Below are 57,671 nucleotides of genomic sequence, written 5' to 3' on the forward strand. Positions count from 1 at the left end.
AAATCCAGTTGCCGTTGCTAATTGGCAAATTTCGCAGTTGTTATCTCTAGATAGGTGGATATTTGATAGTCTAAGTTGCTCTTCGCGAGGATACATGCGCAGCAATTCGATGCCCCATGTTTGTACATCTATATCTTCGTTAAAATTTAGTATGCGCAGTGGCAAGGCCATCTCTACAATATAACCTTGCTCGTTTATTTGCCCCGCACTTTGCCAAATACCGTCCCAAGAATCACTTTCTTTCTTGGTCACTTCACTTTCGATACCGTCAATTTGTGCCCCAAGGGGGTTAACCATAAAACGGTAGGCGGTGCGTTGGTCATTAAATGAATCTATTTTCAGGCCGACTAAATCGTCACCCCAACTGCGATCTCTGTCTCTTAAAAAGGCGCGAATTTGGCTTGGATCTGGATCTTGTGCGATAAATGCGATGTAAAAGATACCACCGTCTTCCATTAACAAGGCTTCTGTATCTACCGGGCTAGGGATATTGTCATAAGGCCTTGTGATATTGTTCATTTTAACGCGAGTTGCATTTTGCCACTGCGGCTCATCTAATTTGGCGTCGATGGTAATTTGGCCGCTAATGCGCGGAATTTCGATGGGCGAGGGTGACTGCGTCGAGGCAAAAGCAACACTGGTCAGAGACAAGGCCGCAAAGGCACTAATAATTGTCTGTTTAAATGACATGAAGGCTCCAGATGTTTTAATCGCGATAATAATTATTTTTATGTTGCACCTGAATATAGCGGCTTATAACAACACATTTTAACTACCCAAAATAATAATTCGTTCTGCAAGTGCAGTAAATTAAGGACCCTAGCGCATTATTTAAAAAACTGATTAATAAATATATAAGCCTATTTTTCTTTACAAAAAGACACGGCATAATAACGTAAGTAATTATTTTGATATAAAAATTGTAGACCAAGAGTAAATGTAATGGCGGCATACATACTAGATATTTTAGCCTTTTCATGTTTTATCAGTTGTTGGGTAGGGTACACCGTTTTTGCGCGCAGACAGGCAAAAGTTAGAGATTGTGTGGCACGTAGTTTACATCAACACAGAATTCATTGGATGTATGAGGTTATCACCCGCGATATTCGTGTTGGTGAAGCCGCATTACTAGCTAATTTGGAACGCAACATCGCCTTTTTTGCCTCTAGTACGCTGTTAGTCCTTGCCGGTGTACTTGCCTTATTTGGTCAAGTAGAAAAGCTGGAAGAAGTTATCGATAGCTTGCCCTTTATTGAGCGTCCTGATCACTTTTTTGTACAAATAAAACTGGCGATGCTGGCACTTATTTTCGTCACCGCATTTTTCCAGTTTACCTGGTCTATGCGCCAATACGGATTTGTAAACGTGATGATTGGCGCCGCGCCAATTGATCTTGAAGGTAAGAACGAGAATTTACAGCGATACGCAGAAGAGATGGCAAAAGTTCAAGACCAAGCGGCACATGCGTATAACTATGGTCTACGTTCTTATTATTTCTCACTTGCGGCACTGTGTTGGTTTGTGCATCCGATACTTTTTATGGCGGCAAGTCTACTTGTTGTGCGAACACTTTATATTCGCGAGTTCCATTCAAAAGCGGTTCGTGCGATTACTGCGGGTCAGCATTATTTGAAAATAGAACGCGACAATCGGTAAGGCATTGTTGTGTCTAGAGAGTTATTCAAACACTACGGTGTAAATGATTTTGATAACTTTGACTGTCTGAAGGTGTCAAAAGGATTGTATCTAATCCTAGCGTTTGTGCTGCGCGCCTATTTAGTGTTTGCCATTAGTATTTCCAATATGCGCGATAAAACGCAAATATTACAATGGTTTTATCCTGACCCAAGCTTGTTTTACTTGAATTTACTGTCAGGCCTTGCCGGGTTGTATCTTTTGTTTGTGTTGATGCTACGTAAGCCTGATGCGGCACCTTGGGTAAGGTGGAGTTGGCGACATTGCAGAGCTATTATTGTCGCTGTACTAGCGTTTGATTTACTGGTGAGTAGCTCTGCATATATGTTTTATGACTATATATCCCTCAAGGCGTTACTGATTGAGCTAGCCATTGCGGTCGTGCTTGTGGTGTTCTGCTTTCGTAGCAAGCGTTTCAAAATCAACCTTACCGAATTTCCGGAAAAACTACCGGAAAAATAACCGCTATTTAGCCCTTAAATCCGGAGTCTTCCAATAGCGCCTCTGACATAGCTGCATCTCTTGCAAGTTCGTCACAGCGCTCATTCTCTGGATGTCCAGAGTGGCCTTTTACCCATTGCCAATCTATATCATGTTGCTGTTGCGCTGCAACTAGCGCCTTCCAAAGGTCAACATTTTTTACCGGTTGCTTACTTGCCGTTTTCCACGAATTCTTCTGCCATTTTTCAATCCATTGGGTTATGCCTTGACGAACATATTGGCTGTCTGTGGTTAAGGTAACGCTGCAGGGCTCTTTGAGTAACTCAAGCGCTTTGATAGCCGCTAACAATTCCATGCGATTATTGGTGGTAAGCTGATACCCTTGCGCAATCTCTTTTCTATGGCCTTTATATAGCATGACTGCGCCATAGCCGCCTGGTCCAGGGTTACCTAGACAAGATCCATCTGTATATATCTCTACGTGTTTCGTCATTTTCAGGTGTATTGTTGTTTTTTCTCTATGTTAAACAAAGTTGTTATCAGTTAATAGTCTATCTGGGAATAACTTCGTCTGTATTGTTGCTTAATTATTGCGTAATATATTGCTAATAATCTAATGCGCCCCTGAAAGAAGAACCATGCAAGTACAAGAAGAACGCCTAGTTATCCTCGATACCGAAACAACAGGTATCAACCCAAGAGAAGGTCATAGAATCGTAGAGATTGGCTGCGTTGAGATGATTAATCGTCAATTAACTGGTCGTACTTACCATGCATATATCAATCCTCAATTCGAAATGGAACAAGAGGTTATTGATGTTCACGGTTTAACCAATGAATTTCTTGCGGACAAACCACTTTTTGCCCAAGTAGCGCAGGAGTTTATCGACTTTATTAAAGGCGCTGAACTTATTATCCATAACGCGAAGTTTGACGTTGGCTTTATGGACCACGAGTTTGCGTTGACACGAAAGCAATTACCGATGACACATGATATCTGTAAAGTCACCGATACCTTGAAAGTGTCTAAAGATGAGTTTGGTTCGCCTAAAACCTTAGACTTTCTTGCTAAACATTACCGAGTAGATGGATTAATTGATCGTACATATCACGGCGCTTTAATTGATGCTCAGTTGCTTGCATACGTTTACATCGAAATGACGCGTAAGCAATCGGCACTAAACCTTAGTGATAGCGATAGTGATGGTACTGGCAACGACGCAAATGCTATTAGGCGACTATCAAGTGAACGCCCAGCACTTAAAGTCGTACAGGCGACAGAGCAGGAACAACAGGCTCATATCGATAGGTTGAAAATTATTGCTGATAAAGGCGCTGAGCCGCTGTGGCAAACACAAGCGCTTGCAGTAAAAGAATAAAATTGTGGTTGTAAAAACGCCTAATTGTATAGCAATTGTGCGAACGATAATTTTTATCAAAAAATAGGTTGACGACAACCCTACATATCCGTATTATTCCGCCCGCATTCACAGAGTTGCTGTGAAATTGAAAATATGCGTCGGAGTGGTAGTTCAGTTGGTTAGAATACCGGCCTGTCACGCCGGGGGTCGCGGGTTCGAGTCCCGTCCACTCCGCCAACTATTTTCAATGCCTTGTTAAGGAGTGGTAGTTCAGTTGGTTAGAATACCGGCCTGTCACGCCGGGGGTCGCGGGTTCGAGTCCCGTCCACTCCGCCAACAAGATGCAAGGTTTAGTAAGCCTTTATAATATTACTAATGCAGATGCTGCGGAGTGGTAGTTCAGTTGGTTAGAATACCGGCCTGTCACGCCGGGGGTCGCGGGTTCGAGTCCCGTCCACTCCGCCACGTTTGTCTGCGCCCAATCTTTTTAGATTAAACACTGCGGAGTGGTAGTTCAGTTGGTTAGAATACCGGCCTGTCACGCCGGGGGTCGCGGGTTCGAGTCCCGTCCACTCCGCCACGTTTAATTCTTATTTCCTAATATATCTCATAGTTAAATACGTATATTAGCGACCCTAAATCGCTTGCGATTTTCTGTCGTGGGTTTGATAACATTGTCTGGAACAATGTTAAACGCTATCGGCGGCCCGCAAGGTGAAGTGCAGGAAGCACGGAGTAGTCCCGTCCCCTGAGCCACGTTTAATTCTCTTTTTTCAGATAGTTCCCTTAATTAGATTACATCCATTAGCGACCCTAAATCGCTTGCGATTTTCTGTATATCGTCATCCAGCACTTTGATTCGGGATCTCATAGTTTATGGGGCAAGGGGCATGGAGCATGTGCGCTTCGCTAGTAATAAACAGGTGCGCGTTGCTTAAGGGAACAAGGAACAAGGAACGTGGTATTCTTTTTATCTGCGATGTTAATCTTAAAGCACCAATCATTACTCCATCGTCATCCCGCACATGCCTACAAGGATGTAGGTACTTAGGTTTTGTCTGGAACTGAAAACCTGTGATGCGGGATCTCATAGTTTATGGGGCAAGGGGCATGGAGCATGTGCGCTTCGCTAACTGGGAACAGGTGCGCGTTGCTTAAGGGAACTGGGAACAAGGAACGTGGTGTTCTTTTTACCAACAGCAACAAACTCGCAGCACGAAGCACGAAGCTAGAAGCGTTTTTCATTCCTTAACTCGCAGCACGAAGCACGTAGCCCGTTACATGCAGCCAACGGCATTCAATTTTATTATTATTTTTCAAAAGCTTTGCTACTATTGAGTTAGCCTCTAGCGCGAAAAACCCTCGTTATTTCTGTTATTTGCTAGGCAATATGGAACACATACCGCTTATCGTTGGAGATAATAAATGAAGCATGCTTTCCTTTTAAGTTTATTCACCCTTGTATTTTTCTCATTTGAACTGCGCTCTGACGACACAAAAGCTGACATTGCTGAAGTCTTAAAACAGCAAGTAATGGAGCAGCAACAAGAAGCTAAATTGATAGGTTTAGGCGTCGTGTATATTAAAAATGGCAATATAGTTGGGCCGTTTGTTAGCGGCAAACGGCACAAGGATAAAGATGTCGCTGTATCCGCACAAGATAAATGGCATATTGGTTCAATTACTAAGTCATTTACCTCAATGGTTATTGCTCAATTAGTCGCGGAAAAAAAGCTAACTTGGGATACCGATGTGAAATCCGTATTCAAAGGAGCAGAGAACATTGACGAAGGGTGGAGCAAGGTAACCTTAGCTCATCTAGTAACTCATACGTCAGGCGCTGTGCCAAACTTTTCCATGTCTGTTTCCTTTGAGAAACCTGAAGAGGGGGCTGAGCGCATGAAGGCGAGAGAGCAAGCTGTACTGGGAGTGCTTGCTAATAAGCCAACTACCGAACCTGGCACCACCTTTGTTTACTCTAATGTTGGCTATACCATAGCAGGTGCAATGGCCGAAAAGGTCACCGGCGTTGCTTGGGAAGATCATGTTAGGCAAAAGATATTTAAACCACTAGGGATAACCAGCGGTGGCTTTGGTGCACCGCTAGATGACAACGGAATATTGAGCCAACCGCGTGGCCATAAAAACTTTTTCGGCATGGTGATTTCCGCTGATGATTTTAGTGACAATACCCCTATTATGGGGCCTGCTGGCACAATTCACATGTCCTTAACCGACTTGGCAAGGTATGGGTATGAGCATGTAAAAAATGTACAGGGACGCAGTAAAGTGTTTGATGCAGAGAGTGCTAAAGGCTTGTATAAACCGTTTATGCAAAACTATGGATATGGTTTTGTCGTACTTAAAGACGAAGCACATTACCAAGGGCCTCTTATTTGGCACAATGGCACTAACACCATGTGGTATGCATTGCTCGTCTTTATCCCAAGTGCCAATGCCGTGGTGGCTATTGCCTCAAATGATGGCAATATTCAGGCGGCAGAAAAAAGTGCTTGGACGATTGCACGCGCTGTTTTTAAAGCGAGTGGCGCAATTGCTAACGACGATTAAACCGGTTTGATAATCAGTTATTGGCTTAATGCAACTAATTCGCTTCGGCTATTTATATTGAGCTTGTTATAGATTCGATACAAATGGTTTGAAACTGTCGAAGGTGACAGACCAAGACTTTTCGCTATTTGCTTAAAGGTTTGCCCTTGGCAAATGCCTTGAACGATTTCACTTTCTCTTTGTGTGAGCTTATCAAGCGCATGGGTTAATCTCACCGTTAAAACAAATAGCTCTCCATGAGGTTTGAGCGTAAACACTAATTCGCCTACCGCAAACTGCTGCATCCCTTGCGCGATGAACTCTGCAACCGCAGCTTGTTGATTTTCAATATAACTTTCAATTAAGTCCAAGTAGTCGTTGTTTACTGCGTGATAAATTCCTTTGTTATCAACAATGGCGCTTACTCCTTGGCTATCGCCTGAAGTACTCTCTAAGGCAAGCATTTGTCGATGTGTATCGGCGCATAACAAGTGAAACAACAGGGATTGTTGTAGCATTTTTTCTTCGGCAGAAAATCCATTATCTCTGTCGTAGCGATACAAGGTGAGTAGGGTAAATATGCCGGAACGCTCATTGGTATGAATAGAGCTTAATATGCGTTCGATTCCATAAGGTTTAAAACACTTAGTGTAGAGTGGATGGGCATAAAATTTTTCATCAGAGATTACATCAGCCATATCTATCGGCCGACCCGGGGTTTGTTTCAATGCGTCAAAGATCGGATTGATGGCCAAGGTTTCTTTAAGCGAGGCAAAAATTTGAGGTGAAACATCAACCGTTGTTTGGGTATGAAACTCCTGCGTTTCGATATGGCCTGTCGCCCATATCGCACCGTCAAACGGTAATACTTGTTGTAATAAATCTAACGCCCAATCTCTAAAATTAGCCAGCGGCACCTGGTGGGCCTGACAATAAAGCGTGCTAATAAACTGATCACTGGAAAGAGTCGACATACTTGTTAGGCTTTTTTTACCATAGTTTTCTATTCTTGCTTGATGCACTATAAACTAAAAGCGGCTCAATAGGTTAATCATATGAAGAAAAAAGACGTCGTTATTGCTGGCGGTGGAATAGCAGGTTTAGTTACTGCGCTAGAGCTCGTTAAGCACGCAGATAATATTGTTATTGTAGACAGAGATACACCCGAGAGAATTGGTGGCTTAGCTCGCTGGGCTTTTGGTGGTATGGCGCTTTGTGAAACAGCCGAACAAAAACGTGCAAAAATTGCAGACTCTCCAAAAAATCTGTTGAACGATATTCATAGTTTTGCAGATTTTAACGCAGATGATCATTGGCCAAAGCAGTGGGCCAACGCTTATGCACAAGAAAACAAAAGCTTGGTGTATGACTGGTTAAAAGGATTAGGTATGTCTTTTCTACCTGCCGTTAACTGGGTAGAACGCGGCTTGCACACACCGGGAAACTCATTGCCACGATATCATGTGTTATGGGGTACAGGCTGGAACCTGGTGGAAACGGTATGGCAACAACTGAAACCTTATATTGATAACGGTAAAGTAGAGGTGTTGTATCAACACAAAGTAATTCGCCCGTTAATTGACGATAACACGGTTGTCGGCGTTGAAGTTGAAAATGAACAAAGTAACGACACTTTTACCATAGATACCTCGTACGTAGTTATTGCCTGTGGCGGCATTAATGGTGCCACAGAGCAGGTTAAGAAAAACTGGTACAAACCATGGGGTAAACCGCCTGAGACCATGTTAAATGGCGCTAATCCTATATCAGATGGCAAATTGCATGAAGCAGTAGAAGCTGTCGGCGGAGCGGTTACGCATCAAGATAAAATGTGGAACTACGCTGCTGGCGTACGTCATCCTCAAGCAGAATTCGATGGTCATGGTTTAAGCTTAATTCCATGTAAATCAGCGTTATGGTTAAATCATAGTGGCCAGCGTATTGGCCCTGACCCATTGGTTACCGGGTTTGACACCAATTTTCTTTGCAAACGCGTGAGTGAGCAAGAAAAACCTTGGACGTGGCAAATTTTAAATAAAAAAATCGCACTTAAAGAATTCGCGGTATCCGGCTCTTTGCACAATCCTTCCATTAGAGATAAGAAACTATTTAGCTTTTTAAAAGAAATTCTGTTTGGTAATCATCGCCTCATTAATCAAATGCTCGACGAGTGTGATGATTTTATCGCGGCAGACACGGTTGAGGCGTTAGCGGACAAAATGAATGGGCTAACAGATCAAGATTACATTTCTGCTGATAAATTACAGCATGTGCTAGACAGTTATGATCAGCAGTTCAATGAGGGGTTTTTTGAAGATGACGATCAAGTTCGTCGTATCCGACATGCAAGGCAGTGGAAAGCCGACAAGTTAAGAACCTGCAAACCCGGCGCGATCCAAGATCAAAAATCAGGGCCGTTTATTGCTATCAAGCTTCAACTCATCAGCCGTAAGAGCCTTGGCGGCATAAAAACAGACCTCGATTCTCAGGTACTTAATCAACAAGAACAGAAAATTACGGGTCTTTATGCGGTTGGAGAAGCGGCAGGGTTTGGTGGCGGTGGTATGAACGGCTTTAGATCGCTCGAAGGTACCTTTTTATCCGCTTGCATTATTACGGCTAAACATTGTGCGAAAGCAATTTTAAACGCAAAACAATAGGAACATAACAATGAAAAAAACAGCAGCGTGGCTTGTTAGATATGCGTTAGAACAGTTAAAAGTGACACATACCTTTGGTATTCCCGGCGTGCACAATACTGAAATTTATGATGAGTTAGAAAATTCCGACACTATTGATCCTGTACTTGTTACTCACGAGGGTTACGGCGCGTTTATGGCTGATGCTATAAGCCGCTCAAGTGATTCTATAGGTACCTTGGTGATTGTCCCTGCTGCAGGTGCTACGCATGCAGCGAGTGGTATAGGGGAAGCCCACTTAGACGGTATTCCTATGCTAGTGATCAGTGGTGGCGTTCGTACAGATTCACAATTTGAGTATCAGCTGCACGATATGGATCAACACAAGATGCTTGAGCCGATCACTAAGAAAACCTATAAAGTGACCACTTACGAAGACGTTGTTCCTACTATTTTTGACGCCTACACAGAAGCAACAACAGGTGAACCAGGACCGGTATTCGTTGAGATTCCAGTGAATTTACAGCTAGATAAAGGGGAAGTATCACATCTTCCTACATACCAACAACCAGCACCTGTACTTAGCTTTGATGCTCGTGAAGCTATTCAAAAAGCGGCTAAATTACTCGCATCAGCTAAAAATCCAGGCATCTTCGTCGGCTGGGGTGGTGTAGATGCTAGCCAGTCATTGACGCTTATTGCCGAGCAACTAAATGCGCCAGTATCAACGACATTACAAGGATTAAGTGCATTTCCGGCCAACCACCCACTGCATACTGGCATGGGTTTTGGTCCGGCAGCCGTGCCAGCGGCAACAAACGCGTTCAAGCAGTGCGATTGTTTACTTGCCATAGGTACTCGTTTTTCGGAAATACCAACAGGAAGCTTTGGCGTTACCGTACCTGAAAACCTAATACATATCGATATTAATCCTGCCGTGTTTAGTAAGAACTACCCAGCTAAAATAGCAATTGAAGCAGATGCCACTTTAGCATTAGCAGAGCTTGCCGAAGCCATTAAGCCCCTAGGCAGTGAAAACCAGCAGGCTGCAATACAGGGCAAAATTGCAGCGGATAAAGCGAATTACCAAAAAGAATGGCTTGCGCACGACAGCAAGGATAGGGTTAATCCAGCCGTATTCTTTAATGCGCTAAGGCAGCAGTTACCAGAAGATGGTTATGTTATTGCTGACGACGGTAATCATACATTCTTGTCTGCTGAACTGATGCCATGTTTAAAACCGAGACACTTTTTTTCGCCAACAGATTTTAACTGTATGGGCTATGCGATCCCTGCTGTGATTGGCTGTAAGCTTGCCAACCCATCATTGCCAGTAGTGGGTATAATTGGTGATGGCGCGTTTTTGATGAGCCAAACAGAGCTTTTTACTGCGTCAAATCGCGGGGTGGGAGCGGTGTTTACCATTTTTAATGACGGCGATTTAGCACAAATTTCACAAGCCCAAAAAACGCCATACAATCGCACTACATGCACTAATTTGCCGAATGTTAGATTTGAAGCTTTAGCGACGGCGAGCGGTTGTCAGTATGTGCGCATTGAGTCAAACGATGATGTACAGAGCAAAATAGCAGAGGCTTTGTCGTTAGCGGCTGAAAGCCAACCAGTAGTGTTGGACGTAAACATTGATTACAGCAAGAAAACACGTTTTACACAGGGCATCATTAAAACTAATTTGAAACGAATGAAGCTGCCAACAAAAATCAGAATGATTTCTCGAGCACTTTGGCGACGGATAAGTTAATTTTTAGCTGAAAAAAACGATGCATAAGCATCGTTTTTTTATGTTCGTACACCCATTAACAGGGCGAGAATTCGGTAGGTTGTTGTTCGAATTTCTTCAATATCTAGCAACTCAACAGGGATACCTAGATTGCGGTATTCTAACTGGGTATATATCGTCAACATAATATCGGCATCAATATCCGCATATTTTTTGTTAAAGTAACCGCACAGCTTCATAAACGGTGTGATTAACGCTTGTTTATGCTGCAGCGCTATTTCTCGAAGCTCAGGAATTAACTTGGCTTGCGTAAACATTAACTGCTCAACAGCTAAAGCTTCCTGTTCTTCCTCTAATTTGTGGTAAATATACTGCGCCGACATATCCGCTAAAGTATTGCATAGTTGCTCACGCACGGCTTTTTTTCTTAGCTGTGCTTTTTCAATCGCTTCTACCACTTCAAAGGCTTGATCCCATGCTGAATTAACGCGCGCTTGCGTTTCTTTAGCGCTCAATAAAAAAGCCTCATGGACCAATTCATTAATATCTTTAAAATAGTAGGTAGTTAGCGACAATTGAATATTGGCAACCGCTGCAACTGCTCGGTGGGTCGTACCTTTAATGCCTTGTTGGGCAAGCACGGTAATTGCCGCATCGAGAATTTGCTTCCTTGTTTTTTCACCTTTGGTGCGACGCCTAATGGAGCCTTTCTTTTCTATAACTTCACTCATCTACGTTAACGTCCATAAAATAACGTAACAATAAATTAACGTTTTTTTTACAAATAAGCAATGCAAACATGGCGTAAATTTATCGACCCATCCATTTGTCTATATTTGCGTCTTTTCTTAACCACAAATCATTCAACCAGGTTTGAAAAGAAGCTTGAAATGATTCGTCTTCAAAGTAATTACCAACGATTTCATCGGTCACATCAATTTGCTCGATATCTACAACAACTTCAGTCAATTTGCCACTAAGTAAACGTTTCATTGTGTGCCCCTCAGTGCCAGGGTAGCAAATAGTCACGTTCAATACTTTGTCAAACTGCTCACCCATGGTGGCTAAAGTAAAAGCAATGCCACCTGCTTTAGGTTTGAGTAGATTACGAAACGGGCTTTGTTGTTGCTTGTGTTTACTTTCCGTTATGCGCGTGCCTTCAACAAAATTAATAATGGTGGTTGGCGCGAGTTTATATCGTTCACAAGACTTTTTAGTTGTTTCTATATCTTTTCCTTTCAGGTGCGGGTTTTTCTCGATGAAAGATCGAGAGTAGCGCTTCATAAAAGGCATATCTAAAGCCCAACAACCAATACCAATAAAAGGTACTTTTTTGAGTTCTTCTTTTAAGAAAAATTTAGGTTCTGGTATGCGTTTGCGAGCGACATGAGCAACAACGAATATGTCCAACCAACTGATATGATTTGCGATCAACAAATACCATGACTCACGGTTAAGCCCTTCATCGCCTTTGATGGTCCATGTTGTTTTATTTAGCAACATGATAACGAGATAATTATTTAGTGCCCAAAGTCTAAAAATACCGTTCATCACCACAAGTATTTTGCGATGCACTGAGGCGAAAGGAAGTAGCAACTTAAAAATGCCACCAATAAACAAAGTTGAACCAGCGAATGCTAGGTTTAAGCTCAGCAATACAACGCCAATAGGAAATAATATGAAACTTGGTAAAAAAGAAAGCATGCGTAAAGCAGTCCTTAAAAATGCGCTTGTTTTCTGACGAACAATTATGTCCGATACTTTACATATTTTTTACCATAAGTGGTACATTTTTGTTTGTTACAGGTGTGCGCTGAAAACAAGGGAAAGTCAAACTCTCCCCATTAAAATCATGTAGTTAGCTAAGAAAGCAATTGTTTTATTAAGAACGGTTAATGATTAAAAGCGTTAGCAATATCTTCAAACTTACAAGTAATAACATGAACATTGTTGTAGCCGATGCGAGCAAGTTGCTCACCCGCTAATGTTGCTCTGCCTCCAGTTGCACAATGGACATAAATAGTTTGCTCGGCATTAGGGTGTAAGTTAAGCATTTGCATTTCTAATACGCCGCGTGGAATGTTTATAGCGCCTTTAACTGCGCCTTGTGCAAATTCTTGCGGTTCTCTGACATCGACAATTAGTGCGCCCGATAAATCCTTAGCCGCGGTGTCTGCAGCAGTAACACAGTTTACGTTTTCACGTGCCTTAGCTACGAGCTCTGGAACAGTAATTAACATTGATATACCTATTTTTATGATATTGATATGCTCAATTATAGCGTTTGTAGGGTATAAAAAAAGGCGCTTAATGCGCCTTTTTTGTTATTTGAATTCGACGTTTGCCGCCATATCTGCGTGGTCAAAGTCGTCCACGTCGATAGCTGCTTTTCGTCCAACTTCTGTGCGTCGCAATAACTCAGCTTCTTCTTCAGTAATTGCATTGGCTTCAAGGCCTATGTCTGCAACTTCATTAAGTCTAAAGAATGGCAGCTTCTTACCAACAGCACGGCATACTTTTTCATATACTGGCTCACTTGCTAGTACATCATCAAGCGTCTGCTCTAAGGTGCCTAACACATTGCCTTCGTCACGCGTCAAGTATTGGCCGTTGCCCAAACGATTACGAGATTCACCTGGTGTTTGCATGATGCGTGCAACTTTGTGATCAGTAACGTCACTTGGCTTGTTAAGACCTTTACCGAATGGGAACAAGATAAGACCCATTACTTTACCAACAAGCTTGCTTGGGAAGTTTTTAGTTAATTCATCAAGCGCTGTTTGTGCTTTGAATAAACTATCTTCTACTGCCCACTCAACAAGCGGTAAGTCTTCAGCTAGACGACCATCATCGTTATAACGTTTAAGTGTTGCTGATGCCATGTATAAGTAGCTCAATACGTCACCTAAACGAGCTGAAATGCGCTCTCTACGTTTTAAGTCACCGCCAAGCGTTGCCATCGCAATGTCAGAAAACATCGCTAGGTTTGTACTAAAGCGTGTCATAATTTGGTAGTAACGAGCGGTTTTGTCGCTCACAGGCGTTTTAACAAAACGAGCACCTGTTAATGAGAACCAAATTGAACGGAAGATATTGCTAATAGAGAAACCAATATGTCCAAACAATGCATGGTCAAAGTCATCTGTCGCTTGTTTAAGATCTGGGTTAGCTGCTGCTTCTAGTTCTGCAAGCACATAAGGATGACAACGAATCGAACCTTGACCGTAAATAATCATTGAGCGGGTAAGGATGTTTGCACCTTCTACCGTAATCGCAACAGGCGCACCTTGGTATCCACGTGCAAGGTAGTTATTCGGACCCATACAGATACCTTTACCACCATGAATATCCATAGCGTCTGTGATTGAGCTACGCATTTTTTCAGTTAGGTGATATTTAGCAATTGCAGATACTACCGACGGTTTTTCACCCAAATCAATAGCACCTGTTGATAAAGTAACAACGGAATCCATCAGGTATGCATTACCACCGATACGCGCCATTGCTTCTTCAACGCCTTCCATTTTACCTATAGGTAATTTGAACTGGCGGCGAATGCGGCTGTATGCACCTGTCGCCATAGCAATAGATTTTACGCCACCTGTACTGTTAGAAGGCAACGTAATTGCACGGCCAACAGACAAACATTCCACTAGCATACGCCAGCCTTGGCCCGCCATTTTCGGACCACCAATAATGAAATCCAACGGTACGAATACTTCGTTACCTTGCGTTGGACCATTTTGGAATGGCACATTTAATGGGAAGTGACGACGACCTGTTTTAACACCCTCAATATTGGTTGGGATAAGGGCACATGTAATACCTAAATCTTCAGTATCACCTAATAGGCCGTCTGGATCGCGCAATTTAAATGCAAGACCCAAAACTGTTGCTACAGGAGCAAGTGTAATATAACGCTTGTCCCATGTTAGCTTCATACCTAACACTTCTTTGCCTTCGAACTCGCCCTTAGTTACAACACCAAAATCAGGGATTGCACCGGCATCAGAACCCGCTTCAGGGCTAGTTAATGCAAAACAAGGGATTTCATCGCCTTTTGCAAGACGTGGTAGGTAATAATCTTGTTGTTCTTTAGTGCCGTAATGTTGTAGTAATTCACCCGGACCTAAAGAGTTTGGTACGCCTACGGTACTTGCTAAAATGGTGCTTACACCTGTTAGCTTTTGAAGTACACGCGATTGTGCGTATGCAGAAAATTCTAAGCCGCCATATTCTTTTTTGATAATCATGGCGAAGAATTTATTATCTTTTAAGTACTGCCAGATTTCTGGCGACATGTCTGCACGATCATGGGTCGCTTCCCAGTCGTCAAACATGCGACATACTTCTTCCACAGGACCGTCAATAAACGCTTGTTCTTCAGCACTTAAGCGCGGTTGTGGGAAATTATGTAGTTTATTCCAGTCAGGTGCACCGCGGAAAAGATCTGCTTCAAACCAAGTTGTACCTGCTTCTAATGCTTCCTTTTCAGTGGAAGACATTTCAGGCATGATACCTTTAAATAGTTTTAGCAATGGGGCACTGATAAATTGCTTTCTAAGGTTAACTAAGTTAAGTGGTGCCATGATCACAGCAAAGATGATCCAGCTCCATAAACCGATAATATTTGCGAAAGTTCCAATCGCCATTAACGCAGCGAACGCTAATGTAAAGGTAGCAAGTTTTGCGCGCGAGTACGCCATAAAACCACCTAGCACAATGGCAGCTAGAACCCAAATGAGTATATCCACAATCACTCCTCATAATTGCCTCGTTGGTACGAGGTCAGACCAGATACTCTATAAACATAATATTTCTACACATAAATAGCAATAACTTTTCGTTAAATTTCTGTTAGTAAGTGTAGTTGTTGTTTGCCAATGACAGTAAAAATTATCGCTAAAAACATCAGGCTCTAGGTATAATGATTTTTTTCAATAAAACGGTGACCTTTAATCGATGTGTGAATTGTTAGCGATGAGCGCCAATGTGCCAACGGATATATGCTTTAGCTTTAGTGGCTTGATGCAGCGAGGCGGTAATACCGGCCCGCACAAAGATGGTTGGGGCATTACCTTTTATGAAGGTAAAGGTTGCCGCAGTTTTAAAGACCCATTGCCTAGCGCGCAATCACCAATCGCCACTTTAGTCACCCAATACCCGATAAAAAGTGAAGCAGTGATATGCCATATCAGGCAAGCTAATTCAGGCGAAGTTAGTTTAGAGAATACCCATCCATTTATTCGACAAATGTGGGGAAAGAATTGGACGTATGCGCATAATGGTCAGTTAGCGGATGTCACCAAGCATTTGTCACTGGAAGCCCATATACCAATAGGACAAACTGATAGCGAGCATGCGTTTTGCTATTTACTTGATTCGCTATACTTTGAATTTGGCAAAACAGAGCCTAGTGCTGACGTATTGTTTGCCTTTATTGCAAAACAATGTGAGCGCATAAATCAACTGGGTGTGTTTAATATCACGCTGACCGATGGCGTGCATTTATTTGTTTATTGCGCCAATAATCTAAATTGGATTCAACGCCGCGCGCCTTTTGGCGAGGCGAGTCTTTTAGATGCTGAAATGTCCGTTGATTTTAAACAGGAAACGACAGATCACGATATTGTCTCTGTCATCGCGACAAGACCACTTACCGGCAATGAAACCTGGCATAAGATCAAACCAGGACAATGGATTGTTTTTAAACAAGGGGAAATTGTGTTGCAAGGGCAGGAACAAGCTCACTATCACAAACCACCGGTTGGTAGTTTTTAAAAAGAATCTTGAGCATCAGCTAGTAAAAAGGAGCCGTTAGGCTCCTTTTTTAATCTTCATTTGCATAACCACTTTGTGGTAACACTTGTCCGTCAAGCTGTGCTTGTTCGCCAATCATTTTGAGACGCTCTTCGCAAAACCATTTAACCACAAGCGGGTAGATGCGATGTTCTTGTTGGTGCACTCTTGCTGCAAGGTCTTGCGCTTCATCTCCGTCAAAAACAGGGACTTTAGCTTGCAATACAACAGGGCCACCATCAAGTTCTTCGGTAACAAAATGAACGCTAACACCGTGCTCTTTATCACCTGCATCAAGCGCTCGTTGATGTGTATTGAGCCCCTGATATTTTGGCAAAAGTGAAGGGTGGATGTTAAGTAACCTACCTTGGTAATGTTGCACAAAACCAGCGGTAAGAATACGCATAAATCCTGCCAACACAACGACATCTGGTTTATACGCATCTATTGTTTCTATCAAGGCAGCGTCATAGTCCTCTCGGCTATCAAAGCTTTTGTGAGAAAGCGTTTGATTTGCGATACCTGCATTTTCAGCACGCGTTAGACCGTACGCACCTTCGATATTCGAAATAACGCCAACAACTTTACCCGGATAGTTTGACTCGCTTGCATCAATAATGGCTTGTAAATTGGAGCCACTACCTGAAATCAAAACAACAATATTTTTACTCATGTGTTTACTTGATCACAACCTGTTCTTGGTCAGCAGCAGCGTTAGCAATTTCACCGATATGCCATGCTTTTTCGCCGTTGGCAGTAAGAATCTCTAGAGATTGCTCAACCGCATCAGCAGGAACAGCGATAATCATACCAACACCACAGTTAAACGTACGGTACATCTCATGGCGAGTAATGTTGCCTTTTTCTTGTAACCAATTGAATATTTCAGGCCATTGCCAGCTTGATTCATTAATTACTGCTTGCGCGCTTTGTGGTAATACACGTGGAATGTTTTCCCAGAAACCACCACCGGTAATGTGAGATAGGGCGTGTACATCAACATCGGCAAGTAGCGCTAGCACTGATTTTACGTAAATCTTAGTTGGCGTTAGTAAGTGTTCGCCGATAGATTTGTCACCTAGCATTTCATTGGTGTCGGTACCATTTACTTCTAATACTTTGCGAATCAGTGAATAGCCATTTGAATGAGGGCCAGAAGCGCCTAATGCGATAAGTTGGTCGCCTGCAGCTACCTTACTACCATCTAATAGGCGAGATTTTTCAGCAACACCTACGCAGAAGCCTGCGATATCGTAATCACCTGCGTGGTACATACCAGGCATTTCAGCAGTTTCGCCGCCGACTAGCGCACAGTTTGATTGCACACAACCTTCAGCAATACCACTAACAACACTTGATGCAACATCGACATCTAAATGTGCTGTCGCGTAGTAGTCTAAGAAAAATAGCGGCTCTGCACCTTGAACGATTAGATCGTTAACGCACATCGCAACCAAGTCGATACCGACAGTGTCATGTTTGTTAAGGTCAATGGCAAGACGTAGCTTAGTGCCTACGCCGTCAGTACCTGCAACAAGCACAGGCTCTTTGTAACCTGTTGGTAATTGGCATACAGAGCCAAAACCACCAAGGCCCCCCATAACTTCTGGACGGGTGGTACGTTTTACTGCACCTTTAATATTTTCAACAAGCGCGTTACCTGCGTCTATATCAACACCAGCATCTTTATAACTTAGAGACTGTTTTTGTTCGCTCACGAGGGGATTCCTTAACAATGATTAATAATGGGATAAAATAAAACGCGTATTCTACCAGTGCTTGCCTAGGGATAAAAATTATTTTTGATCTAAGTTCGAAATAAATGGCAAAATGTACGTCTTAGCGCAAATAAAAATTACTCAAGTGTGGTTATGATAAAAAAATTCGCTTTCATCGTGTTCGTTTTTGTAAGTTTTTCTGTTTTCTCTGCAGAAGTTCGCGATCTTTACGTAGCAAAAACAGCGGTAGAAAATCAGTCGACAAGTACACGCACAAAAGCTATTCAGCAGGGCATGAAGCAAGTGATAAAACGTGTCGCTGGTCGCCAAGTCGATTTTAGCGACAAAACCATAGACAAAGCACTGCAAAACTATCGCCAATATCTTTCCCAATATCGATACAGCAAAGAAGATGATGAGTTGTTTGTTGTTGCGCGTTTCGATGAAAATAAAATTAATCGCCTGATTACTGAACAAGCACTACCTCTGTGGGGCCCTCTGCGCCCAGAAATTACCTTGTTCTTTGTCGATAACTCACTGCCAGGCTACCGAGTGGAAAGCAGTGAAGAGGTTGCTGAAGAAGAGTCATCAGAACCTGATGAAAAACCACTCGCCCCTTTACCAGATTATATCTACCAGCTGGCGCAGCAACATGGTTTACCGTTTACGGCGCAAGCACAAGCTGAGCAGATCGATTTAAATAGCTCGTACGTGAGTGCATTTAATGATGATTTAGTTTTTGAAGCGGCAGACGAGCTAGGTGCAAACGCAGCATTGACCTTATTGGTATTCCAACTACCTGAAAACAAATACACGGTGCAATGGCGTTACGTTTCGGAGCAATTGACGTTTTCTAATACCACAGAGAATTTACAATACGAAGGTGAAGATAAGCACCAACTCGTGGCTAAAGCAATGGCTAACTTAGCACAAATTTTACTTAATCAATTTGCATTGGATACGTCAGTTGCTAGTGAGTTTGAGATGGAAGTGCAGGACATTGAATCGATGAAGTCATTTGTGGCATTGACTGAGTATTTGCAAGGTTTAGCGGCGGTTAAATCGATTCAACTGGTCTATGCCGACGAAGAGATAAAACGTTTTAAGGTTTCAGTAATCGGCACCCAAAAGGCCTTTATGTCGACCGTTAGCCTAGGCAGTAAATTATTACTAATCGACCAAGGTATTGTTGAACCTGCTACAGAAGAACTGCAGGAAGGCGATGTAATGCCTTACACTGAAGATGACGACATAGAAGAGTCTGACTTTATTACGCCACTTTCAAGTGAAGCCACTGACAGTGAAGAGTCATTAAAAACGCAAACATCTATAGCGTTAGATGAAGAGAGCGACCAAGTGCTAGAAGATAGCGCTGACACCGTCGTGAGTATCCCGTTATTTTCTTGGCAATATGAGCAATAAGCAGGCGCAATTAACGTTGTCGGTGCAATTACCCGACGACGAGACATTTGAAAGTTTTCTTGGTGATACTAATCATGCGAGCAAAAGTTTGTTGCAGCAATTTATCGCCAGTAAAGGTAACAACGAAGTAAATAGCTTTTACCTGTTTGGTCATCAAGGCGTGGGCAAGTCGCATTTATTGCATGCCTGTTGTGCTGAAGCCGAACAAAAAGGCTTAACCAGTTTATGTTTGTCACTATCTGAGCTAGTCAGTATGCCGACAGACGTATTAATTGGCTTAGAATCGTTAGATGTTGTTTGTTTGGATGATATTGAATGTTTGCAGGGAAATGGGCAATGGCAACAAGCCATATTCGATTTGTTTAATCGCGTTATCGAACAACACAAGCAGATTGTTATTTCATCGAACACCTCGGTACAGGCGCTCGATTTTGAATTAGCCGATTTATTATCAAGGTTGTCTTGGGGCTATACCGAACAGTTAAAGCCCTATAGCGACAATGAAAAACTATCGATGCTTATCTACCGCGCAAAACAACGTGGCATCATTCTTCAAGAGGACGTTGGGCGCTATTTATTAAATCATTACTCACGAGAGCTTGCTGATTTGATCCATTGTTTGGATATTCTCGACAAAGCGTCTATTCGAGAAAAACGAAAGATTACCATTCCTTTTATCAAAGAAATTCTGACATAAAAAACGCCGCTTAAAGCGGCGTTTTTGTTTCTTAAACCTTATTTTCTCACCGGAATAGGCTTGTGATAGTAAGGTAGATTTTGTGGGCCATGGCCAAACGGTTGCTTGTTGCCAGTTTTGGCAGCACCATTGTTAGGACCGATGTTGATATTGTCGAACCAATTTACGTCAGGTTCCATTGGAATTGGCGTTATTAATGATGCAGCTGCATCATCAACATCGATTTCAGGAATAACACGAGATAAAACAAATTGAGCGCGTGGTAACACGTCTGGCTCATTTACACGACCGCGTTGTCCCCAGTCCACCATGTAGTTAGTATCGCTAGTACCCGTTACGGCAACATCGCGTAAAATACCATAGCGATATTGCATCATCAGCTCTTCAAACAACATCGCAAAATCTTCACGAATGGTTGAATAAGAGTAGTAGCTATTTGCGTGGTCACTGGTAAAAAATACCGTCACGTCAGCGGGCATGTACGCTTTTTGCGTTTCGCTCGCAGTCTCACCTTGGAAGCTAACTTGCGCTAAATTCAACATTTCTTGGCTGGTTAACGGAATAGCCACGTCGAGGTCAGTTGAGCTCCACGTATTAGCAATTGCTGCTTGCAAAACAGACTGGTTGGTACTTGCCGACGCCCACGTAGTGCTTGGGAAGAAATCGTTGGCATGCGCCAATTCGTGATACATCAATGAAATTAAGCGATTAACGCCGTAACTTTCAGGGCGAGTTATACGAAGATTACTCGGCACATAGGTGTTTACGTAGTCATTATTTTTAACGTAACGCCATGGTACTTCAAACTGCAACTCATTACCAAAGCCAGCACGAAAATCAGGTGCTTCGTTTATGGTATCGCGCTCTTCTGGCGTTAACCAAAAGTTGTTGGCATCTAAATAAATAGCGCCCGTTACCGCCCAGTAAAACGATGGACGCACATCATACGAGATAACGACGGCAGTTGTTGCGCGCAGCAAGTTTCTAAAATCACCGTTAGTATCATAGTTGCGCATAAAATCTTCAAAACGCTTACCCATCCATTCATGTGAGACAACAACACGATTCATCACGTCGTCTACAGATGGAGTGGTAGTGTCCTGCGCAAGCAGCGGTAAGCTACTTAAAGAACATGAATCTTCTAACGTATTAGAGTAAACACATTGTTGCAACACACTTGCGTATGGTGAGTTAGCACGATACGGAAAGACCTTCGCCACACGCGTGTCGAAATAAGCATCATTTGCTATTTCATCAACGGCTTCAACAAGCACAGACACTTGGTCAACATCATCAGAGCCTGCTTGCGTCAGTTCAAATGTAATTAATGTGTCGTTGTTAACGTTGCTTGGCGTGTCAAAAAAGATAGCCAAATCGTTAGTTTCAACCGACACATTTGGACCGGCTACTTGACGCCAACTAAAGCTACCCGATGCGCCACTATTTGACCACGCACGCAGAGATACTTTATTACCCATTTGAACAACATGGCCTAGACGAGCAGTAAAATCTATCTCGTCAGCATCAATACTAATTGTTTGCTCGCCACTAACTGTATCACCAGCACCATTGGTATAGGTGACAGAAGCTCGTACTGTACCTTGCGATGACGGTGTCACGGCAATCATTTTTGCAGATGGCGCTGCCGGTGCGCTTACGCCTGCACCCGAAACGCTCCAGCTAATATCTGTTGCATTAGCGCTGCTAGCCAAATAAAACTCAATGGACTCACCAATCGAATACTGTTCATCTGCTGCAGCAATTGCAATGACTTGATCCGGATCGATAGGGTCGCTATCACTGCTACTGCCACCACAGGCAGATAACAATAACGCAGACAAGCCTACCGGGAGTAACGCTAAGTTTCTTTGTTTAATCATGTGTTGAATCCTTCTTTTTTCTTATACTTAGACCCAGTTCTTGGCCTTTATATTTCGCATAATATGTCGCCGATAAAAACAACGTTGTGACGAATACAAGCTCGATAGACGCCCATATGATATCGGAAGGAGATACCCAAAGTGTGGTTAAGCAATGGAGGAAAAACCATACCACGATGAAATTCGTCCATGCGTAAGTGTATGGATTTCCTTTTACTAACCCTCTTATGGGGAAGAGTAACGGCAACCAAAATAGAGATAATGAAAGTGCCGGTGATAAAGCCTCTGAGGGGTTGATAAATAACAACCACAAAGGCATATAGATTAACAGCGAAAAATACGCGACTAATGCTATTTTTTTCAGTGTATCTGTAGCAAAAAGTTGCTTAGCCATTATGCATTAACCAAGGTTAAGACATTTTCTGGCGGGCGACCGATTACCGCCTCGTTGCCATTAGATACAATAGGGCGTTCAATAAGCTTTGGTGTATTTACCATCGCCGCTAGCAAGGTAGCATCGTCAGCACCTTTCAACCCTTGCTCTTTAAACTCTGCTTCTTTGGTTCTCATCATGTCAATCAGGTTGCAGTTCAGTTGCTTGCGCAGTTCACTAATCTGCTCTGCCGATAAAGGTGTTTTTAAATACTCTACTATTGTTACGTCAGTATTTGACTCTTCGATCAGTGCTAGTGTTTGTCTGCTCTTGCTACAGCGTGGGTTGTGATAAATGGTAAGCATAAAAATCCCTTACAATCGTTTTACTTTGTCTAGCGCATCCTGAAATTGCAGGACACGTGCTTTAATCCGTTTTCTTAACAACGGTTGATTCTTAGTAAAGTTGTAGCCTGTTTGCAATTCATCTATCGCTTTTTGATAGACGCCTAGCATCGCGTATACCTCGGCTTTGGCTGAGTGCATTAATGCAGGCTTATCCAACTCTTTATAAATACTGGTTAACAAGTCATAGGCGAGAAAGTTATCTCGTTTAACTAATAAAAAATCCTGAAGTACTTGAGCGGCTTCTTCATTGCGACCCGCTTCGTGCAATACATTGGCGTAGTTAAGCGTGACCACTTGGTTATTGGGCATTAATCTTGCCAATTGCGAAAGCATATCGGTGGCTTTATCAAATTCTTTTGTTTTTATGTAAACATCTGATAACGCGTCGACATAAAACAAATTATTGCGATCGTTACTGCGCAAAGACTCTAGAATGACTTTTGCGTCTTCCGCCTGATTGTTTTCATAAAGCGAAAGCGCTAAACCATATTCTGCCGCTTCTTTTAAGGCATACGTGTTTCTATTGAGTTGGTGATTAAAGTTGGCAATATTCGATTTTGCATTGCCTTGGTAACGGGCTTTTATTCGCGATTTTGACAATTCAAACGCCAAACTTGGCGGTAATTGCACGCTAGGCATATTTTGCGCTCTAAGGCGCGCGTCAGTAATTCGAGACTCTGGTAAAGGGTGAGTCAGTAGCATGGCAGGAGGCTTGCTGCTATATCGATACGCTTCTGACAATTTAGCAAAAAATTGTGGTGCCCCTTGAGGATCAAATCCACTAGCGGACAACAAGGCAATCCCAACACGGTCGGCTTCTTTCTCATTACCACGGGTATAGTTAATACTTGCTTGTTGGCTTGCAGCCATAGTAGTACTCAAGGCCGCCATACCGGCAGTTGGGTTTACTAACGCCAGTAAAATACTTGAAACTAACGCTGTTACCGCAACAGGTTGATTGTTACTTTGCGATTCAAGACGGCGCGCTAAATGGCGCTGTGTTACGTGCGAAATCTCGTGGCCAATAACTGACGCTAGCTCACTTTCTGTATCAGCAGCGACTAAAAGCCCTGTATGAATGGCAATATGGCCACCAAAAAAGGCAAAAGCGTTTAGTTCTTGATTACGAATAAAGAAAAATTCAAAACCATAATTGACATCGTTAGCGTGCTTCACCATACGATTGCCAATATCATTGATATATTCAGTTAACACTGGATCGTGCAAAATAGGTTGTGTGGCCCGCAATTGGCGCATCATCGCATCACCAATTTGGCGCTCTTTCTCTACGCTAAGTACACTTGAGCCTGCAGACCCGATTTCTGGCAGCTTATTCTTATCGTTTTGCAAGGCAAAGCTGTGCGGTGCAAGTGCGGTACTGGCAATACAAGTGGCTAGCAATAAAGGTTTAAACTTCAACAACGCTATAATATCCAGTTTTGAATGAAAAAATGGCTGGCGACAATATAACACGGTTATTTGTGACTTGTCTTAACCTTTTTTAAGACCATAATTAGCCGAAAAGTTCAATTTTATTTACGCTTTTGCTGATGTTACGGCTTTTATCGTAGTTAGAATTGTTAGCAAGTGTAAAAAAATGATTTTTACTAAGATTTTCAGCAGATAAGCGGTTATACTGTGAGCATCTTAGTATGGGTTTATGCTATGGAATATCGTTACGACGGTACACAAGAAAAGTGTCCGTTGCCTTTGGTTAAAACGCGGGTGATTTTGAACAAGATGGCACAAGGAGACCGTTGTTGGGTTTTATTGTCCGATGGAGGTTCTAAATCAGATATACCTCGCTACCTTAAACGTAAGCAAATCCCCCATACCATCACGACTTTAGAAAACAACAATATAGAAATTGTTATTACGCGCTAGGTTTCTGCATGGTTAATATTTTTTCCCAATGGTACAAACGTAAATTCTCAGACCCTGCGGCAGTGGTACTTGTGCTGTTGCTTGCGGTAGGTTCTGTCTTACTTTATTTTTTCAGCCACTTGCTTATGCCAGTTATAGTGGCGCTTGCTATTGCATTTTTACTCGACTTACCGGTCAATCGACTGATCGGTACCGGCATGTCTAGGCCGCTGGCAACAACGGTAATAGTCACGCTATTTATCACCGTATCGATTATCACGTTGTTTGGAATCTTGCCTATTGTTTGGCAACAAAGTACTAACTTGCTGCAAGAAACGCCTGCTATGTTTGCGCAAGGCGAGTCATATTTGTTAACACTACCCGAAAAATATCCTGAGCTCGTGCAAGCCGATCAGGTAGAAAGTGTTATTCAGAATATCAAACAAGCGCTATTAGATTGGGGACAGGTCGCTTTAAAGGCGTCTATCAGTTCAATATCTAATGTTGTAGCCCTTATGGTTTACTGTATCTTGGTCCCTTTAATGGTTTTCTTTTTCTTGAAGGATAAAGCACCACTGATTGCTGCTATTACTCAATACCTGCCAAAAGATCGCGAGAAAATTTCGCAAGTTGGCAAAGAAATGCATCAGCAAATCATGAATTATATTCGTGGTAAAGTGATTGAAATTATCATTATCGGTGGCGTGTCTACCATTACTTTTGCGTTCTTGGGCTTAAACTATTCGGTATTATTGGGCGTGCTGGTAGGCTTTTCGGTGCTAGTGCCTTATGTAGGAGCAACCTTAGTAACCATCCCTGTTATGCTAGTGGCGTTGTTTCAATTTGGCTTTACCGCTGAGTTTGGCTACGTCATGTTGGCCTACGGTATTATCCAAGCATTAGATGGTAACTTGTTAGTACCGCTACTATTTTCAGAGGCGGTTAACTTACATCCGGTAACCATCATCATAGCCGTAATCTTTTTTGGTGGTTTGTGGGGCTTTTGGGGTGTGTTTTTCGCCATTCCGTTAGCAACGCTTGTTAAAGCTGTCATAAACGCCTTGCCTTCGGAGCAAATCGACCAAGAGCAACCGTCTACTTAAACGCAGCTCATCAAATACTTCTCTAAATAGGTGTCAGTGCAGAGTCTGACACCTCACTATCTATCCGTTTATATCAACGACTACTGCTTTGTTAAGCGCCAGAAGGTAAAGCCTGCCACAAAAAATAAGATCATCGGATAAAAGGCATAGCTAACCACATCTATTGGCGATATTTGCAAGGTTGCACCGAGCAACAATGCTTGCGCGCCGTAGGGCAATAAACCTTGATTGATACAGGCAAAAATATCTAACAAACTTGCTGAATGGGCTGGTTTAATGTCACCTTCATTTGCTAAATTTTTTGCCGTATCACCGGTAATGATGATAGAAACTGTGTTGTTCGCCGTAAAAAAGTTAGTCACAAATGCTAGCGCCGCAATACCAATACCGTTTCCGCGTTTCTTATTATTTTTACTTAATTTTTGCGACAATGACTTAATACCGTTGGTCAAAGCCAACAAACCGCCTTGCTTGCGCACAACTTCACTCAAACCGCCAATAAACAGCGAAAGAATGAAAATATCCTGCATACTAGCAAAACCTGTATTGATATCGTTTATCCAGGCAGATAACTGATAATCATAATGCAACATACCTATGAGAGCGGCCACTACAATACCGACGACAAGTACAACGAAAACGTTTACGCCTGACAAAGCAAGAATCAGGATGACTAAATAAGGAATTAAGCCAATCGCATCGGTTGATAAGTTGCCTTCATAAGGCACTGGCTCTGCAAGTAGCGTTAGAATAACAATACACAACAGGGCAGCGGGTAGGGCAAATTTAAAGTTTACGCGAAACTTATCCTTCATTTGAGCACCTTGGCTGCGCGTTGAAGTAATGGTGGTATCAGAGATAATTGATAAGTTATCACCAAAAATCGCTCCCGAAATTAGGGTACCCGCGACAAGTGCACTGTCTAGCGAAGCCGTTTCCGTAAACCCTAAAGCGATTGGCGCTATTGCTGCTATCGTCCCCATTGAAGTGCCCATCGCTGTAGACATAAAAGCAGCAACAATAAATAACCCTGGCAATATCAAGTATTCAGGAAAAAGCGATAATCCCAATGCAACGCTCGCGTCAACACTACCCGTTGCTTTTGCGACTGTGGCAAAGGCACCAGCGAGTAAATAGATGACGCACATGGTAATAATATTTTGGTGTCCGGCACCAGCGATAAACTGCCCAATCTTTGTACTGACGTTGCCTTGGCCGAGTGCGATAGCCAAAATAATCGCAGGAATAATAGCGATGCTGGCGGGTAATTGATAAAAAGCGAAGTCGACACCTTGCAGGGTCAGCACAATACCTGTGCCCAAAAAGACTAAAAGAAAAAGGGCAAAAGGCAGCAAAGCTTTGTAATTTGCTTGCACGGATTCATTGCTTGGTGTTGTTGTTATATTTTGAGACATAGCTGCCAACAGATTAAAAATGTTAACGCCATTATCTAGCCGTTAGTCTAAGGTGTCAATATAGATGTTTAGACGTCTAAAACGTAAGGTGGCGCACTTATGCATTATGAAAGGGGTGACGTAATTTTTTATTATAACTTTCTCGCATAAATCAGGCGTTAACCGCTATCGCCATGCGTGAACTTATGTTAAACTTGCGCGAATTTTTTTTAGGTTGTAAAGACATGTCAGAAAACACATTTGAATCTATCGAACAACGCGTAAGTTACGGTGTAGGCCGTCAACTAGGCGACCAATTACGTAATAACCCTTTTAAAGAGTTTGATGTAACGGCTGTACAGGCTGGTTTAGCAGATGCTATTGCAGGTATCGAAAGCCAAGTATCTCATGAAGCATTAAACGAAGCGTTTGCTGTTGTATCTCAAAAGTTACAAGAGCAAGAGCAAGCAATTGCTAAAGAAAAAGCAGCAGAAGGCGAAGCGTTTTTAGCGGAAAATGCAAAGCGTGACGAAGTAACGGTGACTGAATCAGGTCTACAATACGAAGTGCTTACAACGGGTGAAGGCGAAAAGCCATCTGCATCTAGCACAGTACGCACGCATTACCACGGTACATTTACTAATGGTGACGTATTCGACAGCTCATACGATCGTGGCCAGCCTGCTGAATTCCCAGTAAACGGTGTTATTGCAGGTTGGACAGAAGCGCTTCAAATGATGACGGAAGGTTCAAAGTGGCGTTTATACATCCCTTACAATCTAGCATACGGAGAGCAAGGCTCACAGGGCGCGATTCCTCCATATGCAACGTTAGTATTCGACGTTGAATTACTCGCCGTTGTTAGCTAATTATTTTTAAGCCGGGTTATCCCGGCTTTTTATTGCCATGAATAAAATAGAGCAACGATTGGCCGCATTTTTTAAACGCTATATTGCGGCATTTAAAGCTAACGACACTGACGCCGTGTGCGCTTGTTATGCAACGCCGTGTGTAATGTCTACACCTGAGCAAGCGTTGGTGCTTAGCGAGCATAATTTGCGCGAAACTGTCGCTGGCATATTACAACAGCTGCAACAGGCAGGTGTTAGCCAGTATCACATCAGCAAAGCAAGCTACCATGTAAAAGGTGAGCAACTTATAGCAGTGGTGGATTGGCAGTTTATCGATGCTCAACAACAAGTATTTACAGACTTTGTCGCCATTTACCATATAGTTAAGGATGGCGAACAAGACAAAATTGCCAGTGTTGTGTCGCACGATCAAGCGAACTCAGCACACAGCGAACATTTGATCACGTTATAACAATAGGAATTCATCGATGACAGTGAAAGTTGCGATTTTAGGATGTAGTGGCCGCATGGGGCGCAACCTAATTCAAGCGGCGGTACAGGCACCAGGTATTGAACTGGTTGCTGGTGCAGTGCGAGCAGGCTCAGCCTTTGAACAAATGGACTTAGGTGAAGTAGCCGGTATCGGTAAACTCGATATCTTAGCGACAAGCGATATTGATGCACTTGCCGTTGCAGATGTTTTGATTGACTTTACTTCAATTGAAGCAACATTCGAGCATATCCAGTGGTGTAAGCAACATAATAAAGCGTTAGTCATTGGTACAACAGGTTTTGACGACGAGCAAGTGGCACAAATAAAAGCTGCAGGCGAACAAACGCCAGTTTTACTTGCACCAAACACCAGTGTTGGCGTGAATTTATTGTTTAAATTGCTAGAAATTACCGCTCGCGCAATTGGCGACTATACTGATATAGAAATTTTTGAAGCACACCATCGTTTTAAGAAAGATGCACCATCAGGTACAGCCATGAAGATGGGGCAGGTTATTGCCGATACATTGGGCAGAGACCTTAATGAGTGCGCAGTTTATGGTAGAGAAGGAATCACCGATGAACGTGATCCTAATACCATAGGTTTCGCTACGGTGCGTGCTGGTGACATTATTGGTGAACATACCGCGTTTTTTGCTGATTTAGGTGAGCGTCTAGAAATTACCCATAAAGCGACTACGCGTATGACATTTGCCAATGGTGCAATGAGAGCGGCGACATGGTTGTCAGCGCAGCCAAATGGTTTTTATGACATGCAAGACGTACTTGGTTTAAAAACCTTAGAAATTTAAGGGAAATTTATACTTTTAGCAGTTTTGTTTAAATTTTAAGGAAAACTGCTAGTTTTTTACAGTTTAGTGACTAATTTCACTGGACTAAAAGCATACTTACGCGTAAAATGCGCGGAATTTGTCAAAAATTCAGTATTTCGCTGGTTTTGACAAGGAAATAATTAGCTTATTTGATTGCTATTTGGACAAAATTGAAAAGTTTTGTTTAGTGATTTTCTTCTTTTGGAGGTTACTTTGACTACATCTGCCATTTTGGTACTGGAAGACGGTACTGTATTTAAAGGCACCGCGATTGGTGCTGAAGGCGCAGCGGTTGGTGAGGTAGTATTTAATACTGCGATGACCGGCTACCAAGAAATTCTGACTGACCCTTCTTATGCAGAACAGATTGTTACATTAACATACCCACACATTGGTAACGTAGGTACCAACAGTGAAGACGAAGAGTCGGGTACCATTTGGGCGAAAGGCCTAGTAATTAGAGACTTGCCTCTTTTAGCAAGTAATTTTCGAAACGAAGAAACGTTAAGTGAATACTTAAAGCGTAACAACATTTTAGGTATTGCAGACATAGATACACGTAAGCTAACACGTATTTTACGTGAAAAAGGTGCGCAAAACGGTTGTATCCTTGCCGGCGACAACGTAGACGAAGCAGCTGCTCTAGCGCAAGCAAAAGCATTCCCTGGTCTTAAAGGTATGGATTTAGCTAAGGTTGTTTCAACCAAAGAAAAATACCAATGGACAGAAGGTAGCTGGCAACTTGGAAAAGGCTACGTTACACCAGAAAACAAACCATTTCATGTCGTTGCTTACGATTTCGGTGCGAAACACAACATTTTACGCATGTTAGTTGACCGTGGTTGTCAATTAACAGTTGTTCCGGCGCAAACGCCAGCAGATGAAGTATTGGCATTAAACCCAGATGGCATCTTCTTATCGAATGGCCCAGGTGACCCAGAGCCATGTGACTATGCAATCAGCGCAATCAAAACATTTTTAGAAACAGATATCCCAGTATTTGGTATTTGTTTAGGTCACCAGTTATTAGGTCTAGCAAGTGGCGCTCAAACAGTGAAGATGAAGTTTGGCCATCACGGTGCTAACCACCCTGTAAAAGATTTCGAAAACAATGTGGTTATGATCACCAGCCAAAACCACGGTTTTGCGGTAGATGAAGACAACTTACCAGATAACTTAACCGTAACGCACAAGTCGTTATTTGATGGTTCATTGCAAGGTATTCACCGCACAGATAAGCCGGCATTTAGCTTCCAAGGTCACCCAGAAGCAAGCCCAGGTCCACATGATGCAGCGCCATTATTTGACCATTTCATTGAATTAATTGAAGCACGCAAAGCGTAACTAATAGGAGTTAAGCATAATATGCCAAAACGTACTGACATAAAAAGCATTCTTATTCTAGGCGCTGGCCCAATTGTTATTGGTCAAGCGTGTGAATTTGACTACTCGGGTGCGCAAGCGTGTAAAGCACTTCGCGAAGAAGGCTATCGCGTTATTCTTGTTAACTCGAACCCAGCAACAATTATGACTGACCCTGAAATGGCTGATGCAACATACATCGAGCCAATTCATTGGGAAGTTGTACGTAAGATTATTGAAAAAGAGCGTCCAGACGCTGTACTACCTACTATGGGTGGTCAAACAGCGCTTAACTGTGCGCTTGAACTAGAGAGCCAAGGTGTTTTAGAAGAGTTTGGCGTTGAAATGATTGGTGCTACTGCTGACGCAATCGATAAAGCAGAAGACCGTGACCGTTTCGACAAAGCGATGAAGGCCATCGGCTTGGAAACACCGCGCGCTGAAATTGTTCACTCAATTGAAGAAGCGTTTGAAACCTCTGAACGTATTGGTTTTCCATGTATCATTCGCCCATCATTCACTATGGGTGGTACGGGTGGCGGTATCGCATATAACCGCGAAGAATTTGAAGAAATTTGTAACCGTGGTTTAGACCTTTCGCCAACAAACGAATTGTTAATCGACGAATCACTTATCGGTTGGAAAGAATACGAAATGGAAGTTGTTCGTGACAAAAACGACAACTGTATCATTATCTGTTCTATTGAAAACTTTGACCCTATGGGTATCCATACCGGTGATTCAATTACTGTTGCACCTGCGCAAACGTTGACCGACAAAGAATATCAAATCATGCGTAACGCATCGCTAGCGGTATTGCGTGAAATCGGTGTTGAAACAGGTGGTTCAAACGTACAGTTTGGTGTAAACCCAGTAGATGGTCGTATGGTTATCATTGAGATGAACCCACGTGTATCTCGCTCATCTGCGCTAGCGTCTAAAGCAACTGGTTTCCCAATCGCTAAAATCGCAGCAAAACTAGCGGTAGGTTTCACGCTAGATGAATTACAAAATGATATTACAGGTGGCGCAACACCAGCGTCATTCGAACCGACTATTGATTACGTAGTTACTAAGATTCCACGCTTTAACTTTGAAAAGTTTGCCGGTTCTGAAGACCGTCTAACGACCCAAATGAAATCAGTGGGTGAGGTTATGGCAATTGGTCGTAACCAACAAGAATCACTTCAAAAAGCACTACGTGGTCTTGAAGTAGGTGCATCAGGTTTCGATCCTCAAGTTGACGTAACGCAACCAGGCGCGAAAACTAAAATCATGCACGAGCTTCGCGAAGCGGGTGCAGAGCGTATTTGGTACATTGCTGATGCTTTCCGTATCGGCTTAACTATGGAAGAAATCTTTAGTGCAACTAAGATTGACCCATGGTTCTTAGTACAAATTGAAGACATCGTTAAAGAAGAGCAAACAGTTGCTGAAGGCGGTATGGCTGGCTTAACGGCAGATTACTTAGGTAGCCTGAAGCGTAAAGGTTTCTCTGATGCGCGCTTAGCTGATGTTATCGGTGTGTCTGAGTCTGAAATTCGTAAGAAACGTCACCAAGCGGAAATCTTCCCTGTGTACAAGCGTGTAGATACGTGTGCTGCTGAGTTCAGTTCTGACACGGCATACATGTACTCAACTTATGATGAAGAGTGTGAATCAAACGCTAGTGACAAAGATAAAATTATGATCATCGGCGGTGGTCCTAACCGTATCGGTCAAGGTATCGAGTTTGACTACTGTTGTGTACACGCAGCGCTTGCATTGCGTGAAGACGGTTACGAAACCATCATGGTTAACTGTAACCCTGAAACAGTATCAACTGACTACGATACGTCTGACCGTTTGTACTTCGAACCGATTACGTTTGAAGACGTGTTAGAGATTGTTAACGTTGAGAAGCCAAAAGGTGTTATCGTGCAATATGGTGGTCAAACACCACTTAAACTAGCGCGTGCACTAGAAGCGGCAGGTGTACCAATCATTGGTACGTCACCAGATGCGATTGACCGCGCCGAAGACCGTGAACGTTTCCAACAAGCAGTTGAGCGTTTAGGCTTATTACAGCCTGAAAATGCCACGGTTACATCAGTAGAAGAAGCTGTTGCTGAAGCGAAAAACATTGGTTTCCCATTGGTTGTTCGCCCATCATACGTACTAGGTGGCCGTGCAATGGAAATCGTCTATGACGAGCAAGACTTGCGTCGCTACATGAATGAAGCGGTAAGTGTTTCAAATGACTCACCAGTATTACTTGACCGATTCCTAGACGACGCGGTAGAAGTTGATATCGATGCTATTTGTGACGGCGAAAATGTCGTGATAGGCGGTATCATGCAACATATCGAACAAGCAGGTGTTCACTCTGGTGACTCAGCATGTTCATTACCACCTTACAGCTTGTCTAAAGAGCTACAAGATGTCATGCGTGAGCAAGTGACTAAGCTAGCATTTGAATTAGGCGTAGTTGGCCTAATGAATACGCAAATGGCAGTAAAAGACGGCGAAGTTTACCTTATCGAAGTAAACCCACGTGCAGCGCGTACTGTACCATTTGTTTCAAAAGCGACATCAGTGCCGCTAGCAAAAGTTGCAGCGCGTGTTATGTCAGGTGTATCGCTTAAAGAGCAAGGTATTGTTGAAGAAACAATTCCACCGTTCTTCTCTGTGAAAGAAGTGGTTATTCCTTTCAACAAGTTCCATGGCTGTGACCCATTAATTGGTCCAGAAATGCGCTCAACAGGTGAAGTAATGGGTGTAGGCGACACGTTTGAAGAAGCTTATGCTAAAGCGAACCTAGGCGCAGGCGTAACCATTCCTAAATCTGGCCGTGCACTTATCTCTGTAAGAAACAGTGATAAAGAGCGTGTAATTGACCTTGCTAAGCAAATGGTTGATATCGGTTGGGAAATCGATGCTACTCACGGTACAGAAATCGTGCTTCGTGAAGCAGGTATTCCAGTGCGCCGCGTAAACAAAGTACATGAAGGTCGTCCTCATATTCTTGATAGAATCAAGAACAATGAATACACCCACATCATCAATACAACTGAAGGTCGTAAAGCGATTGAAGATTCAAAAGTATTGCGTGGTGGTGCTTTGCGTTACAAGGTAACTTATACAACAACATTGAATGCGGCATTTGCGGCGTGTATGGCTCATGAAGCAGACGATAGAAATATCGTTACGTCAATTCAATCATTGCATCAAAAATGTAAATAGCTTGCCTCTCTTGAAAAAGATGCGATAAGCTATATATCTTATATATCAATGCACAGTTGAATAAAGGTGGTTTTTGAACCACCTTTATTATTTTTAGAAAGTAGATAACAAGAAGTTTTAAGGAATACAATGAATCAAGTACCAATGACGGCGCAAGGTGCAGAGGCACTACGCGAAGAATTGAATCATTTAAAAACTGTTAAACGCCCAGAAATTATTGAAGCGATAGCAGAAGCGCGCGAACATGGCGACTTGAAAGAAAACGCTGAATACCATGCGGCAAGAGAGCAGCAAGGCTTTTGTGAAGGTCGTATTCAAGATATCGAAGGTAAACTTAGTAACGCACAAATTATTGATGTCACTAAAATCCCTAATACAGGAAAAGTGATTTTCGGTGTTACGGTAACCTTATTAAATATCGACACTGACGAGGAAGTGACTTACCAAATCGTCGGTGATGATGAGTCTGATATTAAGCAAAACCGTATTAGCGTTAATTCACCGATCGCACGTGCGCTTATCGGTAAAGAAGTAGACAGCGAAGTTGAAGTGACAACACCTGGTGGCCAGGTTGAGTATGAAATTGTCGCCGTTGAACATGCGTAAGCACAATATTTAGTATAAAGCCCAGACACAAGTCTGGGCTTTTTTTTGCCAAAACACCGTCATCCCTTGCCTGACACGGGATCTTCTCGGTTGATGGATCGCGTTGCTTAAGGGAACAGGGGACGAGTACGCTTACGCTAGAGGTACAAGGGGCAGAGCAATTGGTATCTTCTACTCGAAGCCTATAGCACGCAGCTCGCAGCCCTAAACCCACAGCACTGGTTTCAACTCGCTTAGGCTATTTTTACTATTCCTAATTAAACCAATAGCGTTTAGGGTAGAGTTAGAAAACTAACAGAAGTACATAACAATGAAAGCTAACAGAACAATATCCGCCGAACTCTTAGACAACAAAGACGCTTTTACAGGTGATTTTTATAACAAATTTACCCTAAGAACCGCAGACGCGCCATTGGAATTAACGCCTGAAATATCAAAAGATTATTTGTTTCCAACCTTTTATGGTGATGTGTCATGCGCGATAGGCATCTTTTTATGTGACTATGAGAAAGCGAAACGTTTGTTGCCATCAAAGGATATGGAACCAGTAAAAATGCCAGGTGGCAGGGCGCTGGTGACTTTTTCATGTTATGAATACAAAAATGTGCTTGGCGTAGCACCTTATAATGAAATCGCGATGACCATCCCAATGCAAGTCAAGCCGGGCTTTAATCCACCTTTGTTGCCTTTGTTGATGGAAGGGATGTTCCCTAAATTTGGCTATCACGTATTCCACATGCCGGTAACCAGTTTAGAGAACCAAATCAGGGGCCTTAAAATTTGGGGATTACCTAAGGTGGTGGACGATATCAGCATTGAAGTGATAGACGGTGTAAGTAGCACCAAAGCTACGGATGAAGCTGGCAATGACTATTTTTCACTACGCGTACCTACCTCAGGCAAAGCGCAAACGTTTAATGTAAATTCTAATTTATATTCAATGTTAGATGGTGAAATGAAGCAAAGCGAAACCAGCTTTAGCGGCACATTTAATGTCACTAAAAACCTTGCTAGATTATGGAAAAAAGACGTGTCAGAAGGTGATGTAGCATTAACGCTAGGTAGCGGTCCATTTGCGGATAAGCTTAAGCAACTAAACATCGACCCTGTGCCGTTTCAAACACGTTATTGCGCGAGCATGAGTGCGTGTTTCGACTTGCCAAACCAAGACTTTGAATTATAACACTGGTGTCGTACACCACTCTGACACCAATAAAAAAGCCGACATTACGTCGGCTTTATTTACTGCATCAAACACTACATTTTTGGAATGTGTATTTTCTTGTCATCGCTTTGGCGAAAAGCCACAAGCGTTTTACCTATCACTTGCACTTTAACAGCGCCCGTTTCGCGGATAATAGCGTCAACGATTAGGCCTTTTGTTTCACGGTTATCAGTGGGTATTTTTACCTTGATTAACTCATGAATGTCTAAAGCTGAGTCTATCTCTGCAACAACACCTTCTGTTAACCCGTTTGCACCGAGCAATACAACAGGCTTAAGGTCGTGCGCAACGCCTTTAAGATATTGAATCTGTTTTTTTGATAAATTCATCAATTATTTCACATGGTTTACTTGAATTACGCGTATTTTACCCTTATCTATGGATTATTACTATTGCTAGCACAGTATTTGTACATTTGAAATGAGCAAAAAGAAACAAAGCGTTAGTTCCCAGCGTTGGATGCAGGAACATTTTGAAGATAAATATGTCAAAGAAGCACAGAAGCTAGGCTTTCGTTCGCGTGCGGTTTTCAAGATTAAAGAGATCAATGAAAAGGATAAATTGATCAAACCAGGCATGAAAGTCGTAGATCTAGGAGCGGCACCTGGCGGTTGGTCAGAATACGCCGTTAAAGCGGTTGGCGACGCAGGGCAGGTGGTAGCTTGCGATATACTCGCCATGGACCCAATAGCTGGCGTTGATTTTTTGCAAGGTGACTTTAGAGAAGAAGCCGTGCTTGACGCATTACTTGACCGCATAGACGGTAAAAATATTGACGTTGTGATGTCTGACATGGCAGCGAACTTCACCGGCAACGACAGTGCCGATTCAGCACGTAGTATGTATCTTGTTGAATTAGCGCTAGATATGTGCCACCAAGTACTCAAATCCAATGGCGCTTTTGTGGTAAAAGTATTCCAAGGGGAAGGCTTCGACCAATTTTTAAAAGACGTACGCGCATCGTTTAAAGTAGTGAAAACGCGCAAGCCAGACTCTTCTCGTGCAAGGTCGCGAGAAGTGTATTTAGTGGCAACAGGATTTAAACACTAGTATTGTGCCTAAATTGTAGGCAAAGTAACTTTTACTTACTTATTTTTGCAAGCAAGTCTTGGCTAAGTCGGTTATAGTAGTAAGAGACTTGTTTTAACGTAAACAGCAAGAGGTTGTTAAATTGAGCGATATGGCTAAAAATCTCATTCTTTGGTTAGTAATAGCGGTTGTGCTTATGGCTGTGTTTAACGGGGTTAACCCGGGCGCAGACAAAGAGCAGCAACTCGATTACACACGCTTTATACAGGATGTTCGAGAAGGGCAAATCAGTGAAGCAAATGTAGATCGTAACGGTGTCGTTACTGGTACTACAAAAACAGGCAATAAATTTACCACGGTGATCCCAGGTGGATATGACCGCGACTTAATTAACGATCTTGTTAAGCAAGGCGTTAAAGCAACCGGTAAATTACCTGAAGAGCAAAGCCTGCTCACCTCTATTTTTATTTCTTGGTTCCCAATGTTATTGCTAATCGGCGTATGGATATTCTTCATGCGACAAATGCAAGGCGGTGGCGGCAAGGGCGCAATGTCTTTTGGTAAGAGTAAAGCGCGCTTGTTAAGTGAAGACCAAATCAAAACGACATTTGCTGACGTTGCCGGTTGTGACGAAGCAAAAGAAGAAGTGTCAGAACTTGTTGACTACTTAAAAGACCCAAGCAAATTCCAACGCTTAGGTGGCCGCATTCCTTCAGGTGTTCTGATGGTAGGTCAACCAGGTACAGGTAAAACCTTGCTAGCTAAAGCGATTGCTGGTGAAGCAAAAGTACCGTTTTTCACTATTTCAGGTTCAGACTTTGTTGAAATGTTTGTGGGTGTTGGTGCATCGCGTGTACGTGACATGTTTGAACAAGCGAAAAAATCAGCGCCTTGTATCATTTTTATTGATGAGATTGACGCAGTAGGTCGCCAACGTGGCGCAGGTTTAGGTGGTGGTCACGACGAGCGTGAACAAACACTTAACCAAATGCTTGTTGAAATGGATGGTTTTGAAGGTAACGAAGGCGTTATCGTGATTGCTGCGACTAACCGTCCAGATGTATTAGACCCAGCGTTACTTCGTCCTGGTCGTTTTGACAGACAAGTGACTGTTGGTTTACCAGATATTCGTGGTCGTGAACAAATATTGAAAGTACACATGCGCAAAGTGCCAATTGGTGACGATGTAGATGCATCTGTAATCGCGCGTGGTACGCCAGGTTTCTCTGGTGCCGATTTAGCTAACTTAGTCAATGAATCTGCATTGTTTGCAGCCCGTGCGTCTAAGCGTTTAGTAGGCATGGAAGAATTTGAACGTGCGAAAGACAAAATATTGATGGGCGCAGAGCGCAAATCAATGGTAATGAGCGAAGACGAAAAAGAAATGACGGCATACCACGAAGCGGGTCATGCTATTGTTGGTCGCTTAGTACCTGAACACGATCCAGTGTACAAAGTGTCTATTATTCCTCGTGGTCGCGCCTTAGGTGTTACCATGTACTTGCCTGAACAAGACAGATTCAGCCACAGCAAGCAACACTTAGAAAGCAACATTTCGTCGCTTTATGGTGGTCGTATTGCCGAAGAAATTATCTATGGTGCTGATAAAGTGTCTACTGGTGCGTCTAACGATATTGAGCGCGCAACAGGACTTGCTCGTAAGATGGTAACGCAATGGGGTTTATCTGAGAAAATGGGTCCTATGTTATTTGCTGAAGAAGAAGGTGAAGTATTCCTTGGCCGCTCGTCAGCAAAATCTATGCATATGTCGAATCAAACGGCGAAAGAAATCGACGACGAAATCAAAGCGTTTGTTGAGCGCAACTATCAGCGCGCCGAGCAAATATTGAAAGACAATATGGACATTCTTCATGCGATGAAAGATGCGTTAATGAAGTATGAAACCATTGACGCACGTCAAATTGATGATCTGATGGAACGTCGCGAAGTAAGACCACCTGCTGATTTAGGTGGCGGCTCTAAGCCAAAGAGCAACGACTCAACGCCAACAGATAGCGCAGAGGTTAATCCTAACTTAGACAATCCGTCTGACGCGCCAGCAAAATAATCTTGCAAAACAGAGCCCCGACCCTCGGGGCTTTTTTCTATATTTTTAGGTGACGAAGGTGTTTGAAACACAACTATTACTGCCAAAAGTTATGGGAATATTAAATGTTACGCCAGACTCGTTTTCTGATGGCGGCGCATTTAACCAATTAGATAATGCCATAGATCAAGTCGCGGACATGATTGAACATGGCGCAGATATGATTGATGTAGGTGGCGAATCGACAAGACCTGGCGCCGCCGAAGTGTCGCTCGACCAAGAACTATCCAGAGTTGTCCCTATTATTGAAGCGATCAACGATCGTTTTGACGTAGCCATATCGCTCGATACAAGTAAGGCAGAGGTGATGGCTGCGGGTATAGAGCGCAATGTTGCGATGATAAACGACGTTCGCGCCTTGCAGCTTCCTGGCGCATTAGAAGCTGTTGCTAACAGCAACGTACAAGTTTGCTTGATGCACATGCAAGGTCAACCCAAAACCATGCAGGACAACCCGAATTATGAAGATGTGGTTAATGACATCAATAGCTTTTTTGAAGCGCGTATTAACGCCTGTGAACAAGCAGGAATAGCAAAGCAGCGTATTATTCTTGATCCCGGCTTTGGTTTTGGCAAAACCTTAGCGCAAAACTATCATATACTGGCCCATTTTCAGGCCTTTAAGCATTTTGAATTACCGTTACTTGCCGGTATTTCTAGAAAGTCGATGTTGGGCAATTTATTAAATCGTCCAGTACAAGACAGGTTAGCAAGCAGCATAAGTGCAGCAGTGATCGCATGTCAGCATGGCGCAGACTATGTGCGCGTTCACGACGTAAAAGAAACTGTAGATGCCTTAAAAGTATGGCGCGCAGTCAATCAATTTTCAGGAAAGGAGCAATAGATGGCCGATAGACGATATTTCGGTACCGATGGTGTACGTGGTTTGGTAGGTAAATACCCAATTACGCCAGAATTTGTGATGAAGCTAGGTTACGCAGCCGGTAAGGTACTTGCTGGTCAAGGTACCAAGAAAGTCCTTATAGGCAAAGACACGCGTATTTCAGGTTATATGCTTGAATCTGCCTTAGAAGCGGGCTTTTCGGCCGCTGGTATTGATATAGGGCTTTTAGGGCCAATGCCTACGCCAGGTATCGCTTATCTCACTAAAACCTTTCGCGCCGAAGCCGGTTTGGTTATCAGCGCGTCGCACAATCCTTTTTATGACAACGGTATTAAGTTCTTCTCTCAAGACGGTCAAAAGCTACCAGATGCAGTAGAGCTAGCGATAGAAGCCGAATTAGACAACGACATGGGCTGCGTAGAATCGGCTCACTTAGGTAAGGCATATCGTATTGATGACGCTGCAGGGCGTTACATTGAATTTTGTAAAGGTCAGTTCCCTACACATTTATCACTTAAAGGCTTGAAACTCGTTGTTGATTGCGCCAATGGTGCAACCTATCACATTGCCCCTAACGTATTTAAAGAACTTGGAGCAGAAGTTATTTCGCTTGCCTCTTCACCTAACGGTACCAATATTAATGACGGCTGTGGCGCAACGTCGATGGACATGATAGCCAAAGCGGTTGTTGAACACGACGCACACTTAGGCATAGCGCTTGATGGTGATGGCGATCGATTAATGATGGTTGACCACACAGGTTATGTTGTCGATGGCGACGAAGCTATCTTTATTATTGCCTCGCAAGCACAAGCTTCAGGTAACCTTTCAGGCGGTGTTGTTGGCACGCAAATGTCAAATATGGGGTTAGAGCTTGCGCTTGCAGAGCTCGGTATTCCGTTTGAGCGCTCAAAAGTTGGCGATCGCTACGTAATGGAAATGCTTAAAGAGAAAGGGTGGCAGTTGGGCGCAGAAAACTCAGGTCATATTATTAATTTGAAATATACCTCTACGGGTGATGGCATTGTAGCGGCGCTTAATGTTTTAGCTGCAGTGCAAGAAACAGGTAAAACCTTGTTTGAATTGCGTCAAGGCATGAAAATGCTGCCGCAGATATTAGTAAATGTGCGCTTTGAAGGTGACAACGATCCATTAAAAGCGCAGCAGGTACTTGATGCTACTGCAGAAGTAAACAATATTCTCGCTGGAAGAGGCCGAGTGCTACTAAGAAAATCGGGCACTGAACCGCTTATCCGCGTAATGGTAGAAGGGCCTGACGAAGCAGAAGTCACCCGCTTGGCAAATGTAATTGCCGACGCCGTTAAAAAGGCGTGCTAAATTGTTTAAATTTGCATCAAAAAAACAACAAAGTACGCTTTTCACTTGTAACTTTGCGCGAGAATCGTTAATATCTCGCCGCTTTAATTCAGGAAAGAAGAATGTCTAGATCTTTGATAGTTGCCGCGAATTGGAAAATGAATGGTGATTCGGCATTAATCGATGCCATGATCGCGAAATTATCGCAGGTTAGTTTTAACGATAATGTGAAGGTTGTTATTGCACCTTCTTTCCCTTATCTCGATAAGTTAAATAGTGCTGTTAAAGCCGCTAATTTATCAGATAAAATCAGTGTTTCAGCGCAAAATATAAGCGAACAAACCTCTGGTGCATTTACAGGTGAGGTTTCAACCGCTATGCTGTGCGACTTAGCTATTTCGCATACCATTATTGGTCATTCAGAACGTCGCAGTATTTATGGCGAAAGTGACACGCTGATAGCTGATAAAGTTGCTGTTGCATTAGCTGCTGGCGTTACCCCAATACTGTGTATTGGAGAAAGCGAAGCAGAGCGAGAAGCAGGGCAAACGGAACAAGTTTTAGCAAAGCAATTAAGTGCTGTTATTGAAAAAACAGGCATTGAAGCATTTGCTAACATTGTACTGGCTTATGAGCCGGTATGGGCAATTGGCACAGGTAAAACTGCGTCACCAGAAATGGCCCAAGAAACACACGCATTTATTCGCAAGTTTATTGCTGCAAGTGCACAAGATATTGCGTTAATGTTGCCTATCTTATACGGTGGCAGTGTTAATCAAAAAACAAGTGAAGCATTATTTGCACAACCAGATATCGACGGTGGTCTTATTGGTGGTGCTAGTTTAAAAGCGGATGAATTTGGCACAATTTGCCAAAACGCTTAAGGATAGAAGAAAGATGTTGTATCAAGTATTAATTATTGTTTATTTAATTGTTGCTTTAGCATTAATTGGTTTAGTGTTAATTCAGCAAGGTAAAGGTGCAGACATGGGCGCATCATTTGGCGCTGGTTCATCTGCAACTATATTCGGTTCAAGTGGCTCAGGTAACTTCCTAACACGCGCTACTACATGGTTAGCGATTGCCTTCTTCGGCATCAGCTTAGTATTAGGTAACCTAACGGCTAACCAAATTAAATCTGGTGACGAATTTGATGATTTGTCGGTTCCAGCTGCAATTGAAGAGCCTGCTGAAAGCAGTGCTATGCCAGCGAACGAAGACGTGCCAGCAAGCGACGATATTCCAGATAGCGACGTTCCAAACTAGTCGATAAAAAACTTACTGCGGAAGTGGTGGAATTGGTAGACACGCCATCTTGAGGGGGTGGTGGCTTCGGCCGTGCGGGTTCAAGTCCCGCTTTCCGCACCAAAAATAAAAAAAGCCCAGCATTTATGCTGGGCTTTTTTTATTTTCGGAACGGGACGGAACTCGCAAAAGGGTATTGCGGGTTCACAAGTTTTGTAGGGTCGCTTTAATACTTCCTTGCATCCTCGCGACATTAGTGAATCCCTTCACGTCAGCAAAACTGAACGCCAGCGGCGGCCTGCATAGGTAAATTACATGGACGTAATTTGTAACTCCCGCTTTCACGGCAATCAATAGACAGCATTTATGCTGTGCTTTTTTATTTTTAGAACGGGACGGAACTCGCACAAAGGTATTGCGAGTATAAGAAAATGTCATTTCTAATCAATAGCTTGATGTAACTAGAGACAGAAGCTAGCATAGTGCGGACTTAAACTTTTATAGCTAGGGGGTATAACTCTCCCTACTAAAGCTAAGCAATAAATAATTATGAACAAATCAATTGCCACTGCAACTGCTACAATACTTAGTGTTATCTTGTGTTATATCAGTATTAAATGGGTATCGAACGTATATTTGTGGTTGCCGGATATTGGCAATGATTTTGTATCAATAGGAGCTGTGCCTGTTGCATACATCATATTTGCGTTAGGTTTTGTGGCGCTACCATTCGCATTGTTGTATTTATGCGGTGTATGGGGTTACATTTTCGTTTTGAAGCTTTTATCTCTCGATTCAGAAAATCTTAAACGACGAAATATAGTATTGCTTGCGGTACCACTAACAATGTTTCTTGGGGGTTCAAATATGTTGAATCCTCCAAACGTAGAGCAAGCGATACTAGATCTATTGATAGCAGTATCACCAATGTTTGGTGCTTTTGTTGGCGCGAATATAGTTTTAAAGCAAGAGCTTAATAACCAGGCCAGCTAAGGCATTCTAAACTAAGCACTTAGCAATGTTTGCTGCTTGTCTAATTTCGCTGTTTTATATAAGTCGTATTGTATTTGGTAGTGTAACCACGCATTAGCACTAACATTGGTGCATGCTTCTAGTTTACGAGCAAACGCAACTTCTACACGAATATGGCCATTTACAAAACGTGATAAATGTTTTTCAGACACGCCTAAAACAGCCGCTATTTCAGGGCGTTTTAAGGATGTTTTCTCGATAAAACGACGTTTAAATACATCGCCAGGGTGTGGGCGAGGCAAGTCTTCAGGACGACTGACCTGTTGAGATTGCGTCACAAAGCTTGGTATTGTCATGCATTGTACTCCTTAATATCTACGTTATAGCAGTCTCCTTGCCAGAATATACAAGTAATAGCGCCACAAGGTTCAACATTATTAACAGTAATAGTAACTGCCCAACTCGTTTCATCTTCTGATAAGTACTGTACCGCGCCTATATCTGCCAAATCATCCACGTTGTATGCCGCATCCAAGTCAAATAGTATATTGAGCACTTGATGCGCATACGTAAATGGTAGTACAGATAAGTCATTGAGCATCCATACTTTTTGTAACTTATCTGAAGTGATCGTCTTTATTGCCACAATATATATTCTTTATTACCTTATGGGTAATATTACTCTACAGGTAATGTTGCGTCAAATAGCTGTGTCGTTTTCAGTGTCAACAGCGACTAAATTGGCCAATGGGAAAGTTAACCTGCCTATTGCAACGCATATAAATAGTCCTATTAGCCAGGTAATAGCATTGGGCAAAGTCAACAATGTAATGTAATTATCTAATAGTAGCCAAACTGGCACTCCTAAAACTACAGTACCTAAAGTTGCAGATAAAGCGCTTGCAGTTAGAGTACTTTGACAATGAGGACATGAAACAATACCTGAGTAAATTAATTTTCTTCTAGAGGCAAAAGGAATGATAGTTTTGCAGCATGGGCAGTGGGTTTGAAATAGTTTCATTGCATTAAAGTATGGGTAGATAGTTTGCAAGTATCTACCCAGCCCCCTAAAAGTCTGAATTAATCAACGACAGATTTAGCGACATCATATACTACGCCACCGGCAATAGCTTGTGAGACGAATCTAACAGATTTGTACGTGCGATAAGCGGCAATGCCACCCTTTACAACCCAGTAAAGTGCAACGACTCCGCCATTGACCTCGGTTAACTGTGATTTAGATAGTTCTTTCATGGTTATTTCCTTCCTTTGAAATATTTGTGGATTAATAAACGAGTTTCTCTCGTTGAGTGGAAAGTAACAAATAAGTCACTTTCTATTATTCAATATAGCCAACTACTTGGTTAATTCAAGCAACTTTCTTTTCAACAAATTGCGGTGAATCTATAGATTATATTCCACATAAAACGGAAAGTTAGCATAGCCCACTTTCTCTTTGCCATCGTCGATATAGAAGAACAAGCGATAGTCACCTGAAGTTTCGGGTGCTTTAAACGTTGCTGACACTTTTGTTGAGCCGTTTTCTTGCTTAGTTTCTTTAGGCGCTGATATCGTTAATGCCACTTCATCTGGTTCTTGCTCGAACGCACCGCCTTGGCTTTTTACATCTACCTCTTTTAAAAGCTGCCAGCGAATGTTAAACGCATCTCCATCATATTCTGAATAAGCGACTTCTATATTTGCCATAGCGCCTAAAGGCAATCGTACATTTTGTTCCGCCATTAGCCCGTTAAGATGTATTGAGGTGACATATGGCGCTCTATTGGCAGGGTAGTTACCGGTCCAAAACTTAGTTAATTCATCGATTCGGGCAGTTGCTTTGCCATCTTTAGTAAACATGCCATACCAGGTTGGCGTGCGCTCCTGCTTTTGACCCCATTCAAATGCGTAATGACCAATGAGCTTGCCTGAGGTATTTTTGGCTATGCCTTGTTGTATGCGCTCAGCAAAAGTGCGCGCCTTTATGCCGCTAGGTTCCTCAATTTCACGTCCCCAAGCTGTTGCTGGGCGTTCCCAATGCCCTAAAGGACCAAATTCGGTGACCATAAATGGCTTGTCGATGTTAAGGGCGGCAATTTTATCTTGAAGGTCAATTAAATCGCCATAAACTTGTACGGAAATAAAATCAACTTGTGGCGTATATTGCATAGCCGTATGGATATGCTCTGGAATAACCCCAGCAAAGCTATAACTGACTGGATGATTTGGGTCGACTTCATGTATAAAGTCGATAATATCAGATAGTGCTTGATACACCTTCGGATTGACGAGCTTTAGTGAGCCATCTTCATTCATTAGCAAATTAGGTTCGTTGGCTATCATCCACCCTAAAATATTAGGGTGATCTTTATACTTGAGTACTTGCTGCTTTACCGATTCAAATTGCTTGGCAACGGCTGCATCGTCATTGTAGTCAAAGCCGTGGAGCTCTTTTTCTACATCTATTCCCATCATGACCATCAAGCCAAGCTCTTGCGCTTTCTCTAGTTCAATGTCGGCATAGTGCGTACCCCATGTTCTAAAACTATTACCACCCGCTTGCGTCAGTGCTTTGAAATTATGACCGTCGTTATAACTAAGTCCCGCGCCTTTAATGTGAAAAGGATGGCTATTAACGAACAATTGATATTCGCCTGTTAATTTTTTGATAGTGACTTTGCTAGGCTTGGCCTGGGAGTGTGGTGTAGAAATCAAAAGTACCGCCAATATGATGAGATAAACGAAACGAGTAGCAACCACAGTATCCTTCCTTGAAGGTGATTTTGAAATAGATGAATTGGCATGTTATCGCTAACAGGCGATGTTTTCTAGCGAAAACCTAGGATAAACCTTTAAAGAAATTGCTAGCACGAAACTTTCGAAGGAATTAAGGTATAGATAAGTTCATTGCATTTAAACACTGATAGGTAAGTGATGAATGTGTGCATTTGAGATTTTTATAACAATAAAAACATGACCGACAACCATTTAAAATCAAAAACAACCTACTTAATAAAGGTTGCTTGCCATCATAAACTTAAGGCTCTTTCAACTTGCCTTGATACAACCATAGCTCGTATTTCATCGAATATTTTGCCATTGATCGCAGTTTTTTTGTTTAGCATTAGCACAAATAGCTATGCAGATGAGCAGCAAAAGTTGCCTAGCGAATCAAGTAAACAAGAAAGTAGTGAAGTTCAATTGGATAGCGATTTCATTTGGGCCAATCAGGAGTTAGACGATTTATGGTTTCATGTAGAGTATTTAGCTTATCAAAAGCAATATGTAAAAGAAGATGAAACCATAACCGAACACTATGAAACCGCGACTAAACCACTTGTTCGAGATCAAGGTGGATACGGTATTTGTTACGCAATGGCACCTACTAGCTTGATAGATCAAGCTTGCATGAAAGCAGGATTATGTTCAGAAGAAGTAAATATTTCGGTGTTGGATGTTATTAGCCAAACTTCTTTGGGCAATGACGCTTATTACGGGTTAGATGGTGGCTATAGTGTTAATGTAGGAGTGCGTCTTAATCAGAAAGAAAAGCTTCGCTTCGCTACTGAGCAATGTGCTCCCTATGAAGTCATTATGGTTGAATTTACGCCAGAGATTTACAGCCCTAACTTTGTCTTTAATATAGAAAGTTATCCACGATTGCATGGTCTTCAAAAAGTACATCAAGACCTAATGAGTAAAGTCTCAAAAAACGAACACTGCCAACCTTGTGATGCGGAATACTTTAATCAGTTTTATGAATTTGATGAGCTATTATTATCTCGATTAAAAAGCGCAACGGCAAAAACAATTAATTATGAATCTTATGAAGCATTTTTATCGGCGGTTATCGTACCAGAGGAGTGTCATCAGGAAGGAAAAGTACTTGCGCTACCTGAAATGACTTTTAAAGGGAGAGCAACGGCATCAAAGCAAGATTTTAGAGACATGATAATTGATAAAGTTAAGAACGACTATCCGCTTGTTGTATCTTCATGTACCGATGTACGTGCGTGCTTGTCAGATAAAGGGGCTGTCATTAATTGTCCAAAGAAAGATCGCGTTAGAGCATGCGCTCCTCATTCATATATCATTGATGGCTTTCGCAAAATATGTAGTAAGGACCAATGTCGTAACCAATATAGAGTGCACAATAGTTGGCGATTCGATTTTCAAATTTATCATGATAATGGCTGGGTGAATGAAGATTCATTGTATGACGCATATACTAGGTATGATGACCAAATGTTAATCTTTTTGGAGTTTGAACAAACTACATCAATCAAAAAATCTGAAGCTGAATAATGCGATTCAAATGCACCTGAATCACAGGCTTATTTTTGCTTGAAAGTAATTTTAGGTATAGTGGGTCTAAACATTTACAACAAAAGCTTAAAACAATAATAAGAGCATTCGATGAATAAACGCGGTATGACGTTTTCTGAAAAGAAATTTGTATTGTTCACGTATCTACTCTCTACCTTCTTAGTGCCCACCAGCGCTGTTGCACAAGAGGGCGAAACTGCTGTAGCAGGAGTAAATCACCAGTTAGCTGTAACCGTTGCCAACCAAGACCAAAGCCCAGCCACTAACGTTGTCGTGTTCTTGCAACCTACAAATCAAAACCAGTCACTTCCAATGAATCAAACGCCCTTGCATATTGGGCAACAAGATAAAGCCTTTGTGCCTTATGTTAGCGTGATGCAAAAGGGTAGTGAGGTGAGCTTTATGAACTATGACGATATTACTCACCATATCTATTCACCCGTTGGTCAACATAAGTTTTCATTCAAAATCAAAGCGTCGGAAGAAAAAATTATCGATACCATTGATGAAACCGGTGAAATCGCTATGGGATGTAATATTCACGACTGGATGAGCGGCCATATATTAGTGGTAGATACGCCATACTTTGCTGTTACTGATGACAATGGCATTGCAAAATTACCGGATATACAACAAGGTGACTATTTGCTCAATGTGTGGCACCCTCAGTTAAGTTCAGATAATAATAACGATGTCAGTCAAACGATTGAAGTTAACAGTACACGATCTGCGCGCGTTCAATTAAACACCACATTAGCTCGCGAACCTGTGCAAGAAAATAGTGAAGACTTTGATTTTTTGTCTGACTATTAGGAAGTAACGTTGTGAAGAGTCTTAAAAATAAAATCTTCTTTTTATTTGTCGTTTTGCTCTTGTTAGTGCAAGCAATAGACTTATGGACAATTTACACCGGTAATCGTACCCAAGAATCTCAAGAAATTAACAACCGACTTCACACCGCACAAACCATCTTCACCGAACAATTCAACAGCCGACGAGATTACCTCACCGCATTCGCCGACACCGCTTCAAGCGATTATGGTATCAAACAAGTTTTTGATGAAGACACACGAAGCTTGTTGGTCGCGCTAAACAATCATAGAAAACGTATTGATGCTGATTTAGCAATGACGATTTCTGAACAAGGCATCGTAACGGGGCAATTATACGTTGCTCATAGTGATAATAATGAGGCGCGCGTGCGCCAGGGTAGCGAAAGACAACAAGCTTTTCGTCACCCAGAATGGCTTGGCGTAAGCCAATACTCAGATCTTTATGTGTTAGACAGCAAGTTATATCAGCTAAGTTTGTCGCCACTACAAGTTGGCCAAAAGGTGATCGGCTGGGTTGGATTTGGTTTTCAATTAGATAACCGATTAGCAAAACACTTTAAAGATATTACTCAATTAGAAATCGATTTCATTTTTAAAGACGCAGCAACTAACAAAGCTTCAACAGAAGGTGATTGGCGCTTAATTGCATCGTCGAATCAACAGGCCGATTTAGCGCGAGCGCAAAGTATACTCGCTGATGCTGGTCCTTCTCACTTTATTTCGGCACATTACCGCTACGACACGCAAAACGAGCAAACCTTTGGTGTGGCAATGTATGGCTTAAAAGCCGATATCGTTGCTGTAATGCAAGAGCAGTGGTGGCAGCTCTTTGTAATTGCTGCGCTAACACTTCTGTTATCGTTGATGAGCGCCTACTGGATTGCTGCTTCTATTACGCAGCCGATCAAGCAATTGGTTGCTCAGGCTCGTACCATAGCGCAGGGCAGGTATGACAAACGTGTTGAGCTAAAAGATAAAAGCGAACTTGGTCAATTGGCGGATGAATTTAATGCCATGCAAAAAGCGGTATTAGCCCGTGAGCAAACCATTCAACATACGGCTAACCATGATCCGCTTACCAATCTGCCGAACCGCAACCTACTTAAAGCGGCGTTAGAGAGTTTTATTTCAGACAGAACACCAGTGTCGGTCTTTCATATGAACTTATGCCGCGTTAAAGAGGTCAACGAAACCTTGGGGCATGATGTCGGTGATTGGCTGATTAATGAAGCCGCAAAGCGCCTAGCAAGCATAAAAGATATAACACTACTTACCCACTTAGGTGGCGACGAGTTTGTCATTCTTTGCAAGAACGTAACCGAGCAGGCACAAAACAATCTACAAAAGATAGTGAATGAAACGCTAGATAGCGGCTGCGATTATCGCGGCGTAAGATTGCCACTGCAGATGCGTTTTGGTATTTCTGCTTATCCTCAGCACAGTAGCGATGTAAAACGCTTACTACAAATGGCCGATATGGCGCTGCACCATGCCCGTAAAGTCAATCAACATGCGCAGGTATACCACGATGCATTGCAGGTAAATAGCGTAGAGCGTTTGAATCTGATTAACGATTTAAAAACAGCGATTGCAGAGCAACAACTTGTGCTGTTTTATCAACCTAAAGTGTCATTAAATAGCAAGAAGGTGACTCACGTAGAAGCCTTGGTACGTTGGCAGCACCCAACGCTAGGCATGCTACCGCCCGATGAATTTATTTATATCGCGGAGCAAACAGGGCAAATCGATGCCTTAACACAATGTGTGTTTTTAATGGCGGTTGAGCAGTTTACTCGCTGGCGTGATAACAATATTCATGTCAATGTTGCGGTTAATATTTCTGCAGAAAACCTTAAAAATCCAGACTTTTTTAGCTTTGTCTCTAACACCGTCGATAACCACAACGTAGCGCCACACTGTATCACGTTGGAAGTAACCGAAAGCGTGTTTGTTGAAGATACAGAGCAAGCCATAGCCTTGTTACTCAAGTTCAAACAAAAGGGCTTTAAGCTATCTATTGACGATTACGGCACGGGCTACTCTTCGTTAGCGCAATTAAAGCAATTGCCTGTACATGAATTAAAAATTGATAAATCGTTTGTGCACAACTTAACCAAAAGTGAAGACGATCAAATCATTGTGCGATCCACCATAGAACTTGCTCATAATATGGGGTTATGTGTGGTTGCAGAAGGTATAGAAGACCTGCCATCTTTGCAGTGGCTAACGCAACATGGCTGTGATTTAGCGCAAGGCTTTTATATTAGCCGGCCTGTGCCTGCACAAAGCTTTGAAGCTTGGCTTTGTTCGACCAGCGACTATGGCAGAGCAAGCGCCCCTTCTGACGACGTAATGTCGATGATAAGTAGCGATTAACAACAGGGTTGTCATGATAAAAACAATAATTACAACATCATGTGTTTGCCTTTCAACTCTCTACCTTTCTGCAGCTGTAGGTGCAGAACTTTCAGTAAAAGGTATTGTTGATGTTAGGGTGAGTTCTACCGATTCAATTACCAGTAATTTACACGGTGGCTATGGTAAGTTTTCTAGTAACGATGGTATTGGCTTATCGCTTGCTCAGTTAGGCGGAGAACTGTCGGCTGAATGGGATTCAGGTGTAAGCGCCCATGCTATAGGCAATGGCTATGTTGACGACCAAGAATCAACCTTTGGCATTACCGAAGCCTTTGTACGATACAAAACCTTGCCGAATGAATCCGGCTATCGCTTTGCCACAAAAGCTGGCATTTTCTATCCTGACATATCACTTGAAAACAACGCTACGGCGTGGGCTACGCAACATACGTTAAATTCATCGAGTTTAAATACCTGGGTGGGTGAAGAAATACGCGCGCTAGGCACAGAATTTAAACTAACAAGGCTAGGGCGGTTTCATCAAAACAATTTTGACCTTAACTTAACGGTAAGTGCTTATGTCAGTAATGATCCGCTAGGGGCGCTCATTTCTTGGCGTGGTTGGAGCATTTCTCAGCGCCAAACGCTGTGGAATGAAAAGCGTCCTCTTCCTGATTTTCTTGCTAATAGACCGGGTAATTCGTTAGAAACACAAGCGTCAGTAACCGACCCATTTTTAGAAATTGACGGTCGCATTGGTTATCACGTAAAAGGCGATATTGCCTTTCACCAAAAAGGTGAACTGTCGTTTGGTTATTACGACAACAACGCACAACCCTATAAACAAGACAACGGCCAGTATGCTTGGAAAACCCGTTTCTACCACGCTGGCATAAAATGGCGCTTACCACTGGATATTAGATTAACCGCCCAATACTTAGTGGGGGATACGCTGATGCAAAGCCCGCAGCAGGTGGATATGGTAGACAACGACTACCATAGTGGCTTTGTTATGCTTTCAAAGCGCGTAAACAGGCATAGTGGCGCACTGCGAGTAGAAAACTTTTCAGTTACCGACAACGATCCAGTGGCAGACGATAACAACAACGAAGACGGCAACGCCATTACCTTAAACTACACTTACCGCATAACCAAACCTTGGTTTATCTCCGCTGAATACATATGGATTAACAGCGACCGCTTCGCGCGCACCTACGTTAATGAACCAGAATCTCTCACCGAGAAACAATTCCAATTAGCCATGCGCTATTTTTTTTAATATAAACAAACAAATAGTCAGGGAAGTTTGCTAAAGTAGCGCGTGTGCTAAGTCAGCAATAGTCACAATCTCATTAGTAGTAAAAGGAGTAATAATGAGAGCAAAAGGAACGGTTGTTCGATGGAACGACGACAAAGCGTTTGGCTTTGTAAAACCAGCCCATGGAGGCAAAGATCTCTTTCTTCACAAAAATGCGCTTCAAACCAAATCACGAACGCCTAAAATAGGTGAGAGTCTACTTTATACTGAGGGGGTGGATAAACAGGGTAGAATGTGCATTTTAAACGCAACCTATCCAGGTGAACTAGTCCGCCCTGCAACCTTGCCTGTAAGGCGCAAGAAAACAAAACCAGCGTCTTTAAAAGCCGTTTACTTAGCGTTTTCATTTCTCATCGGATTGATGGTGGCTGCGCAGTTAGACTATATCGGCAAACACTTGATGTATTGGTACGCAGGTTTATCATTCTTTACTTTTTTAATGTATTGGAGTGACAAATCAAAAGCCTCGAATGGCGGTTGGCGCACACCAGAAGCAAATTTACATTTCGTTGCCCTAATTGGCGGTTGGCCGGGCGCAGCTATTGCACAACAAATATTACGACATAAAACAAGCAAGGAATCGTTTCAATTGAGCTTTTGGTTTACCGTGATCGTTAATATTGGCATTTTGTGCTATTTATTGTCACCTTATGCCGACCCAAGTTTGAAACAGATTTTATAATGCAAGTCTACTGCAGCATAGAAAATATTATTAGTAATTGAATATTGGTATTCAGTTTATTTTGAATGATTGGTTTCATATAACATCATAGAAACTACTTCATTTATTACGATAAATGATATAGAAATATCAATATCATACTTGATTAATGAAATGAGTAGCTTGAGCAAAAATATAACGTTTTATTCAGTCAATGCTGAATCTCTCACGACACAATACAATAGTATTTCATTTGAATCAGTTCATAAAGATTGGCTAGATGAAATTCCTAAAGAAGGGATGGTGCTAGATGTAGGCGCCGGCTCTGGCCGTGATGCACGTTTTTTAGCGTCTAAAGGGCTGAGTGTTGTAGCTGTAGAACCAGCAGATGGTATTCGTGACCTTGCTTTGCAATATGGAATAGAAAAGCCAATTCATTGGATATCTGATACGCTACCAGACCTATCTAAAATATTTGCACTACAAATAAAGTTTGATTTAATCCTGTTAAGTGCAGTTTGGATGCACATTGCTCCTAACTCTCGTCAAAGAGCTTTTAGAAAGCTAAGTTCTTTACTCAAGCCCAATGGGAAATTAGTCATCTCCTTAAGGCATGGCCCCTGCTATGATGAGCGAACAATGCATGACGTATCGGCTGATGAATTAGCTCAATATGCAAGTCAATATGGCCTCACGTATAAACTGTTAGGGCCGTTATCACAAAGCGATGAAATGGGTCGCGAAGATGTTAGATGGCAAACGGTGTTACTTACGCTACCTGATGATGGTACTGGTGCGTTTCCGTTAATTCGTAATATCGTTGTTAATGATAACAAATCATCAACTTACAAAGTCGCTTTATTAAGAACATTACTGCGTATAGCTGAAGGTCATCCTGGGGCAGTCATCGAACAAACTGATGAGTATGTAGTCTTACCTGTAGGATTGGTTGCTTTGTATTGGATGAAACTCTATAAGCCTTTAATTGAACAATACGAAATGCAACAAAACAGCAATAGCAGTAAGGGGCTTGGGTTTATTAAAGCTAATGGTTGGCATCAGTTAAGTTCATTATCTAGCAATGACTTTTATATCGGGGCTAGTTACTTCGACACAGAAATAGTACAAGCGTTATATCGAACCCTCAAGGATATAAGTTCAACGGTTAAAAATATGCCAGCAAAATACACCACTTTGCCAGGGACAAAGGATGCTGTATTTCAGGTTGAACTAAGTACCCCGAAGAAACCAACTAAACAGCTTATCTTAGATTTTGAGTTTCTATCGTCGTTAGGCAAGTTTATCGTTCCAAAACATATCTGGGATTCATTATCTCGCTTCAGTGTTTGGATTGAACCCGCTTTAGTAAATGAATGGTCGTCATTAATGGCGGGTTACGCAATGAACCAAGAGAAACAATTTTCAAAGTTAGATTTTTTGAACGCGCTGAATTGGCATGAGCCTGAACGCACAACGTCTCGCATTAGAAAGAGGGTAAATGACCTATTAACGTCGGAAAATGTTTACTGTTGTTGGTCAGGAAAAAATTTGAATGTAACCGACTTTGCTGTTGATCACGCTTTTCCTTTTGCTCGCTGGCCCAATAATGATTTATGGAATTTATTACCTACTAATACAAAAATAAACGCCCAAAAATCAGATAAGTTACCTACGGGTTTAAAGTTAGTTGAATCAAGGGAGTTAATTATTCAATGGTGGAAGCAAGGATGGCAAATGAATCAAACAGAGTTTTTTAGCCAAGCTAACCTAGCATTGCCAAATCTAAATCCATACAACGCTAACTTTGATGATGTATTTGACGCGTTTACGTTACAAAGAGATCGAATTAAAGACTTTCAGCAACTTCAAGATTGGTACTAATGAGGCTAAATCTATTTTAGTGAGTTTCAGAGCTGCTTTGAAACTTTAAGGCTCAAAAAAACATACTGTTTACAAAACTTCATCACCATTTTTCTTACCAGGATTTAACTGCAAGTACTCTCTAATCGCTTCTTTGTAGGTTCTGCTGACTTTTACGCGCTCTTGCGCACCAAGTTCAACAAAGTATTCGCCCTTGGGTAGGGATTGTACTTTGGAGATAAAGTTTAAGTTGATGATGGTGGAGCGGTGTACGCGTTTGAAGTTGGCGGGCTCAAGTTGTTTTAGCAGCTCGGTTAACGAGGTGCGTTTAATATGGGTTTCGCCATTGGCGTGCAAACAACAGTAATCGCCAGCGGCATCTATCCATTTGATTTCATCTTGCTTTAATACCGTGATTTGGTCGCCATCTTTTACCACGATTTTTTTATCATCCTGGGCTGTGTGCTGATAGTTGTGGTCTTTATGGCTGCGAATAGCTTCAATGGCGTTAAGTAGGTTGTATTTTTCTTTTGATTTGTCGTGCTGAGCAAAACGCTCTTGTGCGCGGTGTACTGCGCGAGCAAGGAGTTCGTCGTCTAGTGGTTTAAGGATGTAATCTACTGCGTTGACCTTAAAGGCATCAAGCGCATATTGTTCGTATGCTGTGGCAAATACTACCATGGGGGTGAGCTCTGACTGGGTATTATGAATCACTTCAAAACCGTTGATTTTCGGCATATCGATATCTAAAAACACAAGATCGGGTTCTAGGTCTAGAATGGCAGCAATAGCTTCTTTACCATTTTTGCATTTGGCAATGACGTCGATATTGTCAAACTTGCCTAGTTTGGCCTCCATTAAGCTTAATGCTAATGGTTCGTCGTCGACGATGATTGTTCTTATTTTTGTCATATCTTTTACCTTGTCGATGCAATAGCGCTATGCGTCTAAAGCGGCGCGTTCAAATGGAATGGTGATATGTGTTTTAAATCGTCCTTCAGTTAGCTCAAAACTGAGTTTGTGCTGTTTTGGGTATAGCGCATCAAGTCGTGATGCAATGTTCTCCATACCGATACTTCTGTTTTGTTTCTCTTGTGTTGAATCGACACCTTCGTAGCTATCTTTGCCGGTGTCACACAGCTCTATTTTAAGTTGGCTGCCAAGCAATCGAACCGTTACGTAGATAGTGCCGCCGTCTTCACTTTTTGAAATGGCGTGCTTCATTGAATTTTCAATAATAGGCTGAAGTAGCAGGCTCGGAATTAACCCTTCTTCGGCGTCTTGATCAACCCGCAGGTCGATTGATAAACGATCGCCAAAACGAATTTTTTCGATATCTAAATACAGCATCAAAGCGTTTATTTCTTGTTGCACCGTTACTCTAGATTCTGGATCATGATCTAATAAGTAGCGTAAGAATTTACTGAGCTTCACCACCGATTGCTGCGCTAATTCGCCTTGCTTCATTTCTATCAATGCATTCACTGAATTAAGCGCGTTCGATAAAAAGTGCGGGCTCAGCTGATAACGCAACATTTTAAGCTGAGCGTCACGAGCTATAGCCTGTGCTTCCACACGCTTAACATACTCTTCTTGAATTTTATGTTGTGAATCCAACAAAATTTGATGTTCGCGCTGCAGCAATTGATAGTACATCAAGCCATGGAACATTGCGGTCCAACAAAGGTATATAAAGATGCCACTAAAATACCAGCCGCCAAAGTTCCACCAAATATCTTGCTCGCCGGTAAGGGCTCTAAACAGCAACATACGCGCGATTGTCCAGGCAAAGGAAATGGCGAATATAAGCGCAAGACCAACCCATAAACGAAACTCGTTGGTTTGATACCAGATAGCGATAAAGGATTTTTGTAAAAAGATAGAAAGGGCAAGGCCAATGCCAGACTGCAGGATAACATGGAGGAAATAAGAGAACTGATACTGTTCAAACCAAATGTTCAAGGTACCGTATGAAACAAGCCCAATAAACACCCAAAACCCAACCTGACAATACCAGAACATTTTTTCTGGCGCTTGGCCGAGTGTCTGTTTTATGAGTAATGCTACATTCTGTTCAACTCGCTGCATTGCTTTGCTACGTCTCAAAAATCCACCTGTCTCATATTAATTGTAAAGAAAAAAACAAAAATACCTATCGCCTCCAGTCCGCTTCAACCTGTTAAGCGACCAACTTAGCGAATTTCAGTGTCTAATGATTACTCAACTTTTGCAAGTGAACCCTGTTTTTAAGGGGGAAAGGTTTTAGAGCAAATACTTGAAAAATGTGGCCTTTAAACGCCTTTTTTGTCTGCATTTTAAGGGAAAGTCCGCTTTGACTTCTGCCAAATCCGCCTTATCGAATTCTACATTCCTATTGCAATCTGACGTGTTACAACAGTATTGGAGAAAAATTGCAGTAATAACAACAACAGTATTAACAACAGCTTTTTGGCTATCAAAATGCATACGTATGCAAATGTGTAAGCAGTATGAAGCTAGAGATGAAATCAGCGGGAGAAACCTATGTTTAAAGGTCGGGCATTTACGCTTAAGCGACTGACAACATTGATGGTCACCACAGCGGCACTAGTAAGTTGTGGTGGTGATGACATATCTACTGAAACTACGATCACGGAAATAGATACAAGAACGCCGAGCCAGGATTGGCAACTGGTGTGGAGTGATGAATTTGATAACTCCTCATTAGATATGGGCAAGTGGTCGTTTGAAATAAATTGTGATGGTGGTGGTAATAGTGAAGAACAATGTTATACCGATTCACCAGAAAACCTATTTATTGAAGACGGTATACTAAACATCGTAGCGAGGCCTACAGAAGCAGGTTCAGGCCTAACCAAACCTTACACATCTTCACGAATCGTGACTCGCGGCAAGGGTGACTTTACCTACGGCCGTGTTGAAGTGCGCGCTAAAGCGCCTCGTGGTCAAGGTTCTTGGGCAGCAGCTTGGCTGATGCCAACAGATTCAGTTTACGGTACATGGCCACTGTCGGGTGAAATCGATTTGGTTGAGTGGGTAAACATCGGCGAAGTAAGAGCCGATGGTGATGTTGATAATCACGCGCACGGTACCTTACATTACGGCCCAATGCAGGGCGGTACACACA

Annotated in this window: 53 protein-coding genes and 5 tRNA genes (2 of these 58 cut by a window edge); 37 read left to right on the plus strand and 21 right to left on the minus strand. The window is 42.4% G+C overall.

What is annotated here, in order from left to right; all coding sequences use genetic code 11:
- A protein-coding gene (locus tag QUD85_RS06220) for a carbohydrate binding family 9 domain-containing protein (RefSeq protein ID WP_093330047.1) crosses the window boundary here: on the minus strand, positions 1–690 show its beginning. Its footprint begins 1,680 nt before the window's first position; only the first 690 of its 2,370 coding nucleotides appear in the window; its start codon is at positions 688–690; the stop codon falls past the left edge of the window.
- Between the two features lie 252 nt (positions 691–942).
- Here QUD85_RS06220 and QUD85_RS06225 point away from each other — a divergent pair, with 252 nt between their 5' ends.
- Both QUD85_RS06225 and QUD85_RS06230 read left to right on the plus strand, forming a co-directional pair.
- On the plus strand, positions 943–1,656 hold the full coding sequence (locus tag QUD85_RS06225) for a DUF599 domain-containing protein (protein ID WP_093330050.1): 714 nt from the start codon (positions 943–945) through the stop codon (positions 1,654–1,656).
- A 9-nt stretch (positions 1,657–1,665) separates the two neighbouring features.
- Positions 1,666–2,157: a DUF2919 family protein gene (locus QUD85_RS06230; RefSeq protein WP_177168902.1), complete on the plus strand. Its 492-nt coding sequence runs from the start codon at positions 1,666–1,668 to the stop codon at positions 2,155–2,157.
- 7 nt (positions 2,158–2,164) lie between these two features.
- Here the strand turns inward: QUD85_RS06230 and rnhA are convergent, their stop codons facing one another.
- Positions 2,165–2,629 carry a ribonuclease HI gene (gene rnhA, locus QUD85_RS06235; protein ID WP_093330056.1) on the minus strand — a complete coding sequence of 155 codons (465 nt, stop codon included), beginning with the start codon at positions 2,627–2,629 and terminating at the stop codon, positions 2,165–2,167.
- A 145-nt stretch (positions 2,630–2,774) separates the two neighbouring features.
- On the opposite strand from rnhA, the gene dnaQ reads away from it, so the two are divergent.
- From dnaQ to QUD85_RS06265, 6 genes are all read left to right on the plus strand, one after another.
- A complete protein-coding gene (dnaQ, locus tag QUD85_RS06240; protein WP_093330059.1) occupies positions 2,775–3,515 on the plus strand; it encodes a DNA polymerase III subunit epsilon in 741 nt (246 codons plus the stop codon).
- 142 nt (positions 3,516–3,657) lie between these two features.
- Positions 3,658–3,734: transfer RNA gene (locus QUD85_RS06245), tRNA-Asp, on the plus strand.
- A 22-nt stretch (positions 3,735–3,756) separates the two neighbouring features.
- Positions 3,757–3,833, plus strand: a tRNA-Asp gene (locus QUD85_RS06250).
- Positions 3,834–3,885: 52 nt separating this feature from the next.
- Positions 3,886–3,962 (plus strand) — tRNA-Asp (locus QUD85_RS06255).
- Positions 3,963–4,000: 38 nt separating this feature from the next.
- A tRNA-Asp gene (locus QUD85_RS06260) sits at positions 4,001–4,077 on the plus strand.
- An 845-nt stretch (positions 4,078–4,922) separates the two neighbouring features.
- A complete protein-coding gene (locus QUD85_RS06265) occupies positions 4,923–6,068 on the plus strand; it encodes a serine hydrolase domain-containing protein (protein WP_093330061.1) in 1,146 nt (381 codons plus the stop codon).
- A 17-nt stretch (positions 6,069–6,085) separates the two neighbouring features.
- Here QUD85_RS06265 and QUD85_RS06270 read toward each other — a convergent pair whose 3' ends face one another.
- A complete protein-coding gene (locus QUD85_RS06270; protein ID WP_093330194.1) occupies positions 6,086–7,021 on the minus strand; it encodes a response regulator transcription factor in 936 nt (311 codons plus the stop codon).
- An 81-nt stretch (positions 7,022–7,102) separates the two neighbouring features.
- Here QUD85_RS06270 and QUD85_RS06275 point away from each other — a divergent pair, with 81 nt between their 5' ends.
- The gene (locus tag QUD85_RS06275; RefSeq protein ID WP_093330064.1) at positions 7,103–8,707 is read left to right on the plus strand and encodes an FAD-binding dehydrogenase; all 1,605 of its coding nucleotides are present in this window, start codon (positions 7,103–7,105) and stop codon (positions 8,705–8,707) included.
- Between the two features lie 10 nt (positions 8,708–8,717).
- Entirely contained in the window at positions 8,718–10,448 is a 1,731-nt protein-coding gene (locus QUD85_RS06280) for a thiamine pyrophosphate-binding protein (RefSeq protein WP_093330067.1), read from the plus strand.
- A 38-nt stretch (positions 10,449–10,486) separates the two neighbouring features.
- Here the strand turns inward: QUD85_RS06280 and QUD85_RS06285 are convergent, their stop codons facing one another.
- The 4 genes from QUD85_RS06285 to fadE form a co-directional block, all read right to left on the minus strand.
- Positions 10,487–11,158, minus strand: a complete 672-nt coding sequence (locus QUD85_RS06285; RefSeq protein ID WP_093330069.1) for a TetR/AcrR family transcriptional regulator — start codon at positions 11,156–11,158, stop codon at positions 10,487–10,489.
- 79 nt (positions 11,159–11,237) lie between these two features.
- Entirely contained in the window at positions 11,238–12,131 is an 894-nt protein-coding gene (locus QUD85_RS06290; RefSeq protein WP_093330073.1) for an acyltransferase, read from the minus strand.
- 188 nt (positions 12,132–12,319) lie between these two features.
- Positions 12,320–12,667, minus strand: coding sequence for a rhodanese-like domain-containing protein (locus QUD85_RS06295; protein ID WP_093330075.1), 348 nt, complete (start codon positions 12,665–12,667; stop codon positions 12,320–12,322).
- An 84-nt stretch (positions 12,668–12,751) separates the two neighbouring features.
- Positions 12,752–15,181: an acyl-CoA dehydrogenase FadE gene (gene fadE, locus QUD85_RS06300; RefSeq protein ID WP_093330078.1), complete on the minus strand. Its 2,430-nt coding sequence runs from the start codon at positions 15,179–15,181 to the stop codon at positions 12,752–12,754.
- 208 nt (positions 15,182–15,389) lie between these two features.
- On the opposite strand from fadE, the gene QUD85_RS06305 reads away from it, so the two are divergent.
- Entirely contained in the window at positions 15,390–16,208 is an 819-nt protein-coding gene (locus QUD85_RS06305; protein ID WP_093330081.1) for a class II glutamine amidotransferase, read from the plus strand.
- A gap of 49 nt (positions 16,209–16,257) precedes the next feature.
- On the opposite strand, the gene purN is transcribed toward QUD85_RS06305, so the two are convergent.
- On the minus strand, positions 16,258–16,899 hold the full coding sequence (gene purN / locus QUD85_RS06310; protein WP_093330083.1) for a phosphoribosylglycinamide formyltransferase: 642 nt from the start codon (positions 16,897–16,899) through the stop codon (positions 16,258–16,260).
- 4 nt (positions 16,900–16,903) lie between these two features.
- On the minus strand, positions 16,904–17,944 hold the full coding sequence (gene purM, locus QUD85_RS06315; RefSeq protein ID WP_093330086.1) for a phosphoribosylformylglycinamidine cyclo-ligase: 1,041 nt from the start codon (positions 17,942–17,944) through the stop codon (positions 16,904–16,906).
- A gap of 153 nt (positions 17,945–18,097) precedes the next feature.
- Here purM and QUD85_RS06320 point away from each other — a divergent pair, with 153 nt between their 5' ends.
- Positions 18,098–19,366: a DUF2066 domain-containing protein gene (locus tag QUD85_RS06320; protein ID WP_093330089.1), complete on the plus strand. Its 1,269-nt coding sequence runs from the start codon at positions 18,098–18,100 to the stop codon at positions 19,364–19,366.
- Positions 19,356–20,063, plus strand: a complete 708-nt coding sequence (gene hda, locus QUD85_RS06325; protein WP_093330092.1) for a DnaA regulatory inactivator Hda — start codon at positions 19,356–19,358, stop codon at positions 20,061–20,063. The genes QUD85_RS06320 and hda overlap by 11 nt, the downstream gene beginning before the upstream one ends.
- Positions 20,064–20,101: 38 nt before the next feature.
- Here the strand turns inward: hda and QUD85_RS06330 are convergent, their stop codons facing one another.
- From QUD85_RS06330 to bepA, 4 genes are read right to left on the minus strand one after another with little or no spacing between them, the layout of a single operon-like run.
- Complete coding sequence (locus QUD85_RS06330) at positions 20,102–21,943, minus strand: hypothetical protein (RefSeq protein WP_093330095.1); 1,842 nt, start codon at positions 21,941–21,943, stop codon at positions 20,102–20,104.
- A complete protein-coding gene (locus tag QUD85_RS06335; RefSeq protein WP_093330098.1) occupies positions 21,936–22,337 on the minus strand; it encodes a DUF2069 domain-containing protein in 402 nt (133 codons plus the stop codon). Before QUD85_RS06335 ends, QUD85_RS06330 begins: the two co-directional genes overlap by 8 nt.
- On the minus strand, positions 22,337–22,681 hold the full coding sequence (gene arsC, locus QUD85_RS06340) for an arsenate reductase (glutaredoxin) (RefSeq protein WP_407705090.1): 345 nt from the start codon (positions 22,679–22,681) through the stop codon (positions 22,337–22,339). The genes QUD85_RS06335 and arsC overlap by 1 nt, the downstream gene beginning before the upstream one ends.
- Positions 22,682–22,690: 9 nt before the next feature.
- Positions 22,691–24,145, minus strand: a complete 1,455-nt coding sequence (bepA, locus tag QUD85_RS06345) for a beta-barrel assembly-enhancing protease (RefSeq protein ID WP_245732118.1) — start codon at positions 24,143–24,145, stop codon at positions 22,691–22,693.
- A gap of 216 nt (positions 24,146–24,361) precedes the next feature.
- Here bepA and QUD85_RS06350 point away from each other — a divergent pair, with 216 nt between their 5' ends.
- Both QUD85_RS06350 and QUD85_RS06355 read left to right on the plus strand, forming a co-directional pair.
- Entirely contained in the window at positions 24,362–24,607 is a 246-nt protein-coding gene (locus tag QUD85_RS06350) for a sulfurtransferase TusA family protein (RefSeq protein ID WP_093330104.1), read from the plus strand.
- Between the two features lie 8 nt (positions 24,608–24,615).
- Entirely contained in the window at positions 24,616–25,689 is a 1,074-nt protein-coding gene (locus tag QUD85_RS06355) for an AI-2E family transporter (protein ID WP_093330107.1), read from the plus strand.
- Between the two features lie 80 nt (positions 25,690–25,769).
- Here QUD85_RS06355 and QUD85_RS06360 read toward each other — a convergent pair whose 3' ends face one another.
- Positions 25,770–27,104: a Na+/H+ antiporter NhaC family protein gene (locus QUD85_RS06360; RefSeq protein WP_093330109.1), complete on the minus strand. Its 1,335-nt coding sequence runs from the start codon at positions 27,102–27,104 to the stop codon at positions 25,770–25,772.
- Positions 27,105–27,328: 224 nt separating this feature from the next.
- Between QUD85_RS06360 and QUD85_RS06365 the strand changes: the two genes are divergently transcribed.
- The 7 genes from QUD85_RS06365 (at position 27,329) to QUD85_RS06395 (ending at position 35,632) form a co-directional block, all read left to right on the plus strand.
- Positions 27,329–27,952 carry an FKBP-type peptidyl-prolyl cis-trans isomerase gene (locus tag QUD85_RS06365; RefSeq protein ID WP_093330202.1) on the plus strand — a complete coding sequence of 208 codons (624 nt, stop codon included), beginning with the start codon at positions 27,329–27,331 and terminating at the stop codon, positions 27,950–27,952.
- Positions 27,953–27,989: 37 nt separating this feature from the next.
- Complete coding sequence (locus tag QUD85_RS06370) at positions 27,990–28,406, plus strand: nuclear transport factor 2 family protein (protein WP_093330112.1); 417 nt, start codon at positions 27,990–27,992, stop codon at positions 28,404–28,406.
- Between the two features lie 16 nt (positions 28,407–28,422).
- Positions 28,423–29,238, plus strand: coding sequence for a 4-hydroxy-tetrahydrodipicolinate reductase (gene dapB / locus QUD85_RS06375; RefSeq protein ID WP_093330114.1), 816 nt, complete (start codon positions 28,423–28,425; stop codon positions 29,236–29,238).
- A gap of 234 nt (positions 29,239–29,472) precedes the next feature.
- The gene (carA, locus tag QUD85_RS06380) at positions 29,473–30,603 is read left to right on the plus strand and encodes a glutamine-hydrolyzing carbamoyl-phosphate synthase small subunit (protein WP_093330118.1); all 1,131 of its coding nucleotides are present in this window, start codon (positions 29,473–29,475) and stop codon (positions 30,601–30,603) included.
- Between the two features lie 21 nt (positions 30,604–30,624).
- Complete coding sequence (carB, locus tag QUD85_RS06385) at positions 30,625–33,843, plus strand: carbamoyl-phosphate synthase large subunit (RefSeq protein ID WP_093330121.1); 3,219 nt, start codon at positions 30,625–30,627, stop codon at positions 33,841–33,843.
- A gap of 129 nt (positions 33,844–33,972) precedes the next feature.
- Complete coding sequence (greA, locus tag QUD85_RS06390; protein ID WP_093330124.1) at positions 33,973–34,449, plus strand: transcription elongation factor GreA; 477 nt, start codon at positions 33,973–33,975, stop codon at positions 34,447–34,449.
- Between the two features lie 310 nt (positions 34,450–34,759).
- Positions 34,760–35,632 (plus strand): acetoacetate decarboxylase family protein, encoded by an 873-nt coding sequence (locus tag QUD85_RS06395; RefSeq protein ID WP_093330128.1) that lies wholly within the window; start codon positions 34,760–34,762, stop codon positions 35,630–35,632.
- Positions 35,633–35,706: 74 nt separating this feature from the next.
- Here the strand turns inward: QUD85_RS06395 and yhbY are convergent, their stop codons facing one another.
- Positions 35,707–36,003: a ribosome assembly RNA-binding protein YhbY gene (yhbY, locus tag QUD85_RS06400; RefSeq protein ID WP_093330132.1), complete on the minus strand. Its 297-nt coding sequence runs from the start codon at positions 36,001–36,003 to the stop codon at positions 35,707–35,709.
- A gap of 91 nt (positions 36,004–36,094) precedes the next feature.
- Here yhbY and rlmE point away from each other — a divergent pair, with 91 nt between their 5' ends.
- The 8 genes from rlmE to QUD85_RS06440 all read left to right on the plus strand — a co-directional run bounded on the left by rlmE (position 36,095) and on the right by QUD85_RS06440 (position 43,209).
- Positions 36,095–36,724, plus strand: coding sequence for a 23S rRNA (uridine(2552)-2'-O)-methyltransferase RlmE (rlmE, locus tag QUD85_RS06405; protein WP_093330134.1), 630 nt, complete (start codon positions 36,095–36,097; stop codon positions 36,722–36,724).
- Positions 36,725–36,854: 130 nt separating this feature from the next.
- Positions 36,855–38,771, plus strand: a complete 1,917-nt coding sequence (gene ftsH, locus QUD85_RS06410; protein ID WP_218139599.1) for an ATP-dependent zinc metalloprotease FtsH — start codon at positions 36,855–36,857, stop codon at positions 38,769–38,771.
- Between the two features lie 91 nt (positions 38,772–38,862).
- On the plus strand, positions 38,863–39,654 hold the full coding sequence (gene folP / locus QUD85_RS06415) for a dihydropteroate synthase (protein ID WP_093330205.1): 792 nt from the start codon (positions 38,863–38,865) through the stop codon (positions 39,652–39,654).
- Positions 39,655–40,992: a phosphoglucosamine mutase gene (glmM, locus tag QUD85_RS06420; RefSeq protein WP_093330140.1), complete on the plus strand. Its 1,338-nt coding sequence runs from the start codon at positions 39,655–39,657 to the stop codon at positions 40,990–40,992.
- 101 nt (positions 40,993–41,093) lie between these two features.
- Entirely contained in the window at positions 41,094–41,855 is a 762-nt protein-coding gene (gene tpiA / locus QUD85_RS06425) for a triose-phosphate isomerase (RefSeq protein ID WP_093330143.1), read from the plus strand.
- A 13-nt stretch (positions 41,856–41,868) separates the two neighbouring features.
- Complete coding sequence (gene secG / locus QUD85_RS06430) at positions 41,869–42,237, plus strand: preprotein translocase subunit SecG (protein ID WP_093330147.1); 369 nt, start codon at positions 41,869–41,871, stop codon at positions 42,235–42,237.
- A gap of 17 nt (positions 42,238–42,254) precedes the next feature.
- Positions 42,255–42,339, plus strand: a tRNA-Leu gene (locus QUD85_RS06435).
- Between the two features lie 426 nt (positions 42,340–42,765).
- On the plus strand, positions 42,766–43,209 hold the full coding sequence (locus tag QUD85_RS06440; protein ID WP_093330150.1) for a hypothetical protein: 444 nt from the start codon (positions 42,766–42,768) through the stop codon (positions 43,207–43,209).
- 11 nt (positions 43,210–43,220) lie between these two features.
- Here QUD85_RS06440 and QUD85_RS06445 read toward each other — a convergent pair whose 3' ends face one another.
- The 4 genes from QUD85_RS06445 to QUD85_RS06460 all read right to left on the minus strand — a co-directional run bounded on the left by QUD85_RS06445 (position 43,221) and on the right by QUD85_RS06460 (position 45,948).
- Positions 43,221–43,544, minus strand: coding sequence for a HigA family addiction module antitoxin (locus QUD85_RS06445; RefSeq protein ID WP_093330154.1), 324 nt, complete (start codon positions 43,542–43,544; stop codon positions 43,221–43,223).
- A complete protein-coding gene (locus tag QUD85_RS06450) occupies positions 43,541–43,834 on the minus strand; it encodes a hypothetical protein (protein ID WP_093330156.1) in 294 nt (97 codons plus the stop codon). Before QUD85_RS06450 ends, QUD85_RS06445 begins: the two co-directional genes overlap by 4 nt.
- A gap of 434 nt (positions 43,835–44,268) precedes the next feature.
- Positions 44,269–44,442 (minus strand): hypothetical protein, encoded by a 174-nt coding sequence (locus QUD85_RS06455; protein ID WP_177168903.1) that lies wholly within the window; start codon positions 44,440–44,442, stop codon positions 44,269–44,271.
- Between the two features lie 150 nt (positions 44,443–44,592).
- Positions 44,593–45,948, minus strand: a complete 1,356-nt coding sequence (locus QUD85_RS06460; RefSeq protein ID WP_093330159.1) for a glycoside hydrolase family 2 TIM barrel-domain containing protein — start codon at positions 45,946–45,948, stop codon at positions 44,593–44,595.
- Between the two features lie 213 nt (positions 45,949–46,161).
- Here QUD85_RS06460 and QUD85_RS06465 point away from each other — a divergent pair, with 213 nt between their 5' ends.
- The 6 genes from QUD85_RS06465 (at position 46,162) to QUD85_RS06490 (ending at position 54,565) form a co-directional block, all read left to right on the plus strand.
- A complete protein-coding gene (locus tag QUD85_RS06465) occupies positions 46,162–47,493 on the plus strand; it encodes a C1 family peptidase (protein WP_093330161.1) in 1,332 nt (443 codons plus the stop codon).
- 111 nt (positions 47,494–47,604) lie between these two features.
- A complete protein-coding gene (locus tag QUD85_RS06470) occupies positions 47,605–48,327 on the plus strand; it encodes a cupredoxin domain-containing protein (RefSeq protein WP_093330164.1) in 723 nt (240 codons plus the stop codon).
- 11 nt (positions 48,328–48,338) lie between these two features.
- Positions 48,339–50,723 carry a bifunctional diguanylate cyclase/phosphodiesterase gene (locus tag QUD85_RS06475; protein WP_093330166.1) on the plus strand — a complete coding sequence of 795 codons (2,385 nt, stop codon included), beginning with the start codon at positions 48,339–48,341 and terminating at the stop codon, positions 50,721–50,723.
- A 13-nt stretch (positions 50,724–50,736) separates the two neighbouring features.
- On the plus strand, positions 50,737–51,984 hold the full coding sequence (locus QUD85_RS06480; protein ID WP_245732119.1) for a hypothetical protein: 1,248 nt from the start codon (positions 50,737–50,739) through the stop codon (positions 51,982–51,984).
- A gap of 94 nt (positions 51,985–52,078) precedes the next feature.
- The gene (locus QUD85_RS06485; RefSeq protein ID WP_093330169.1) at positions 52,079–52,705 is read left to right on the plus strand and encodes a DUF1294 domain-containing protein; all 627 of its coding nucleotides are present in this window, start codon (positions 52,079–52,081) and stop codon (positions 52,703–52,705) included.
- 162 nt (positions 52,706–52,867) lie between these two features.
- A complete protein-coding gene (locus QUD85_RS06490) occupies positions 52,868–54,565 on the plus strand; it encodes a class I SAM-dependent methyltransferase (protein WP_177168904.1) in 1,698 nt (565 codons plus the stop codon).
- 69 nt (positions 54,566–54,634) lie between these two features.
- Here QUD85_RS06490 and QUD85_RS06495 read toward each other — a convergent pair whose 3' ends face one another.
- Entirely contained in the window at positions 54,635–55,456 is an 822-nt protein-coding gene (locus QUD85_RS06495; RefSeq protein ID WP_093330174.1) for a LytR/AlgR family response regulator transcription factor, read from the minus strand.
- Between the two features lie 27 nt (positions 55,457–55,483).
- The gene (locus QUD85_RS06500; RefSeq protein WP_143047955.1) at positions 55,484–56,650 is read right to left on the minus strand and encodes a sensor histidine kinase; all 1,167 of its coding nucleotides are present in this window, start codon (positions 56,648–56,650) and stop codon (positions 55,484–55,486) included.
- 417 nt (positions 56,651–57,067) lie between these two features.
- On the opposite strand from QUD85_RS06500, the gene QUD85_RS06505 reads away from it, so the two are divergent.
- Positions 57,068–57,671 carry the 5' portion of a carbohydrate binding domain-containing protein gene (locus QUD85_RS06505; protein WP_286219637.1) on the plus strand. Its footprint extends 7,094 nt past the window's final position, so only the first 604 of its 7,698 coding nucleotides appear in the window; the start codon lies at positions 57,068–57,070; its stop codon lies beyond the right edge, outside the window.

Origin of the sequence: Thalassotalea agarivorans (genome assembly GCF_030295955.1) — a bacterium.
Classification (GTDB): Bacteria; Pseudomonadota; Gammaproteobacteria; order Enterobacterales; family Alteromonadaceae; genus Thalassotalea_D; species Thalassotalea_D agarivorans.

What these genes read in the sequence shown, in the direction of transcription:
- QUD85_RS06225 (WP_093330050.1), top strand. Translation starts at nt 943, where the DNA reads ATGGCGGCATACATACTAGATATTTTAGCCTTTTCATGTTTTATCAGT.
- rnhA (WP_093330056.1), bottom strand. Translation starts at nt 2,629, where the DNA reads ATGACGAAACACGTAGAGATATATACAGATGGATCTTGTCTAGGTAAC.
- dnaQ (WP_093330059.1), top strand. Translation starts at nt 2,775, where the DNA reads ATGCAAGTACAAGAAGAACGCCTAGTTATCCTCGATACCGAAACAACA.
- QUD85_RS06265 (WP_093330061.1), top strand. Translation starts at nt 4,923, where the DNA reads ATGAAGCATGCTTTCCTTTTAAGTTTATTCACCCTTGTATTTTTCTCA.
- QUD85_RS06270 (WP_093330194.1), bottom strand. Translation starts at nt 7,021, where the DNA reads ATGTCGACTCTTTCCAGTGATCAGTTTATTAGCACGCTTTATTGTCAG.
- QUD85_RS06275 (WP_093330064.1), top strand. Translation starts at nt 7,103, where the DNA reads ATGAAGAAAAAAGACGTCGTTATTGCTGGCGGTGGAATAGCAGGTTTA.
- QUD85_RS06280 (WP_093330067.1), top strand. Translation starts at nt 8,718, where the DNA reads ATGAAAAAAACAGCAGCGTGGCTTGTTAGATATGCGTTAGAACAGTTA.
- QUD85_RS06285 (WP_093330069.1), bottom strand. Translation starts at nt 11,158, where the DNA reads ATGAGTGAAGTTATAGAAAAGAAAGGCTCCATTAGGCGTCGCACCAAA.
- QUD85_RS06290 (WP_093330073.1), bottom strand. Translation starts at nt 12,131, where the DNA reads ATGCTTTCTTTTTTACCAAGTTTCATATTATTTCCTATTGGCGTTGTA.
- QUD85_RS06295 (WP_093330075.1), bottom strand. Translation starts at nt 12,667, where the DNA reads ATGTTAATTACTGTTCCAGAGCTCGTAGCTAAGGCACGTGAAAACGTA.
- QUD85_RS06305 (WP_093330081.1), top strand. Translation starts at nt 15,390, where the DNA reads ATGTGTGAATTGTTAGCGATGAGCGCCAATGTGCCAACGGATATATGC.
- purN (WP_093330083.1), bottom strand. Translation starts at nt 16,899, where the DNA reads ATGAGTAAAAATATTGTTGTTTTGATTTCAGGTAGTGGCTCCAATTTA.
- QUD85_RS06320 (WP_093330089.1), top strand. Translation starts at nt 18,098, where the DNA reads ATGATAAAAAAATTCGCTTTCATCGTGTTCGTTTTTGTAAGTTTTTCT.
- hda (WP_093330092.1), top strand. Translation starts at nt 19,356, where the DNA reads ATGAGCAATAAGCAGGCGCAATTAACGTTGTCGGTGCAATTACCCGAC.
- QUD85_RS06330 (WP_093330095.1), bottom strand. Translation starts at nt 21,943, where the DNA reads ATGATTAAACAAAGAAACTTAGCGTTACTCCCGGTAGGCTTGTCTGCG.
- QUD85_RS06335 (WP_093330098.1), bottom strand. Translation starts at nt 22,337, where the DNA reads ATGGCTAAGCAACTTTTTGCTACAGATACACTGAAAAAAATAGCATTA.
- arsC (WP_407705090.1), bottom strand. Translation starts at nt 22,681, where the DNA reads ATGCTTACCATTTATCACAACCCACGCTGTAGCAAGAGCAGACAAACA.
- QUD85_RS06355 (WP_093330107.1), top strand. Translation starts at nt 24,616, where the DNA reads ATGGTTAATATTTTTTCCCAATGGTACAAACGTAAATTCTCAGACCCT.
- QUD85_RS06360 (WP_093330109.1), bottom strand. Translation starts at nt 27,104, where the DNA reads ATGTCTCAAAATATAACAACAACACCAAGCAATGAATCCGTGCAAGCA.
- QUD85_RS06365 (WP_093330202.1), top strand. Translation starts at nt 27,329, where the DNA reads ATGTCAGAAAACACATTTGAATCTATCGAACAACGCGTAAGTTACGGT.
- QUD85_RS06370 (WP_093330112.1), top strand. Translation starts at nt 27,990, where the DNA reads ATGAATAAAATAGAGCAACGATTGGCCGCATTTTTTAAACGCTATATT.
- dapB (WP_093330114.1), top strand. Translation starts at nt 28,423, where the DNA reads ATGACAGTGAAAGTTGCGATTTTAGGATGTAGTGGCCGCATGGGGCGC.
- carB (WP_093330121.1), top strand. Translation starts at nt 30,625, where the DNA reads ATGCCAAAACGTACTGACATAAAAAGCATTCTTATTCTAGGCGCTGGC.
- greA (WP_093330124.1), top strand. Translation starts at nt 33,973, where the DNA reads ATGAATCAAGTACCAATGACGGCGCAAGGTGCAGAGGCACTACGCGAA.
- QUD85_RS06395 (WP_093330128.1), top strand. Translation starts at nt 34,760, where the DNA reads ATGAAAGCTAACAGAACAATATCCGCCGAACTCTTAGACAACAAAGAC.
- yhbY (WP_093330132.1), bottom strand. Translation starts at nt 36,003, where the DNA reads ATGAATTTATCAAAAAAACAGATTCAATATCTTAAAGGCGTTGCGCAC.
- rlmE (WP_093330134.1), top strand. Translation starts at nt 36,095, where the DNA reads ATGAGCAAAAAGAAACAAAGCGTTAGTTCCCAGCGTTGGATGCAGGAA.
- ftsH (WP_218139599.1), top strand. Translation starts at nt 36,855, where the DNA reads ATGGCTAAAAATCTCATTCTTTGGTTAGTAATAGCGGTTGTGCTTATG.
- folP (WP_093330205.1), top strand. Translation starts at nt 38,863, where the DNA reads ATGGGAATATTAAATGTTACGCCAGACTCGTTTTCTGATGGCGGCGCA.
- glmM (WP_093330140.1), top strand. Translation starts at nt 39,655, where the DNA reads ATGGCCGATAGACGATATTTCGGTACCGATGGTGTACGTGGTTTGGTA.
- tpiA (WP_093330143.1), top strand. Translation starts at nt 41,094, where the DNA reads ATGTCTAGATCTTTGATAGTTGCCGCGAATTGGAAAATGAATGGTGAT.
- secG (WP_093330147.1), top strand. Translation starts at nt 41,869, where the DNA reads ATGTTGTATCAAGTATTAATTATTGTTTATTTAATTGTTGCTTTAGCA.
- QUD85_RS06440 (WP_093330150.1), top strand. Translation starts at nt 42,766, where the DNA reads ATGAACAAATCAATTGCCACTGCAACTGCTACAATACTTAGTGTTATC.
- QUD85_RS06445 (WP_093330154.1), bottom strand. Translation starts at nt 43,544, where the DNA reads ATGACAATACCAAGCTTTGTGACGCAATCTCAACAGGTCAGTCGTCCT.
- QUD85_RS06455 (WP_177168903.1), bottom strand. Translation starts at nt 44,442, where the DNA reads ATGAAAGAACTATCTAAATCACAGTTAACCGAGGTCAATGGCGGAGTC.
- QUD85_RS06465 (WP_093330161.1), top strand. Translation starts at nt 46,162, where the DNA reads ATGACCGACAACCATTTAAAATCAAAAACAACCTACTTAATAAAGGTT.
- QUD85_RS06470 (WP_093330164.1), top strand. Translation starts at nt 47,605, where the DNA reads ATGAATAAACGCGGTATGACGTTTTCTGAAAAGAAATTTGTATTGTTC.
- QUD85_RS06480 (WP_245732119.1), top strand. Translation starts at nt 50,737, where the DNA reads ATGATAAAAACAATAATTACAACATCATGTGTTTGCCTTTCAACTCTC.
- QUD85_RS06485 (WP_093330169.1), top strand. Translation starts at nt 52,079, where the DNA reads ATGAGAGCAAAAGGAACGGTTGTTCGATGGAACGACGACAAAGCGTTT.
- QUD85_RS06495 (WP_093330174.1), bottom strand. Translation starts at nt 55,456, where the DNA reads ATGACAAAAATAAGAACAATCATCGTCGACGACGAACCATTAGCATTA.